The organism is Sphingomonas sp. S2M10, from assembly GCF_012650175.1.
Lineage (GTDB): Bacteria > Pseudomonadota > Alphaproteobacteria > Sphingomonadales > Sphingomonadaceae > Sphingomonas.
In genome coordinates, this window is the sequence record NZ_JAAILI010000041.1 from 1 (window position 1) to 40,760 (window position 40,760).

Consider the following 40,760-nt stretch of genomic DNA (forward strand, 5'->3'; position numbering starts at 1 on the left):
CGAGCGCGTGCTGAAGATCAACGGCCTCGCAACCATCAGCGAGGATGTCGTGGAAGCCGCCCGCAGCACCCTCGTCATCGGCGTCACCTAGTGCTGACATTCGTGACATTTACCGCTGAAAGCCACAGCTTTCGTTCATAAGCTGCCTGTCCGCTTCCCACCCGATTCCAGACAAACGGGCGATCGTCGCCCGAACCGTCGAATGAAGCGGCTGCCGTCTTGTGCTTTCGGTAAGGCCTTCCTGCGCGCAGTGATGTGCGTTGCGGCGCCCAGCAGTTTTGTTGCTCGCCCCGCCTTCGGAAGCCTAAGCTTCGGTCAGCAGCCGCGATCCCGGCGCGGCTTTCCTCTCCCAATGCCCATGGCAGGGTGCCTGCCGCCTGCAATGTCCTTCTCGGTCACCGCGTCACAGCGCCAGTGTCAGAAACCGGCTGTGGGGATCGTCCCGATAGTCGCCAAAGGGCGGGCAGGGGACGAAACCATGGCGGGTGTAGAGCCGGATCGCCGGCTCGAACGCCGGGGCGGTCCCCGTCTCCAGGCTCAGCCGCGCCAGCCCCCGCGCCCGGGCGGCGGACAGGATATGCGACAGCATCGCCGCCCCAACGCCCTTGCCGAGGTGTGCGGGCACCGTGCGCATCGACTTGATCTCGCCGTGCTCCGCATCGAGCTGCTTGAGCGCCCCCATGCCGAGCAGGGCATCGCCCTCCCAGGCGCTCCAGAAGGTCACGTCCGTCGCCCGCAGGCCTGAGAGATCGAGGAAGTGGCAGCTTTCGGCCGGCGAGTTGGCGAGCATGCCCGAGGCGTGCAGGCGCAGGAGGTCCTGCACCTGGACGTCGTCCAGCCCGCCTTCCCGGATCGCGATCACAGCGTGTCGATCATCCCGGCCAGCGTTTCGAGGCAGGCATGGGCGAGCAGCTTGCTGCGTATCGGCGACCAGCCGAACTCGGGATCGGCGTTCGCGTCATGGTCCTTGAACGGCATTTCCAGCGTCATCGACACCGCGCCGAAGCGCTCGGCGAGCTGGTTGGTCGACATGGCGAGGTTGGCCTTGCCCGGGGGCGACTTGTCGTAGCCGAGCTCGGTCTGGAAATCGGGGGTGTGCGCGGCGAGGCGCCGGCCGAATTCGTAGAATTTCTCGCCCAATTCGTCGGTCCAGCTCGGGATGCCTTCGAAGCCGGCGAGAAAGTTGGCGGGGATCGCCTCGTCGCCATGGACGTCCATCGCGAAATCCACGCCGGTTGCGTCCATGGCGTTGCGCACCGCCAGCACTTCCGGGCTGCGCTCGGGCGTCGGCGTGTGCCATTCGCGATTGAGGTTCACCCCCGCCGCATTGGTGCGCAGATGGCCGCGGCGCGAGCCGTCCGGGTTCATGTTGGGCACGCAGTGGAAGGTGGCCTTGCTGCGGAGCGCCTGCGCCACCGCATTGTCCTCATCGGTGAGGAACTCCAGCGCCCCTTCCATCCACCATTCGGCCATGCTCTCGCCCGGATGCTGGCGGGCATAGAGCCAGACCTGCTTGGGCCCCTCGCCCATGCTGAGGCAGTCGATCGGCTGGCCGTCCAGCGTCGTGCCCAGCTGGCGGTGGGTCACGCCGTCCTGCAGCGCGATGCGGCTGACCAGATCATGGTGCCGCTCCATCGAATAGGGCGCGAAATAGGCGAACCACGTGAGGTCCGTCTGGAAGTGGTGGGTGAAGCTGAGCACGCCGCCAGCATACTCCGTCTCGGTCATCCGCCACGATTCGCGGTCGGCCGACCAGCGCGCCTTGTAGCCGGGCCAGCCGAAGGGATAGGCCGAGCTGCCCGCATTGAGGATGCGGAAGGTCAGCGTCCGCCCCTTCGCGCCAGCGACGCGGAAGTGGAACCACTGGAAGAAGTCCGACTGGTGATCGAGGACGATCTCGCAGTCGACCCGGTCGCCTTCGATGGCGACCACGCGGATGTTGCCGCTGTCAAACGCGGCGCTGATCTGAATGCTCATTTCACCGTCGTAGTGATCCCGGACTCGCCGGGGAAGTCCTTGAACAGCGCGGCGGCGAGACGCTGCGCGGTGGCGGCAGGCTGGTTGTCCTTGATGCCGAGGCCGGTGGTCTCGGCGCGGCCTTCCCAGATCACGCTCTCACCGGCGCGGCGGCGCAACTGCACCCAGAGCTGCGAGACGAGAATCTCGTTCTGCTTGCGCTTGCCGACGCCGAACGAGACGCCGCCGCCCAGCCCCACACCACCGCCGAAGCTGCCGCCGCCCAGCCCGATCGAGACCGGCGAGCGCTCGCGCACCACGCCGCGCAAGGTGCGGGTGAAGGAAACCGAGGCGATGTAGCCGGCCGGCCGATCGCTGGTGGCGGCGACATAGCCCTGCTTGCTCAGCTCAGCCTGCACCGCATCGGCATAGGCGCGGAATTCGGGGGTGACGTCCATCGCGCCGGACATCGGCATGACGGTTACCGTGGTCCGCTCGAACGGCTCGTTCAAGTGATAGCGGGTGACGTCGACGGGCGGGCGGCCGCCGGTGGTGGTGCAGCCGGCGGCCAGCGCGGGCAGGGTGGCAAGCAGGGCAAGACGCAGATACGGATTCACGAACACGCACTCCTGTTTCGTGGGCGCAATGGATGTATCCTGCCGGCGCGGGCCGGGTCGAGCGGATTTCCTATGCCCATCGGCGGTGGAACGTTCGAACGCGGCGATCGGCTGCATCCGCCACGCGCGGCCTTGACTTCCTGCCCCCGCGCTTATAGGCGAGCCCCTCTTTCCGGCATTCCAGATAATTTGAGAAGCGAATCGGTCATGAAGATCGTGAATTCATTGAAGTCGCTCAAGGGGCGGCACCGCGACAACCGCGTGATCCGCCGCCGTGGCCGGATCTACGTGATCAACAAGACGCAGAAGCGTTTCAAGGCACGCCAGGGCTGATCGCCCCCGTGGGAACCGCGCCGCACGCCGTCATCTTCGACGTCGGCAACGTTCTTTTCCCTTGGGAACCGCGGCGCGTGTACGAGCGCCTGTTCGACAACGAGCAGGCGCTCGACGCGTTTCTGTCGCAGGTCGCCACCAAGGAATGGCATTTCCAGCATGACGCTGGCCGCCCCTTCGCCGAGACATCGGCGGAGCTGAGCGCGCTGTACCCGGAGCATGCCGACAAGATCGCGCTCTGGGGGCCGCGCTTTGCCGAGCAACTCGGGCCTGCCTTTCCGGACATGGTCGCGCTGATCGAGGAGCTCGATTCGGCGGGCGTGCCGCTGTACGCGATCACCAATTTTTCAGGCGAATTCTGGCGCGACTGGATGCCGGAGGTCGAGTGGCTGTTCGGGCGCTTCCGCGACATCGTCGTCTCGGGCGACGAGAAGCTGACCAAGCCCGATCCCGCCATTTACGCGCTCGCGCTGGAGCGATTCGGGCTGAAGGGGCCCGACGCGGTGTTCGTTGACGACCTGCCCGTGAACGTCGAGGCGGCGCGGAAGCAGGGCATTCACGGCGTGGTGTTCACCGGCGCCGAGCCTTTCCGTGCCGAGCTGGTGCGACTGGGTGTCCTCGCCGGCTGAGGCCGGATGCCTCCTTCCCCTCCATGATATGGGTCTTGCCGTCCATGCGCGGCGGTGGTGCGCGTGCATCGCCCCAGGGCTGCACGGGCCTGGCGCGGTGCTGCGATTGCAGGTTCGAAGCGCACCGATCGTCTGCCGCCGTCGGGAGCAGGCCATCTGCGAATCGCCGCTGGATACGCGAGCCGTTCGCCCCGCGCCCCATCGCCGCTTCCCTGGCACCAGAAACTTCCTTTCGGGGACTGGCTGTTAACTTCTGGCGGTTACACGCTGGCGAGTAGCTACGAGGTTTCATGTTCGCGATCGCCTATTGCATCACCGGAGAGCACGATCTGCGCCTGGTCGCGCTTGCCGCCGGCATGTGCGTGCTCACCACGTTGACCGCGGTTCTCATGCTCCGCCAGGCCATCCGCGCGCCGCGCGCCGTATTTGGCTGGAAGGCGGGCGGGGCGCTGGCGACCGCCTTCGGAATCTGGGCGACGCACTTCATCGCCATGCTCGGCTATGATCCGGGTTTTCAGTTCGGCTTCTCGATCGCGCTCTCGGCGGCATCGCTGGGAGTTGTCGCCGCAGCGATGCTGGCTGCCTTCCTGATCGTCCGGACAGCGGCAGGCACGCGCCAAATCGCCGCGGCCAGCCTGATCGCCGTCGGCGGTATCGCGGCGATGCACTATATGGGGATGGCCGCGATCGACATGCCGGCGCGGATCCGCTGGGACTGGGGCTATGTGACGCTGTCGGTCCTGGCCGGCCTGGTGCCCTTTTCGGCGGGCCTGCTCCTCACCGTCCGCGGCCGGTCGGTCCGCTCGGGGGTGGGCGCCGCGCTGCTGATGACCCTCGCGGTGGTCAGCCTGCACTTCACCGGCATGACCGCCATCCGCCTGATCCCCTGGGCGCGCGAGCCGGGGGGCGCCAATCTCTCGCCGCACATGATGTCGATCGTGCTGTCGATCATCACGGTGTTGCTGCTTGCCATCTGCCTCGGCAGCTGGTCCATCGCCCGGCGCGCACGCGCCGCCATCGCTGCCAGCGAGCGGCAGTTCAGCATCCTGGCGAAGGGCATCTCCGATTGTGCGCTGTACATGCTCGACGTGGAGGGGCGGGTCGCCAACTGGAACACGGGCGCGGCGCGGCTGAAAGGCTATCACGCGGACGAGGTGGTCGGCAGCCACCTTTCGCGCTTCTACACGCCGGAGGACCAGGCGGCGGGCGCGGCCCATGCGGCGCTGGCCACCGCGATGCGGACGGGCAAGTTTACCGGGGAAGGCTGGCGGGTCCGCAAGGACGGATCACGCTTCTGGGCGCATGTGACGATCGAGCAGATCCGCGACGAGGAGGGCCGCGCGCTCGGCTTCGCGAAGATCACCCGCGACATGACGCGGTTCAAGCTCGATCAGGATCGCATCGCCGAGGCGCACCGCCATCTCGATGCCGCCCTGGAAAACATGCACCAGGGGCTGTGTCTGTTCGATGCGGACGAGCGGCTGCTGCTGCGCAACGAGCGATTCCTGAAGCTGTGGGGGCTCGCACCAGGCAGCTGCGCCCCGGGCGCGACGCTGACCGATGTGGTGCGGCAGGCGCTGGCGGCACGCACCGGCGGCGCGGTGCAGGACGCGCGAGTCGACGAGGCGCGCGGCCGAATCCTGGCGGCGCTGGAGGACGGCGCCGACCCGACGATCGTGGTCGAATATGATGCCGGGTTCGTGCTGTCCGTCGACAGCCGCCGCCTGCCCCAGGGGGGATGGGTGACGACGATCGAGGATATCAGCGAACGTCGCCGCTCCGAGGCGCGAATCGCGCACATGGCGCTGCACGATGCGCTGACCGGGCTGCCCAATCGCATGCAGTTCCATGGCTGGCTCGATACCGAACTGGGCCGTGCCGACGGCGCGCAAACGAAGGTGGCGGTAGTCGCGATCGATCTCGATCGGTTCAAGGAGATCAACGATTCGCTCGGCCATGCCGAGGGGGATCGCGTGCTGCGCGAGATCGGTGTCGCGCTGGCGGCAACGTTGCAGGATGGCGAGATTGCCGCGCGCGTGGGCGGCGACGAGTTCGCGGTCGCCAAGCGCTACGAGCATCCGGCCGAGTTGGAGCCCTTCGTCGCGCGGCTGGAGGCGGTGGTGTTCGGCGGCTTCGCGGCGCATGGTTCGCTGTCCGTCGGGGCGAGCATCGGCGTCGCCCTCTACCCCGACGACGCGCCGGACCGCGAGGCGCTGCTCAACAATGCCGATCTGGCGATGTACCGCGCCAAGGCCGATTTCGCGGAGCGGATCTGCTACTACGAACAGGGCATGGACGAGCAGGCGCGGCACCGCCGCGTGATCGCCAACGATCTGCGGCACGCCGCCGTGCGGAACGAGCTCCGTCTGCTGTACCAGCCCCAGCGCTCGCTGGTGACGGACCAGCTGGTCGGCTATGAGGCGCTGCTGCGCTGGGCACATCCGCGGCTGGGCAACATTCCGCCGATGGACTTCATTCCGATCGCCGAGGAGACCGGCGAGATCATCCGTCTGGGCGAATGGGTGCTGCGGACGGCGTGTGCGGAGGCGGCGGGGTGGGAGTCGGGGCAGAATGTCGCGGTGAACCTGTCGCCGGTGCAACTGCTCAAGCCTGACCTGCCGGAGATGATCACCGGCATCCTCGTCGAGACGGGGCTGGCACCGACGCGGCTGGAACTGGAGATCACCGAAACCGCGCTGATCGCCGACAAGACCCGCGCGCTGCACAGTCTGCGGCGGATCAAGGCGCTGGGCGTGCGGGTGGCGATGGACGATTTCGGCACCGGTTATTCCTCGCTCGACACGCTCCATTCCTTCCCGTTCGACAAGATCAAGATCGACAAGTCATTCCTCGCGGACTCGGAATATAGCGAGCAATCCCGCGCGATCATCCGCGCGATCCTCGCGCTGGGGCGCAGCCTGTCGATCCCGGTGCTGGCCGAGGGGCTGGAAACCGATGCCCAGCGCCAGCTGCTCGTACGCGAGGGCTGCGAGGAAGCGCAGGGCTACCTGTTCGGCAAGCCGGCGCTGATGCAGGGAAGCGCAGCGCTCGTCCGGGCGGCGTCCTGACGCGCGGCGGGTCGCGTCAGTCGCGCGACCAGCGGGCGAAAATCGCCGTGGGCAATGCAAGACCGCGCGCTTCCTCGCGCACGGTCAGTTCGCCCGCCTCGACCAAGCCGCCCCTGTCCGCCATCGCCTGGCGGACCAGTTCGCCGATCGCCAGCGCCGACATCCGCACCGCGTAGACGGTGAGGAACAGGAAGCGCGAATCCTCGTCGAGCAGCTTCGCCACGTCGTCGATCAGGCCGGGCAGGCCTTCCTCCAGCTTCCACACCTCGCCATTGGGCCCGCGGCCCCATTTCGGCGGATCGAGGATGATGCCGTCATAGCGCCGTCCCCGGCGCACTTCGCGCGCGGTGAATTTCATTGCGTCGTCGATCATCCAGCGGACCGGCTTGTCGGCCATGCCCGAGAGCTGGGCATTGGCCTTGCCTTCCATCACCGACTTCTTGGACGCATCGACATGCGTCACCTTGGCGCCCGCCGCCGCCAGCGCCAGCGAGCCGACCCCGGTATAGCCGAACAGGTTCATGCACTCAGCGCTGTCCATCCCGTCGATGCGGCCGCGCATCCAGTCCCATACCGGCGCCATGTCCGGGAAAAAGCCGAGATGGCGGAAGGGCGTGGTCTGGGCGGTGAAGCGCACCTCGCGCCATGCCAGCGGCCAACCCTCGCGTGGGGTAGGCTTCAGATAGTCCCAGCGGCCGCCGCCCTCCTCGTCGGAGCCGGGGACGAACTCGGCATGTGCGTCCCAGTCGGCCGAGGACGGCGCCCACAGCGCCTGGGGCTCGGGGCGGATGAAGCGGTACGCGCCGTAGCGCTCCAGCTTCCGCCCATGGCCCGAATCGATCAACCCATAGTCCGCCCAGGGTTCGCCGGTGAGCGTGACGAGCTTCATGGGCGGGCGTGGGCCCGCTCGGCGATATAGCCGGTGATGGCGCCAAACTCGGCGGGCAGGGTGTCGTAGCGCTCCTGGCGATCGAACAGGTCGCCAATGCGGTTCGGCACGGCGGGGCGCATGCCGGTCGCGCGCTCGACCGCGTCGCGGAATTTGGCGGGGTGGGCGGTGGCGAGCGTCACCACCGGCACGTCCGACGCGAGACCCGCGCGCTGCGCGGCGGCGAGGCCGATCGCGGTGTGCGGGTCGATCACCTGCGCGGCCTCGGCACAGGCCCAGCGCATCGCCTCGTTCATGCCGTCGGCATCAATGGCGTCGCTGGTGAACAGCTTCGAAGCGCCTTCACGCTGGGCATTGGTGAGCTGCATCGCCTTGGTTGCCTCGAAGCCGCGCATCTGGTCCGCGATCGGTGCCCCGGCGAGATCCGCCAGCAGCCGCTCGAAGTTCGAGCTGACCTGGATGTCCATCGACGGTGCGGCGGTGGGGGTGACGGTGCCGGCCGAATAGTCGCCGGCCGACAAAGCACGGTGGAGGATGTCGTTGACGTTGGTCGCCACCACCAGCTTGGCCACCGGCAGCCCCATGCGCGCGGCGACATAGCCGGCGAAGACGTCGCCGAAATTGCCGGTCGGCACCGAGAAGGCAACCGGCCGCTCGGGCGCGCCGAGGCGGACGGCGGCGTAGAAATAATAGACCACCTGCGCCATCAGCCGGGCCCAGTTGATCGAGTTGACCGCGCTCAGCTGGAAGCGGCCCGAGAAGTCGCGATCGTTGAACATCGCCTTCACCAGTGCCTGGGCATCGTCGAAGCTGCCGTCGATCGCGATGTTGTGGACGTTGGGCGCGAGCACCGTGGTCATCTGCCGGCGCTGGACGTCCGACACGCGGCCCTGCGGGTGCAGCATGAAGATGTCGACACCGATGCGCCCCGCCACCGCGTCGATCGCGGCGCTGCCGGTATCGCCCGAGGTCGCGCCGACGATGGTGAGATGATGGTTGGTGCCCGCGAGAAACTTCTCGAACAGCAGCCCGAGCAGCTGCAGCGCCACGTCCTTGAAGGCGAGGGTGGGGCCGTGGAACAGCTCGAGCAGCCAGTGCTGCCGGTCGATCTGGACCAGCGGGGTCACCGCCGCGTGCGAGAAGCGGGCATAGGCCTGGGTGCAGAGCTGGCGGAGCTCGTCCTCGCTGAGGTCCGGCGTAACGAAGGGCAGCATGACGCGCACCGCCGTCTCGACATAGGAGAGGCCGCGCATCGCGGCGATGTCCTCGGCCGAGAAGCGCGGCCATTCGGTCGGGACGTAGAGGCCGCCGTCGCTGGCCAGGCCGGTGAGGGTGACGTCGCGAAAGCCCAGCAAGGGCGCGGCGCCGCGGGTGCTGTGATACTGCATGGCAGACCGCGTTACCCGCCGGCAACGATCGGGACAAGATAGCTGTCCTTGGGGGCGGCTTGCCACCGTCCGTGCATCGGGGTGTTCCGTGTGGAACCCGGCCTGCGTATAGGCGCGTTCCGCAACCATTCGCGATGGAGAGAGATGATGCCCTATCCCCAGCCCTGGCATGCCGATGCCGATCGTTATGACGGCCGCATGCCCTATCGCCGCTGTGGGCTTAGCGGGCTCGACCTGCCGGCGATCAGCCTCGGGCTATGGCAGAATTTCGGCGGCACCGACGTGTTCGAAAATGCCCGCGCTATGCTGCGCCGGGCCTTCGATCGCGGCGTGACGCATTTCGATCTCGCGAACAATTACGGCCCGCCCTATGGCTCGGCCGAGGAGAATTTCGGCCGCGTGCTGGCGACCGACTTCGCGAGCCACCGCGACGAGCTGATCATCTCCTCCAAGGCGGGCTGGGACATGTGGCCCGGGCCGTATGGCGATGTCGGCGGCAGCAAGAAATATCTGATCGCCTCGTGCGACCAGAGCCTCAAGCGGATGGGGCTCGACTATGTCGACATCTTCTATTCGCACCGCGTCGACCCCAAGACGCCGCTGGAGGAGACGATGGGCGCGCTCGCCCAGATCCACCGCCAGGGCAAGGCGCTCTATGTCGGCATCTCCAGCTATTCGCCCGAGCTGACGCGGAAGGCCGCGGCGATCCTCGCCGACTACAAGGTGCCGCTGCTGATCCACCAGCCGAGCTATTCGATGCTCAACCGCTGGATCGAGGAGGGCCTGCTCGACACGCTGGCGGACCTCGGCACCGGCTGCATCGCCTTCTCGCCGCTGGCGCAGGGGATGCTGACGCGCAAGTACCTCAACGGCGTGCCCGAGGATGCGCGCGCGGCGAAGGGCGGTTCGCTCAACACCGCACTGCTTTCGGACGAGAATATCGCCCGGATTCGCGCGCTCAACGCGATCGCCGAGAAGCGCGGGCAGACGCTGGCGCAGATGGCGATCGCCTGGGTGCTGCGCGATCCCCGCGTCACCTCGGCGCTGATCGGCGCGCGCACGGTGCAGCAGCTCGACGACTCGCTCGACGCGGTGAAGAATCTCGACTTCACCGCCGATGAGCTGGCCGAGATCGACACCCATGCAACCGAAGGCGCGATCGATCTTTGGAAGGTATCGTCCACGCTTGAGGAATTGCCGCAACGATGAGCGTCGCCTTCCGTCGCGAGAGCGATGAAGAACATAAGGAACCGAAGTTCGAGCTGCCGCTGCCGGCCGGGCCCAACCTGGTCACGGCGGCGGGGCCTGCGCTGATCGCGAGCAAGGTCGCCGCGCTGGAGGCGGCGATCGAGGCCGAGGGCGAGGACGAGGCCCGGGAGGTGCTGAAGCGCGAGCTCCGCTACTGGAACACCCGCGCCGCCACCGCGCAGGTCGCGCCGCGACCCGAGGACGGCGTGGCGGGGATCGGTGCGCGGGTGCGGATCCGGCTGAACGGGCGCGAGCGGGTGATCGAGATCGTCGGGCATGACGAGGCCGATCCGGCGGCCGATCGGCTGGCCTTCCAGGCGCCGCTGGCGCACGCGCTGCTGGGGGCGGAGGAAGGCGAGCGGGTGGATTTCGGCGGCAAGCCGGAAGCGATCGAAGTGCTGGCGGTGGAGGCGATCTAGGCGCCTTCGCCCTCACCCTCCCCACCGCCTTCGGCGGCGGGTCCCCTCCCTCTCCCAAAGGGAGAGGGCGCTTTATCCCTCTCCCTTTGGGAGAGGGAGGGAGGCGCGAAGCGCCGGAAGGGTGAGGGTGATGGCGGGAGTTACCCCTCCAGCTTCGCCAGATCGAACGCGATCACCTCTTGCCGCTGGGTGCCGAGGCCCGTGATCCCCAGCTCCATCACATCGCCGGGCTTGAGGAAGATCTTGTCTGGCTTCTGGCCCTCGCCGACGCCCGGGGGCGTGCCGGTGATCAGCAGGTCGCCGGGGTGGAGCGTGATGAAGCGGCTCATGTACGCGATGCATTCCGCCACCGGGAAGATCATCGTCGACGTGTTGCCGGTCTGCATCCGCTTGCCGTTGAGGTCGAGATACATGTCGAGCGCCTGGCAGTCCGCCACCTCGTCCGGCGTGACCAGCCACGGGCCGACGGGTCCGAAGGTGTCGCAGCCCTTGCCCTTGTCCCACTGGCTGCCGAGCTCCTTCTGGAAGGCGCGTTCGGACACGTCGTTGGCGAGGACGAAGCCCGCGACATGATCGAGCGCGTCGGCCTGCGCGACATGGCGGCAGGTCTTGCCGATGATCACGCCCAGCTCGACTTCCCAGTCGCTCTTCTGCGAGCCCTTGGGGATCATCACCGGATCGTTCGGGCCGGTGAGGCACGAGATCGCCTTGGTGAAGAAGATCGGCTCGGGCGGCGGCTCGAGGCCGGCTTCGCGGGCATGGTCGGCATAGTTGAGGCCGATGGCGAGGAACTTGCCGATGTTGGCCACCGGTACGCCGAGTCGGACATCGCCTTCGACCAGCGGCAGCGTGGCGGGATCGATCGTGCGGATCCGCTCGATCACGTCCACGGTCAGGTCGGGCACCAGGCCGGTCAGGTCGCGGATGCGGCCTTCGGCATCCAGGATGCCGGGCTTTTCGCCCCCGCGCGGGCCGTAGCGAAGCAACTTCATGCAAGCGTCCTCATTCAGGAAAGACAGACGATTGCGCAGTAGCGCGCATGCCCGGCTTGCCAAAGCGGGATTTGCCGATTTGTCGGATTATTGGAGGCCCGGCCGGGGCGAGCGGAAAGCGCGCGTGGGGCTCGCATCACGCAGACTCACACCCGTCATCCCGGCGGAAGCCGGGCTCCAGACGCCACCAGGCCGCAGCGAGAGACGCAACGGCGACCCCGATGGACCCGGCTTTCGCCGGAGTGACGGCTAGGGGCGGGTGCCCCTATGCGTTCAGCTCACGCGGCGGAGGTGCTTGCCGCCATAACGCTGGCCCAGATAGTCGGCGAGGCGCTGGACATAGTTGCGCGCGTTCGCCGCCTTGTCCGGGCAGCAGGGCAGGGGGTTCTTGCTGACGCCGGCGGCGCGGCGCTCGACCTTCTGGCAGAGCAGCTCGAGGTCTTGGCGCGAGAGCAGGTTCTTTTCCCGCATCACGCACAACAGGCCCTCGAGGATGATCATGCTCTCATCGGCTGCCTGCGCGGGCAGGGCGGGCAGGGGCCGGTCTTGTTCCGGCCGGGTTTCGTTCAACGACACGACACCTCTCCTTCACCTTATAGGATCTGGAGAGTATGCCGATTTTTGCAGCTGGCAAGCGCCTAGTCGAGCCCGCCGCCTAAGGTTCTATACAGGGTCACCAGATTGCTCGCGCGGGTGAGCCGGGTGGTGACCAGGCTCTGTTCGGCGGCATAGGCGCTGCGCTGCGAATCGAGCACGGTCAGGAAGGAATCCACCCCCGCCCGGTAGCGTGCGTCGGACAGCTTGGCGGCGACTTCCGCCGCATTGGCGCGGGCACTCTGGGCGCGCAGCTGCTCGTCGATCGTGCCGCGCTGGGCGAGCGCATCGGCGACCTCGCGAAACGCGGTCTGGATCGTGCGCTGATAGGTCGCCACCGCCGCGTCGCGCGAGGCCTTGGAATATTCCAGATTCGCCTGGTTCTTGCCGAAGTTGAAGATGTTCAGCGAGGCCGTGGGCGAGACGACATAGGTATCGGTGTTCGATCCGAACAGCTTGCCGATCGTGGACGCGATCGAGCCCACCGTCGCGGTGAGCGACAGGCTCGGGAAGAAGGCCGCGCGCGCCGCACCGATATTTGCGTTCTGCGCGATCAGCTGGTGCTCGGCCTGCAGCACGTCCGGCCGGCGCAGCAGCACTTCGGAGGGCACGTTGCCCGGCAGCGCGTCGATCGTCGCCTTGGCGTCGCCGAGCGACTCGGGCAGCAGCTCGGGCGCGACGGTGGCGCCGGTGAGCAGCTGGAGCGCATTGATGTCCTGCGCGATCCGCGTCTGCGCGGTCGCGACGTCGTTGCGGGCGGATTCGTAGGTGGTTTCGGCCTGGCGCGACTCGAGTTCCGACGCCACGCCGATGCGGAACTGCGCGCGGGTCAGCTCGAGCGATTGCTGGAACGCCTTGAGCGTGTTCTGCGCGATGGCGAGCTGTTCGCGGTCTGAAGCAAGCGTGAGCCAGGCGCTGGCGATCTCGCCGATCAGCGAGACGCGCGTGGCGCGCTGCGCCTCGCTGCTGGCGAAATACTGCTCCTGCGCGGCGCGGCTGAGGTTGCGCACCCGGCCGAACAGATCGACCTCATAGGAGGTGATGCCCGCAGTCACGCTGAAGTTCTGCACGTCCTGCACGCCGACGCCGCCCAGCGCGCCGCCGGCACTCGCCGCGAACTGCGCGGTGTTGGTGTAGTTGCCGGTGCCGCTGACGCCGATCGCCGGGAACAGATCCGCCCGCTGCGCCCGGTACTGCGCGCGCGCCTGCAGCACATTGGCGGCGGCGAGGCGCAGGTCCTGGTTGTTGTCCAGGCCCAGCTGGATCACCTGGCGCAGGCGATCGTCGACGAAAAAGTCGCGCCAGCCGATCCTGCTGATGTCCGGCGCGTCGGTGGCGGCGGCCGGATAGACGCCGCCCTGGGGCAGCGCCGGCAGCGCCGGTTCGGGCCGGGCATATTTCGGCGCCAGGTTGCACGCCGAGAGCGCGGTGCTCGCGGCCAGCGCGAGGAACAGGGAGAAGCGATTGGTCACGGCCGTCAGGCTCCCTGGGGCGCCGGGGCGCCGCCGTCATGGGTGGTTGCGGGGGGCGTCTCGTTCTTGTTGCGGCGACGGTCGAACACACGCCGCACCACCACGAAGAACATCGGCACGAAGAAGATCGCCAGCACCGTCGCGGAGAGCATGCCGCCCACCACCGCACGGCCGATCGCGTTCTGGCCGCCGGCGCCCGCACCGGTGGAGATCGCCAGCGGCAGCACGCCGAAGATGAAGGCGAGGCTGGTCATCAGGATCGGGCGCAGACGGAGCTTGGCGGCTTCGATCGCCGCATCGAAGGCGCTCATGCCCTCGCGCATCCGCTCCTCGGCGAATTCGACGATCAGGATCGCGTTCTTCGCCGACACGCCGATCGTGGTGATCAGGCCGACCTGCAGATAGATGTCGTTGTTGAGGCCCGTGAGCCACGCCGCGAGCAGCGCGCCGAGCACGCCGAGCGGCACCACCAGGATCACCGAGATCGGCACCGACCAGCTTTCGTACAGCGCGGCGAGGCAGAGGAACACGATCAGCAGCGACAGCGCGTAGAGCGCGGGGGCCTGACCGCCCGACAGCCGTTCCTCATAGGAGAGGCCGGTCCATTCGAGCGAGGTGCCCGGCGGCAGCTTGGCGTGGATCGCCTCCATCGCCGCCATCGCGTCGCCGGTCGAGGTGCCGGGGGCGGGCGAGCCGAGGATTTCCATCGAGGGCAGGCCGTTATAGCGGGTAAGCTGCACCGGCGCCTGTTCCCAGCTGAGCGTCGAGAAGGCGGTGAACGGCGTCATCGTGCCGGTGGGGCCGCGGACGAACAGATTGGCGATGTCCTCCGGTGTCAGGCGATAGGGCGCATCGGCCTGGACATAGACGCGCTTGACGCGGCCGCGATCGACGAAGTCGTTGACATAGGCGCCGCCCCAGGCGGTGGAGATGGTGCTGTTGACCGCAGCGAGGTCGAGGCCGAGCGCCTTGGCCTTGTCCTGATCGATGTCGACCTTGAGCTGCGGCGCATCTTCCAGCGAGTTCGGGCGCACGCCGACCAGCTTGGGGTTCTGCATCGCCATGCCGAGCATCATGTTGCGCGCCTGGAGCAGGCGTTCATGGCCGATACCGCCGCTGTCGACGAGCTGGAGGTCGAAGCCGGTGGCGTTGCCGAGCTCCTGCACTGCCGGCGGCGTGATCGCGAAGATCAGGCCGTCGCGATATTGCGAGAACACGCCCATCGCGCGGCCGACGATCGACGCGGCGGCGTTCTTGCCGCCGGGGCGCTCGGACCAGTCGTTGAGCGGCATGAAGGCGAGGCCGCTGTTCTGGCCGCTGCCGGCGAAGCTGAAGCCGTTGATCGTGAACACGCCCTTCACATTGCCCGCTTCCTCCTTGAGGAAGTGGTCGCGGATCAGATCGAGCCCCTTGTCGGTACGCGCCGAGGTGGCGCCCGCCGGACCCTGGACCAGCGCGATGACGATGCCCTGGTCCTCGTCGGGCAGGAAGCCGCCGGGCAGGCGCAGGAACAGGAAGCTCATACCGCCGAGGATCAGCAGATAGAGAAGGCCCGAGCGCTTCCAGCTGCGCGCGGTGCGGCGCACGCCCTTCTCGTACTTGGCCTGGCCGCGATCGAAATTGCGGTTGAACCAGCGGAAGAAGCGCGCGAGCGGGCCATTGCCTTCGGCCTTGTCCGGATTGTGCGGCTTGAGGATGGTGGCGCACAGCGCCGGGGTGAGCACCAGCGCCACGAACACCGAGAGCACCATCGCCGAAACGATCGTGATCGAGAACTGGCGGTAGATCACGCCGGTCGAGCCGCCGAAGAAGGCCATCGGCAGGAACACCGCCGAAAGGACCAGGGCGATACCGATCAGCGCGCTGGTGATCTCCTCCATCGACTTGCGCGCGGCGTCGATCGGGCTGAGATGCTCGGTGGTGATCAGGCGCTCGACATTCTCGACGACGACGATCGCGTCGTCGACGAGCAGGCCGATCGCCAGCACCATGCCGAACAGGGTGAGCGTGTTGATCGAATAGCCGGCGATCGCCAGCACCGCGAAGGTGCCGAGCAGCACCACCGGCACCGCGATCGTCGGGATCAGCGTGGCGCGGAAGTTCTGCAGGAACAGGAACATCACCAGGAAGACCAGCACCACCGCTTCGATCAGCGTGTGGACCACCTGCTCGACCGACAGGCGGACGAACGGCGTGGTATCATACGGGTAGATGACCTTGATGTCCGACGGGAAGGTCTTGGCGATCGCGTTGACGCGCGCCTTGACCAGATCGACCGTGGTCAGCGCGTTGGCGCCGGGGGCGAGCTTGATGCCGATGCCGGCGCCGGGCTTGCCGTTCCACTTCGAATCGAAGCCGTAGCTCTCCGCGCCCATTTCCACGCGCCCGACATCGGCGAGGCGCACCACCGAACCGTCGGTGCCGCTCTTCAGGCGGATCTGGGCGAACTGGTCCGGCGTCGTCAGGCGCGACTGGACCGACACCGTGGCGTTGAGCATCTGCTCCTTCGGCGCGGGGCGCGCGCCGAGCTGGCCGGCCGAGACCTGCGCGTTCTGCGCGCGGATGGCGGTGGTCACGTCGTCCATGGTGAGCGCATATTTGTTGAGCTTCACCGGATCGACCCAGACGCGCATCGCATATTGCGAACCGAACACCTGGGTGTCGCCGACGCCGTTCACGCGCGACAGCGGATCCTGCAGCTTCGACACCGCATAGTCGGCGAGATCGGTGCCGCTATGCGAGCCGTCTTCCGAATAGAGGCCGATCACCACCAGGAAGTTCTGGGTGGCCTTGGCGACCTGGATGCCCTGCTGCTGCACTTCCTGCGGCAGGAGCGGGGTGGCCGCCTGCAGCTTGTTCTGCACCTGCACCTGGGCGATGTCCGGATCGGTGCCCTGCTCGAAGGTGAGCGTGATCGTCACCGTGCCCGCCGACGAGGACGAGGACGAGAAATAGCGAAGGTGGTCGATCCCCTTCAGCTGCTGCTCGATGATCTGCGTCGTCGTGTTTTCCAGCGTCTTGGCGTCCGCACCGGGATAGGTGGCGGTGATCGAGACGGCGGGCGGCGCAATCTCCGGGAACTGCGCGATCGGCAGCGTGCGGATCGCGAGGATGCCCGCCAGCATGATGATGATCGCGATGACCCAGGCGAAGATGGGCCGATCGATGAAATAGCGCGACATGAGGGCTTACTTCCCTTGGGCGGGCTTGCCGCCCGTCTGGCCTTGGGCAGGCGCGGCGGCACCCGGCTGGCCCTGGGCGGGCTTGGCGTTCGGGTTCCACGGCTGCGGGGTGACCGGCATGCCCGGGCGCAGCATCATCGCGCCCTCGACGATCACCTTGTCGCCCGGCTTGAGCCCGCCGGTGACGATCCAGCTGTCGCCGGCGGTGCGGCTGGTCTGGATCGGGCGCGGCTCGATCTTGTTCTCGGCGCCGACGATCAGCACGGTCGGGTTGCCGCGCTCGTCGCGGCTCACCGCGCGCTGCGGCACCAGCATCGCGTTCTGCTGGGTGCCCTCGACCAGGCGGGCGCGGACGAACATGCCCGGCAGCAGCAGGCCGTTGGGGTTGGGGAACAGCGCGCGGATCACCTGGCTGCCGGTGGTCTCGTCGACGGTCACGTCGGCGAAGCGCAGCGTGCCCTGCGGGCCATACTGGCTGCCGTCCTCCAGGGTCACCGCCACCTTGGCGTTGCCGTCGCGCGCGACCTTGCCGGCCATGATCGACTGGCGCAGCTTGAGGATGTCGGCGCTCGACTGCTGGATATCGACATAGATCGGGTCGAGCCGCTGGATCGTGGTCAGCGGGTTGGTCTGCGCGGCCGAGACCAGCGCGCCGGTGGTGTAGAGCGAGCGGCCGATCTTGCCGCTGATCGGCGCGCGGATCGTGGTGCGGGCGAGGTCGATCTCGGCGGTGGTCAGCGCGGCGCGCTGGGCGGCGACATCGGCGCGGGCCTGGGCGGCGCTTGCGACGGCATTCTCGGCTTCCTGCTTCGAGATCGCGTTGATCTTGACCAGTTCGCCATAGCGGCGGGACAGCGCCTCGCTGGTGGCGATCGTCGCCTGGGCGCGGGTCAGCGCGGCGCGGGCGCTGGCGACGGCGGCGCGATAGGGCGCAGGGTCGATCCGATAGAGCGGCTGGCCCTGGCGCACCATGTCGCCCTCGGTGAACAGCCGCTCGAGGATCAGGCCGTTGACCTGCGGGCGCACGTCCGAGCTCTCATAGGGGCTCAGCCGGCCGGGCAGTTCGCTGGTGAGCGGCACGGCTTGCTGCTGGACGACGACATAGGAGACGGGCGGCGGTGCGGCCTGCTGTCCACCTGCGCCGCCTGGGGCGCCGCCACCCTGCTGCTGGGACTGACCGCCACAGGCGGCGAGGACAAGCGCGAGAGCCGGCGCGGTGTGACGGAAAAAAGTCATGCGGAAGCCTGCCGTTATGTTATATGTGAGTGAACGATCGCTCACATTCGCCGCTACTGCGAAGTGAGGTGCTCGGTCAAGACGGTTTCAAGGGTAACACGGATGGCAGAAGCCACGGAAGCAGGCGGCGTTCCGCACCGAGACAAAGCGCTGTTGCGGCGCGAAAAAATCGTGTCTGCGGCACGCAGGTTGTTCATTGCGAACGGTTTTCACGCGACCGGCGTGGCCCAGATCGCGAGGGAATCCGGCATTGCGGTAGGTCAAATTTATCGCGATTTTTCTTCGAAGGAGGCGATCGTCGCGCAGATCGTGCAGGCCGACTGCATGGATTTCCTCGCGCCCGAGTCGCTGTGCGCGGGCATCCAGAGCGGCGATCCGGAGTTCGTATGGAACTGGCTGGCCGATTTCATCCGCCCGAAGCCAGACGAGTCGGACCCGTTGTTTGCCGAGATCGTCGCCGAGTCGGCGCGCAACGAGCGCATCGCCGCGATCTTCGAGGGAACGCGCGAGGACGTGCGCGGCACGATGCTCGCGGCACTGACCGCGCTGATTCCGGGCGACGCCTTTGCCGAGCGCCGCTGTGCGCTGACCGACCTGATCACCGCGACCGCGCTGGGGCTGATGCAGCACCGCTTCCTCAGCCCCGCCGAGGATACCGATCGCGCGGCGGCGCTGGTGCTGAAGATGATCCGCCGCGAAGTGGCCGACATTCAGGCCGAAGCGGCCCGCCCCTGATCCGGTGCCGCTATCTGGAAAGCGCTCCCAGGATATGCGAAATGGATGGGCATGACTGACTTTCCCTCGTCCCGCGTCGCGCTGTTCGTTACCTGCCTGGTTGATGCGATGCGGCCGCGGGTGGGCTTTGCGGCGCTGCGCGCGCTGGCCGATGCGGGGTGCGTGGTGGTGGTGCCGGAGGCGCAGACCTGTTGCGGGCAACCCGCGCTCAATTCGGGCGACCGCGCGACCGCGACGGATTTCGCCCGCCGCAACGTGGCGATGCTGGAAGCGTATGAGGCGATCGTCGTGCCTTCGGGCAGCTGCGCCGGGACGATACGCTGCCACTATCCCGAGCTGCTCGCCGACGATCCGGCATGGGCCGCGCGCGCCGAGGCGGTGGCGGCGAAGACCTGGGAGATCCTCGCCTATCTCGATGCGCGCGGCTGGCGGCCCGAGGGCGTGACGCTGCCGGCGACCGCGACCTATCATGACAGCTGCTCCGGCCTGCGCGAACTGGGCATCAAGGCGCAGCCGCGGCGCCTGCTCGGCGCGGTCGAGGGGCTGGCGCTGGTGCCGCTCGCCGGCGAGGAGACCTGCTGCGGCTTCGGCGGCACCTTCTGCGTGAAATACCCGGCCATCTCCAACGCCATCGCCGACGAGAAGGCGGCGGCGGTGGAGGCTACGGGCGCGGCGCTGCTGCTCGCCGGCGATCTCGGCTGCCTGATGAACATGGCGGGCAAGCTCCATCGGCGCGGGTCGGCGGTGCGCGCCTTCCACACCATCGAGGTGCTGGCCGGCATGGCCGACGGCCCGGCGATCGGGGAAGCGCAATGAGCCGCGCTTTCGACGCGCGGGTCGATGTCGCGCTCGCCGACCGCCAGCTCAAGATTGCGGTCGAGCGCACCGCCGGCACCGCCGAGGCCAAGCGGGGTGCTGCGATCGGCGCCTGGCCCAGCTTCGCGGCGGCACGCGCGCGGGCGGCGGCGATCAAGGATCATGTGATCGCGAACCTTGGCGCGTACCTCGTCCAGTTCGAGGCGGCGGCGACCGCCTCGGGGGCGACGGTCCATTGGGCCGCGACCGCCGACGAGGCCTGCGCGATCGTCGTCGACATCTGCCGCAAGGCTGGCGCCAAGAGCGTCGCCCGCTCCAAGTCGATGCTCGGCGAGGAGATCGGCCTGCCGCACGCGCTGGAGGCAGCAGGGATCGATCGGGTCGAGACCGATCTGGCCGAGCACATCATCCAGCTGGCGGGCGAGCGGCCCTCGCACATCATCTGGCCGGCGATGCACAAGACGCGCGAGCAGGTCTCCGAACTCTTCCACGCCCGCCACCGCGAGCCGCATGTCGAGGAAAGCATCGTCGCGATGGCGGCGAGTGCCCGGCGGCAGCTGCGGGGCGAGATGCTGGGCGCCGATGTCGGCATTTCGGGCGCCAATTTCCTGATCGCGGATTCGGGGCAAATCTGCACCGTCACCAACGAGGGCAATGCCGAGCTCTCGCTGGTGCCGCCGCGCGTCCATATCGTGACGGCGGGGATCGAGAAGCTGGTCCCCTCGATGGACCACGCCGTGCATCTGCTGCGGCTGCTCGCCCGCTCGGCGACCGGCGCGGCGCTGACGCAATATACCACTTTCTATGCCGGGCCGAAGCGGGCCGGGGACCGGGACGGGCCGGAAGAGATGCACATCGTGCTGGTCGACAACGGCCGCAGCGCGATGCGCGAGGAGGGGCTGGCGGAGATGCTCCGCTGCATCCGCTGCGGCGCGTGCATGAACCATTGCGTGGTGTTCCGCCAGATCGGCGGCCATGCCTATGGCGGCACCTATCCGGGGCCGATGGGATCGGTGCTGACGCCTGCGCTCGACGGTCTGGCGGCGAGCCGGGACCTGCCGAACGCGTGCACGATGAACGGCAAGTGCCAGGAGGTGTGCCCGGTCGCGATCCCGCTGCCGACCTTGCTGCGCGGCTGGCGCGAGAAGAGCTGGCGCGAGGGGCTGGAGCCGGTGACCTTGCGTTCCGGTTTGGGGCTCTGGGCCTGGGCGGCGCGGCGGCCCTGGCTGTATCGCGCCGGGGTGCGCTGGGCGATCCGGGCGATGCGGCTGGCCGGGCGCGGCTGGATCGCGAAGCTGCCGCTGGCCGGCGGCTGGACCGGCGGGCGCGACTTTCCGGCCCCTGCGGCGGAGAGCTTCATGGACCGCTATCGAAAGGGCGAACGATGAGCGCGCGCGACGCGATCCTGGCGCGGCTGGGGCCGGCGCGGGCGGCGGCGGATCTGGCGGCGGAGGCGGCGGCGCTGCTCGCGGGGGAGGAACGCGAGCGGCCGGCGGGGCCGGAGGATCTGGCCGCGCGCTTCCTCGCGCAGCTCGCCCAGCCGAGCGTGGCGGCGACGCATGCGCGGATTGGGGCGCTTGCGGAATTGCCCGGGGCGGTGGCGGAATATCTCGCCGCCGAGGGCGCGGAACCGGCGCTATGGCTGCCGCCCGACGCGCGGGTGGATGGGCTCGACTGGGCCGGGCTGACTCGGCTGGCGGAATGCCCGATCGACGATGGCACGGTGCTGGCCTTCGCGCGCGCCGGGGTGGCGGAGACGGGCTCGCTGGTGTTCGAGACCTCGCCGGAAGCGCCGATGCTCCCCAACTTCCTGGCGCTGCGGCACATCGTCGTGCTGGAGGTCGCCGCGTTGGTCCGCTGGCTGGAGGACGCCGCGCCGGGCGGTGCGGTACCGCGCGCGCATTACTGGGTAACAGGCGTCAGCGGCACGACCGACATCGAAGGCACCTATGTCCGCGGTGCCCACGGGCCGCGGTTCTTGCATGTGGTCCTCGTCGGCTAATCTTCTTCTTAAGCCCCTCCCCTTCAGGGGAGGGGTTGGGGTGGGGGACTCCGCTTCAAGCGTGGGACTCGCTTCTCGGTCATGCCCCACCCCTAACCCCTCCCCTGAAGGGGAGGGGCTTAGTCCACTTGATTAGCCGCTGACTTCTTGTGGCCACCCACGTTCTGTCAGATCCGGTTGATCGTCGACAAACTCCAGATCAAAGCCCTGCTGCCAAGGGAATTGGCCGTCCCGATCGGGCCAAACAATATGGAGGCAAGGGAAGTCGTCGCCGTCGTAGAACCACCGGCCTCGCCCAAGGTACTCAGCGTAGAAGCGTTTAGCGACGGGAAAAGCATAGGCTGGAAGATTCGAAAAGACTTGATCGGACGCCTGACCAACAGTCAATCGGTTCCCCGCCTTTGCGTCTCGGAACAGATCGGCGAACACGTCCCGCGCAATGTCCCGCCTCATCGAGAAGAGGATTAATTCGGGGTGGCCCGTGGCGAGCCACAAGCCAGTGGTGAAACAGAAGCTTGGGCCTTGGGCGTCGGCAAGCACTGCCGTGTACGCCCAGCCATATTCCCGAACTTTCTCGATAAAGTCCCGGTCTAACGCGTCCAGCGTTTGGAGTGGTGCATCTAGGGCGGTTCGCATGCCTATTTTCTAGCGGCTTTGACGGAGCAACGACACAGCAGTTCTGCGCCTTCATTCCTCCCCTGTAAGGGGAGGTGGCAGCCCGAAGGGCTGACGGAGGGGTTTCGACGTTGGGGGCGTCTCCCTCTCAAGCCCCTCCTCCTTGGAGGAGGGGGTGGGGTGGAGGGATTCCAGAACGTTTGCCGGTCTCGGTGAGACACTGCCCCACCCCCAACCCCTCCTCTGAAGGGGAGGGGCTTTTAATGTCGCCTCAATGCCCCGCCGCTGCGAACTCCACGTCCCCCGCTGTCCCCGTCGCGCGCACCCCGAAGGCGAGCACCACCAGGAACGCCACGGCCGGCACCAGCAGCGCGAGGTTGATCCCCGCCAGGTCGGACAGGTGCCCCATCGCTGCGGTTAGCACCGCGCCGCCGATGATCGCCATCACGATCAGCGAGGCGCCGATCTGCTTGAGCGCGCCCAGGCCGCCGATGCCGATCGCGAAGATCGTCGGGAACTGGATCGACATGAAGAAGCTCGCCGCGACCAGCGCGTAGAGTCCGGGCGTGCCGCCGACGAACACCGCCACCGCCGCCAGCACTGCCGAGAGCCCCGAAAACACCACCAGCAGCTGCGGCGCCGGGACCTTGCCGAGCATCGCCGCGCCCACGAAGCGGCCCACGCCGAACAGCACCAGGCTGGCGAACAGATAGTCGGCCGCGCCCTGCTCGGTGAGGCCGGGCAGGTTCACCTGGGCGTAGCGGATCGTATAGCTCCACAGCCCGACCTGCGCCCCGACATAGAAGAACTGCGCGATCACCGCGAAGATCAGCGTCCGGTCGCGCAGCACGGTGCCGAGCGCCTTGCCCGTCGGCACCGCGGGCGCGTCGCCATCGCGGCGGTTGTCCGGGAAGGCGATCAGCGCGGCGGCGATCGCGAAGGCGAGCACGACCAGGCCGATCACCAGATAGGGCGTCTGCACCGAGGCGAGCTCGCCGCGCAGCGTCGCGGTACGCTCGGCGGCGGACATCGCCGCCAGCGCCTTGTCGTCCTGCGCGAAGCTGGAGAGGATGAAATATTTTCCCACCAGCACGCCGAAGATCGTGCCGAGCGGGTTGGCTGCCTGGGCTAAGTTGAGCCGGCGGGCGGCGCCTTCAGGGCTGCCGAGCTCGGCGATCAGCGGGCTGGCCGAGGTCTCGAGAAAGGCAAGGCCGCAGGCGATCACGAACAAGGCCGCAAGGAACCAGCGATATTCGCCGAAATGCGTCGCCGGATAGAAGAGCAGCGCGCCGATCGCGTACAGCGTCAGGCCCGTCACGATCGCCGCCTTGTATCCCCGCCGCCGCGCGAGCATCGCCGCCGGCGTCGCGAGCAGGAAATAGCCCAGGTAGAAGGCCTGCTGGACGAAGCTGGTCTCGAAATCGCTCAGCGTGAAGGCGCGGCGGAAATGCGCGATCAGGATGTCGTTCAGGTTGTTCGCCATTCCCCACAGGAAGAACAGCGAGACCGTCAGAATGATGGCGGGGGTGTAGCGTCCGGCCTTGCTGGCCATGTGTCCTCTCCTTGGTGCGACGCCCCTGTTGGGGTCATTCGATGGCGCGGTCCAGATGCGTGTAGCCGCCGTCGACGAACAGCCACTGGCCGGTAGTGTGGCTGGCCCGCGCCGAAAGCAGGAACAGCGCGGTGTCGGCGATCTCATCGGGCGTGGTGAAGCGGTGGCCGAACGGCACCCGGCGCTCGATTTCCTCGCGCCGCGCGGCGGGATCGTCGAAGCTCTTCAGCCATTCGGCATAGGCGGGGGTCTCGACCTCGGCCGGCACGATCGCGTTCACCCGGATGCCGTCGCCGCGCAGCGCCACCGCCCATTCGCGGGTCAGCGCCAGCACCGCGCCCTTGGCGGCGGCATAGGCGCTGGTATGGCCCTGGCCGGTGATCGAGGTCTTGGAGCCGATATTGACGATCGCGCCCTGCGCCGCCTTGAGGTGCGGAAGCGCGGCGCGCGCCATACCGAAATAATGGACGAGGTTGATGTCGAGCGAGGCGCGGAACTGCGCCGGGGTCGCCTCGAAGCCGAGATTGTCGTTGAGCCCGGCATTGTTGACCAGCCCGTCGATCCGCCCGAAGCGCGCCGCCACCGCATCGACCGCGGCGACCACGGCATCGTCCTCGGCCAGCTCGCAGGGGTGGAACAGCCAGTCCTCGCCCAGCTGCGCGACCAGTTCGGGCCGCGGCGGCTCGCGCGAGACGATGGCAGGGACCGCGCCTTCGCGCGCCAGCCCTGCCGCAATGGCTGCGCCGATCCCCGACGAGCCGCCGGTGACGATCACGACCTTGCCGGCGAGCCCCAGGTTCATGCGCCGAACCGATATTGGACGAGCGTCTCGGGCTTCATCTCGATCGAATAGCCGGGGCGCTGCGGCGGCATATAGGCTGCGTCGCGGATCACGCAGGGCTCCAGGAAATGCTCATGGAGATGATCCACATATTCGATGACCCTGCCGTCCATGGTGCCGGCAAAGCACAGATAGTCGATCATCGACAAGTGCTGGACGTATTCGCACAGCCCCACGCCGCCGGCATGCGGGCAGACCGGCAGGCCGTAGCGTGCGGCGAGCAGCAGCACCGCCAGTGCCTCGTTCACCCCGCCGATGCGGCAGGCGTCGAGCTGGATCACGTCGACCGCCCCCACCGCCATGAACTGTTTGAACAGGATGCGGTTCTGGCACATCTCGCCGGTCGCGACCTGGACCTGGCCGATGCCGTCGCGGATCGCCTTGTGGCCGAGCACGTCGTCGGGGCTGGTCGGCTCCTCGATGAACCAGGGGTGCGCGAAGGCGAGCGCGTTGACCCACTCGATCGCCTGGCCGACCTCCCAGACCTGGTTGGCGTCGATCATCAGCTTGCGATCGGGGCCGAGCACCTCGCGCGCGATGCGGACGCGGCGGATATCGTCCTCCAGGTCGCGGCCGACCTTGAGCTTGATATGGTGGAAGCCGGCATCGACCGCTTCCTGGGCGAGGCGGCGCAGCTTCTCGTCGGGATAGCCCAACCAACCAGCCGACGTGGTGTAGCAAGGGTAGCCGTTCGCCTCGAGCGTGGCGACGCGCTCCGCCTTGCCCGCGGCGCGCTCGGTGAGCAGGGCGAGCGCCTCTTCGGGCGTGATCGCGTCGGTGAGATAGCGGAAGTCGATCGCGCGGACGAGCTGCTCGGGCGTCATGTCGGCGACCAGCTTCCACACCGGCTTGCCCTCGGCCTTGGCCCAGAGGTCCCAGATCGCGTTGACCACCGCGCCGGTGGCGAGGTGCACCGCGCCCTTGTCGGGGCCGATCCAGCGCAGCTGGCTGTCGCCGGTGAGGTGCCGCCACATCCGCGCGGGCTCCTCGGCGATCCAGGCGAGGTCGAGGCCGATCACCAAGTGGCGCATTGCCTCGATCGCGGCGACGCAGATGTCGTTGCCGCGGCCGATGGTGAAGGTCAGGCCATGGCCTTCGAGGCCGGGGACGTCGGTCTCCAGGATGACATAGGCGGCCGAATAATCGGGGTCCGGGTTCATCGCGTCGGAGCCGTCGAGCGAGGCGCTGGTCGGGAAGCGCAGGTCGACCGTGCGCAGGCCGGTGATGCGGGCGTTGAGCGTCATCAGTTGACCCACCCGCCGTCGATCACATGCACTGCGCCGGTGGTGAAGCTTGCCTCGTCGCTGGCGAGATAGCAGATCAGCGCGGCGATCTCGTCCTCCTGGCCGAGCCGGCCCATCGGCTGGCGCGCGACGAAGGCGGCATGTGCTTCCTCGACCGCGATGCCCTGCTGCGCCGCCTGTTCGGCAACGCGCTGGCGAAGACTCGGGGTGTCGACCGTGCCGGGGCAGACCGCGTTGCAGCGGATGCCCTTGGCGACGAAATCGGCAGCGACCGATTTGGTCAGGCCGATCACCGCCGCCTTGGAGGCGCCATAGGCATGGCGGTTGGGGATGCCCTTCACGCTCGACGCAATGGACGACATGTTGACGATCGCGCCGCCGCCGTTCGCCAGCATGCCCGGCAGGAAGGCGCGGATCATGCGGTGCATCGCATGGACATTGAGATCGAAGGACAGCATCCAATCGGCATCGCTGCCGTCGAGGATCGAGCCTGCCGCGACGAAGCCGGCAATGTTGGCGAGCGCGTCGATCGTGCCGATCTTCGCGGGCAGATCCGCGATTGCCGCCGCATCGAGCAGGTCCAGCACCACCGGCTCGACGCCTTCCATCGTCGCGAGCGCATCGCCGTCCCGATCCAGCGCCAGCACGCGGGCGCCTTCGTCGCGAAGGCGCAGCGCCGTCGCGCGGCCGATGCCGTGGCCTGCCGCGGTTACGAGCGCGGTCTTGTTCCGGAAGCGCATCGGCTTTCCATCTCCCTGTTAGTTTTCATATGTCAAAACAGTTTTCATTATTTTAGGCGGAAGCGCAAGGTGTTCGCAAGTGGCATGACACCGCGTGCCGCTTTGGGTAGCGTGGCATCATGACCGATACCGCACCATCTGCTTCGGCGGACAAAACCCCCAGCTACGCTGCGCCGGCGCTGGAAAAGGCGATCGACGTTATCGAGCTGCTCGGCACCGAGCCGCAAGGGCTGACGATCAGCGAGATCGCGCAGCGGCTGAGCCGGTCGATCAGCGAGCTGTTCCGGATCATCGTGGTGCTGGACCGCCGGGGCTGGCTGCACAAGGACGGCGTGAGCGATCGATATCGCGTCACGTACCGCGTGCTCGAGATAGCGCACCGCGCGACGCCCGCGCAGGAACTCACCCATGTCGCGACGCCGCTGATGCACAGCCTGGCGGCGGCGACGGTGCAATCCTGCCACTTGGTGGTGGTGAACGGCACGCGCGGACTGATCGTCGCGCGGCAGGAGAGCCCCGGCACCACGGGTTTCGCCGTGCGGCTGGGCACGGAGATCGACTTGCTGACCAGCTGCTCGGGCCATGTGCTGCTCGCGGCCATGGACGAGGAGCGCCGCGCCGCGCTCTATCCCAAGGGGCTGCCCAAGGGACTGGCCGAGCGGCTGGTCGCGGTGCGCGCCAAGGGCCATGAATCGATTCCCAGCGCGCGGATGGCCGGCGTGTCGGACATGAGCTGCCCGATCTTCGGCTTCGATGGCCATGTCGTCGCGGCGCTGACCATCCCGTTCCTCGCCGCCATCGACGATGCGCCGCACGTCTCGCACGACGAGGCGCTGGCGCTGCTCCGCGAAACGGCAACCGCGATCTCGTCCGCATTGGGCTGGTTCGATCGGGAGGAGGCGCCGGTGGTGCCCAGCCTGTCGATCGCCAGCCCGGGCCGCCGCCGCCGCCTGCGCGCAACGGAGGCGTAGACGGCCGTCAGCCTGGCGTGACGGCGTAGTAGATGTTGTAGCCGACAAAGACCGTCACGATGATCGCCAGCACGATCAGCGCGACGGCGCCCAGGCCCTTGCGGGCGCGGTTCTCGACGGGTTCGCTCTTCGGGTCCATGCTGCGCGCCTTGTTGTTGATTTCCAAGGGAAAGACGCGCAGCCGAACGGTTCGTTGCGATCAGCCGGCGAGCAGGCCCGACCGGCGTGCATAGGCGGCGAACAATGTGGGCCAGGCCGAGGCGGGCACCGTCTTGGGCAGGCGCACGCCGAAGCCGTGGCCGCCCTGGTCGAACGCATGGAGCTCGGCCGGGCGCTTGGCGGCGAGCAGCGCCTGGTACAGCGCCAGACTGTTGGCGATCGGCACCAGCCCGTCATCGCTGGCATGGGCGAGGAAGATCGGCGAGGTTTCCGCGGTGACGCGGTTCTCCACCGAGGCGGCGGCGAGTGCTGCGGCATCGGCGCCGGTGCCGAACAGATTGTCGCGCGAGCCGCCATGGGTGAACGGCGCCGACAGGCTCACCACCGGATAGATCAGCCCGGCGAGATCGGGACGGGCGGAGAGCTGGTCGGCGGCGTCGACCGGTGCATAGACGCGCTCGCCATGGCGCGTTGCCAGGCTGCCGGTGAGGTGGCCGCCGGCCGAGAAGCCGATCGCCAGCACCTTCGCCGGATCGACCCCATAGCGGCTGGCGGCGGCGCGGATCAGGCGCAGGCCGCGCTGCGCGTCGGCGAGCGGCACCGTCGCGCGGTTCGCCCAGCCTTCGGTGGGCAGGCGATAGCGCAGGATGAAGGCGGTGATGCCGATCGCGTTCAGCCAGCGCGCCTGCTCCTCGCCTTCATTGTCGATCGCCAGGAAGCCATAGCCGCCGCCGGGGACCAGCATCACCGCGGTGCCGTTCGGCTGCGCGGGGCGGCGCACGGTGAGCGAGGGCCGGCCGACGCCGGTCAGCCAGCGATCGTTGAAGGACGGATCCTTGGAGCGCTGGTCGTATTTCGGGGTGGGCAGCGATGCGGGCGATCCCGGCGGCGAGCCGGGCCATAGCGGCAGCACCTCATCCTGCGCGGCGTTCTGTGCCTGCGCGGGCAGCCCCGAAAGGCCCGCGGCGAGCGCCATGCCGCCCAGCAGGTGACGGCGGTTAAGGTCTTGCGATATCATCTCTTCCTCCCCAAAGTCGGGCATAAGCGGCCGGTCCCGCACCAGCATTGCAGACTGCTTCCACTAGCAAAAGTAAATTTCAAAACAGCGGTTCCCTTCCGCATCTGGTAGCGCTAACCTGTCCCGGCACGATCGTAAACGGAGCCATGGGGTTCCGCGACCGGAGGGGATGGAATGGCGCGTTTCATGTCGTACGGCATGTTCGCGGCGCTGGCGATTGCCGCCGCGCCGCCGGCGGCCGTGGCGCAGGCGCAGGCGCAGCTTCCCTATCGCTGGACCAATGTCACGGTGGGTGCCGGCGGCTATGCGCCCGGGATCGTGTTCAGCCCGGCCGAGCGCGGGCTGGCCTATCTGCGTACCGATATGGGCGGTGCGTACCGCTGGGATGCCGCCGCGGCGCGCTGGGTTCCGCTACAGGATGGCAACGTTGTCTCCAGCTATATGGGCATCGAGAGCATCGCCCCGGATCCGCGCGATCCGGCCGTGCTCTATATGGCCGCTGGCATGGGGGCGAACGCGCCGGCGGCGATCCTGCGCTCGGCCGATCGCGGCGCGACCTGGGCGGTGACGCCGGTGCCCTTCGCGATGGGCGGCAACGAGGCGGGGCGCGGCCTCGGCGAACGGCTGGCGGTGGACCCGAACCGCACCACGACGCTGTTCTTCGGCTCGCGGCACGACGGCCTGTGGCGGAGCGACGATGCGGGCGCGCACTGGACCAAGCTCGCCGCTTTTCCCGTGCCCGGGCTGGGCAAGCCAGCGCCGCGCCAGACGCATGGCGGCGTGGCGTTCGTGCTGTTCGATCGGTCCAGCGGCACCCGCGACACCGGATCGCGGCGGATCTGGGCAGGCGTGGCCGATCCCGGCGCCGTGCACCTCTATCGCTCCGAGGACGGCGGCGCGCGCTGGGCGGCGGTTGCGGGCCCCGGGCCGGAGATGCTCGCGGTCAAGGCGGCCATCGCGGCGGACGGCACGCTATATGTCGGCTATGCCACGGGCATCGGCCAGAGCGATGCGCTGGACGGCGCGGTGTGGCGCTTCACGCCCGACGGCAAGGGCCAGGATATCACGCCGCCCGATCACCGCGAGGGCGGCATCTTGGGCGTGGCGGTTGCGGCCACTGCGCCGGGTACCGTGGCGATCAGCACGCTGGATCGGTACAAGCTTGGCGACACGCTGTGGCTGTCGCGCGACGGCGGCGCACATTGGGACGATCTCGGGCCGCGCAGCCGGCGCGACATCACCGCCGCACCCTTCCTGCTGCACGAGGGCAAGGGTGCCGATTTCGGCCATTGGATCACCGGGCTCGCGATCGATCCGTTCGATGCCGGCCACATCGCCTACACGACGGGGGCGACCGTCTATGCGACGGCGGCAGCCGGGCAGGCGCGTGTGGACTGGGCGCCGTGGGTGCGCGGCATCGAGCAGACCGCGATCATCACGCTCACCGCGCCGACCGGCGGGGCGCATCTGGTCTCGGGCTTCGGCGATCTCGCCGGATTCGTTCATGACGATTTCGCGCGTTCGCCGCAGCCGAGCTTCACCAATCCCTATCTCTCGAACACCAACACGCTCGATTATGCCGGCCGCAAGCCGAGCGTGATCGTGCGCAGCGGCAGCCTCTACGCCAATCGGCCGCGCGACGCATCGCTCGGCCGATCCGAGGATGGCGGGCGCAGCTGGATGCCGGTGAAGGTGCCGGCGATGGGCAGCCCACCGGCCCGCGCCGATCTGAACGGCGAGGCGGCGATCAGCGTCTCCGCCGACGGCGGCACGATGCTGGTGGCGACGCCCGCGCCGCTGCGCACCCGCGACGGCGGCAAGACCTGGCTGCGGGTCGAGGGGCTGCCGGGCAGCACCCGCGCGACGGCGGACAAGGTCGATCCGGCCCTTTTCTATGCGGTGAGCGACGCCCATGTGCTCGGCTCGCGCGACGGCGGGGCACATTTCGCGCCGCTCGCCGGGCGCGGGCTGCCTGCCGATCTTTCGGCCGCGCGCATCCGCAATCGCGAGCAGCAATCGACCCTGATCGCCTCGCCCTTCGCGGCGGGAGAGCTGTGGCTGAAGCTGGGCGCGCAGCTGTGGCGGAGCACCGATGGCGGCGCCTCGTTCCGCCCGGCCAGCGGTGCGCTGCAGGTGGAGTTGTTCGGGCTGGGCAAGGGGCAGGGCGCCACGCCCGGCCTCTATGCCGTCGGCACGCTGGACGGGCTGCGCGCGGTGTGGCGCTCGGACGATCTGGGGAAACATTGGCAGCGGATCAACGACGACAGGCACCAATGGGGCCTGCGGTTCCGCGTGATCTCGGGCGATCCGCGCATCGCCGGCCGGGTGTATCTCGGCACCGACGGGCGCGGGCTGTTCTATGGCGATCCGGCAGGGGAGACGAAATGAGGATGAATCAACACGCGTCGAGGTTGGCGCCTGCGTTCCCCTCCCGCTTGCGGGAGGGGCTGGCGCGTTTCAGCGTTACCTCCACGTCCTTCCCTCCCCCGACCCCTCCCGCAAGCGGGAGGGGAGCGAAAGTGCCGTTTCGTTCGGTGCTTGCCGCCGCGGCGCTGCTGCTCGCCGGGACGGCGACGGCGCAGACCGCGACGCCGGTGCCGCGGATCGAGACGAAGAACGGTCGCCACGCGCTGATCGTCGACGGTGCGCCGTTCCTGATGCTGGGTGCGCAGGTCAACAATTCCAGCAACTATGCCGCACCGCTCGCCACCACCTGGCCGGTGCTGGAGCGGATGCACGCCAACACGGTGGAAGTGCCGATCGCCTGGCAGCAGGTGGAGCCGCGCGAAGGGCAGTTCGACCTCAGCTTCCTCCAGACGCTGCTCGATCAGGCGCGGGCGCGCGACAAGCGCGTCGTGCTGCTCTGGTTCGGCACCTGGAAGAACACGAGCTACAGCTACACGCCCGACTGGGTGAAGCTGGATGCGAAGCGCTTCCCCCGCATGAAGACGCGCGACGGCAAGGATCACGGCGTGCTGAGCGCGCACGGGGCGGAAACGCTGAAGGCCGATACGCGCGCCTTCGTGAAGGTGATGGAATATCTGCGCGATCATGATCCGCAGAACACGGTGATCCTGGTGCAGCCGGAGAACGAAACCGGCAGCTATCGCAACCCGCGCGACTATTCGGCCGAGGGCAACCGCCTGTTCGCGCAGGCGATCCCCGCGGAACTGGCGAAGAAGACCGGCAAGCGCGGCACCTGGGCGCAGGCCTTCGGCACCCAGGCCGATCGCGCGTTCAACAGCTGGTATGTCGCGCGCTACGTCAACGCCATCGCGGCGGCGGGCAAGGCGGTGAAGCCGCTGCCGATGTACGTCAACGCAGCGCTGGCCGGCCCCTCCAACGTGCCGGACCCGGACGGTGTGGCGAGCGGCGGGCCGCAGCAGGACGTGCTCGACATCTGGAAGGCAGCCGCCCCCGCGCTCGATTTCGCGGCGCCAGATCTTTATGATCGCAGCAGCGAGAACGTCTCGCTCTATCTCGAAAAATATGCCCGGCCCGACAATGCGCTGATGGTGCCCGAGATCGGCAACGCCCGCGACTTCGCCCGCTTCTTCTACGAGGCGCTGGGGCGCGGCGCGATCGGCTTCGCGCCGTTCGGCATGGATGGCACCGGCTATTTCAACTACCCGCTGGGCGCGCGCGACCTGGAGCCGGCGACGCTGGATGCCTTCGCGCTGCCCTATGGCATGCTGCACGACATGGCGCGCGACTGGGCGCGGATCGCCTTCACCCGCCCGACCTGGGGCGTGGCCAAGCCCGATGACGGCAAGTCGCGCGAGACGGTGATGGGCGGCTGGCGCATCAGCGCCGATTGGGGCCAGTGGCAGTTCGGCATGAAGGAATGGACCTTCCTCAAGTCCGATCCGGCCCCCTGGGGCGCGGAGAAGATCGGCGGCGTCGCGGTCGCGCAGCTTTCCGAAAACGAGTTTCTGGTGGTTGGGGATCATGTGCGGGTCACCTTCTCGGCCGCCGAAGGCAGCGCGCCGAACGGGATCTTGCTGCGCGCCGAAGAAGGGACGTTCGTCGACGGAAAATGGCAGACGACGCGCGTGTGGAACGGCGACCAGACCGATTACGGGCTCAACCTGGTCGATCGCCCCCAGGTTCTGAAGGTTACCATGGGCCGCTATCGTTGAGCGGCGACAATAGAAGAAATGCAGGAGGTTTGGGCATGAAGAGGGTTTGGATCGCGGCGCTGCTGGCCGGCAGCGCGATGACATCGGCGCAGGCGGCGCAGGAAAACGGCTATAGCCGCACCGAGGGCGGGGTGGTCGTCACGCCCACCGGCGGCAGCGCGGCACGCGTGGAAGTCACCGTGCACGGCGACGGCATCTTCCATGTCATCGCCACGCCCAAGGGCGTCGACACCGGCACGCTCGCCCCCAGCCTGATGGCGCCCAATCCGCCGGCCGCCGGCGCGTTCGAGGTGCGCAGCGCCAATGGCCATGTGCTGGTCGAGGCCAAGCGCGCCACCGCCGATATCGACATCGCCACCGGCCGCGTCCGCTTCATCGATGCCAAGGGCCGCGAGCTGCTCGCCGAATCCGGTCAGGCCGCGTTCAAGCCGGTCACCGTCGAGGGCAAGCCGTTCGTGCGCGTCAGCCAGCAGTTCAACCGCAGCACCGACGAGGGGCTGTACGGCCTGGGGCAGCACCAGAACGCGCAGATGAACTATAATGGCGAGGACGTCGAACTCGCCCAGCACAATATGGACATCGCGGTGCCGTTCGTCGTCTCGACGCGCAGCTACGGCCTGTTGTGGGACAATGCCAGCATCAGCCGCTTCGGCAACCCTGCGCCCTACACGCTGGTGGGCGAGGGGCTGAAGGTCACCAGCGGCGGCAAGCCGGGCTGGAAGGCGGAGTATTTCCTCGACGGCAAGCCTGCGGTCACCCGCCAGGAAGCGACGATCAACTACCAGTATATCAAGGACCAGAAGAACTGGCCCGAGGCGGCCAAGGCGCAGACCGTCGCGGCGACCGGCGGCCAGAACACCGCCGGCAACGCGGTGCAGAAGCAGACCGTGGTGTGGACCGGCGACGTCCAGCCCGAGGTGACCGGCACCCACAAGTTCCAGCTCTACGGCTCGAGCTATTACAAGGTCTATGCCGACGGAAAGCTGGTGCTCGACCGCTGGCGGCAGAACTGGAACCCCTGGTACGCGAATTTCGACTTGGCCATGGTCAAGGGCAAGCCGGTGCAGATCCGCATCGAGTGGGAGCCCAATGCCGGCTATATGGCGCTGCTCCACAATGATCCGCTGCCCGCCCCCGATCGCCATTCGGTATGGTTCACCAGCGAGGTGGGTCAGGCCAAGAACTATTGGTTCGTGCCTGCGGACACGCTCGACGGCGTGATCGCCGGCTATCGCCAGCTCACCGGCAAGGCCGAGATGATGCCGAAATGGGTCTATGGCTTCTGGCAGTCGCGCCAGCGCTACGACACCGCCGCCGAGGTGACCGGCGTGGTCGACAAATATCGTTCGCTGAACATCCCGCTCGACAATATCGTGCTCGACTGGCGCTACTGGCGCGACGACGACTGGGGCAGCCACAAGTTCGATCGCACCCGCTTCCCCGATCCCAAGGCGATGATCGACAAGGTGCATGACCAGCACGCCAATTTCATGATTTCGGTCTGGCCCAAATTCTATCCGACCACCGACACCTACAAGGAACTGAACGCGGCGGGTGCGGCCTATCAGGGCAATCTGCGCCAGGGGAACAAGGACTGGGTCGGCCCGGGCTATGCCAACACCTTCTACGATCCCTATTCGGCCGAAGGGCGCCGGATATTCTGGAAGCAGATCCAGGAGCGGCTGGGCGTGCTCGGCACCGATGCCTGGTGGGCGGATGCCAGCGAGCCGGACATGCACTCGAACCTCTCGATCGAGGAGCGGATCGACACCATGGGTCCCACCGCGATCGGCCCGGCGCAGCAATATTTCAACAGCTACCCGCTGATGAACGCGCGCGCCTTCTTCGAGGGCTGGCGCAGCTTCAAGCCCGATGTGCGGCCGTTCCTGCTCACCCGTTCGGGCTTCGGCGGGCTGCAGCGCTACGGCGCGGCGATCTGGTCGGGCGACGTCGCGACCCGCTGGTATGATCTGCGCGCGCAGATTTCGGCGGGCGTGAACGCCTCGATGTCGGGCCTTCCGAACTGGACGCACGACATTGGTGGCTTCGCGGTGGAGCCGCGCTTCGAGACCAAGAACCCGAAGCCGGAGGATCTCGCGGAATGGCGCGAGCTCAACTTGCGCTGGTTCCAGTTCGGCGCGTTCAGCCCGCTGTTCCGCAGCCATGGCGAATCGCCGTATCGCGAGATCTACGAGATTTCGCCGGAAGGCTCGCCGATGCGCGCCTCGATGGTGTGGTACGACCAGCTCCGCTACCGGCTGATGCCCTATATCTACACGGTGGGTGCCGACACCTATATGAAGGACGGCAGCATCATGCGGGGCATGGCGATGGACTTCCCGTCCGATGCCAAGGCGCGCACGATCAACGACCAGTATCTGTTCGGCGACGCCTTCCTCGTCGCGCCGGTGACCGAGTACAAGGCGCGCAGCCGCACCGTCTACTTCCCCGGCACCGGCACCTGGTACGACTTCGGTTCCGCCAAGACCTATCGCGGCGGCACCATCGCCGGAATCCAGGCGCCGGCGGAGCGGATGCCGCTGTTCGTCAAGGCGGGCGCGATCGTGCCGATGGGCCCGGTGACGCAATATGTGGACCAGCAGCGCGACGCGCCGCTGACCATCACCGTCTATACCGGCGCGAACGGCCAGTTCTCGCTCTACGAGGATGATGGCCGCAGCGAGCAGTACAAGACCGGCGCGTTCAGCCGCATCCCGCTCAGTTACGACGACAAGGCCGGCACCCTGACCATCGGCGCACGCGAAGGCAAGGGCTGGGCAGGCATGCCCGCGGCCCGCAGCTTCCGCGTCAAGTGGGTGAGCGCCGGCAAGCCGGTGACCGACGACAATGGCTTCGATACCGAGGTTCGGTACGAAGGCGGCGCCCTCGTGGTGAAGCGGGGCTGACATGATCGGATCAGGGTGGCAGCGTCGCAGCGTTTTGGCGGGGCTTGCCGCCCTGCCGGCCGTCGCACGGGCGCAGGTGGTGGCGAAGGGGCCGGTGCAGGCAAGCTGGCCCTCGTTGGTGGCGAACTATCGCTATCCGGACTGGTTTCGCGATGCGAAGTTCGGGATCTGGTCGCACTGGGGGCCGCAATCGGTGCCCGAACAGGGGGACTGGTATGGCCGCCACATGTACATCCAGGGCCACCCGGCCTCGGACTTCCATCGCAAGACCTATGGCCACCCTGCCGATATCGGCTTCATGGAGGTCCAGAACCGCTGGACGGCCGAGCGCTGGGACCCCGAGGGCCTGATGCGGCGCTTCGTGAAGGCAGGCGCGAAATATTTCGTGTCGCTCGCCTGCCATCACGACAATCTCGACTGCTACGACAGCGCGCACCATGGCTGGAACAGCCTGCGCGTGGGGCCGAAGCGAGACGTGGTCGGCACCTGGGAGAAGGTGGCGCGCGCGGCCGGGCTGCGCTTCGGCGTTTCCAACCACGCCTCGCACGCCTGGCACTGGTACCAGACGGCCTATGGCTATGATCCCGAAGGCCCCCGCAGGGGCGAGCGCTACGACGCCTTCCGCCTGACCAAGGCCGATGGCGCGGGCAGGTGGTGGGAGGGGCTGGACCCGCAGATCCTCTATACCGGCAAGCATTTCGTGGCGCCCGACGGCATCGACACGATGCAGGCGATGGGCAAGTGGCACGAAAAGAATGACGGCCAGTGGCTGGAGACGGTGCCCCCCGGCGACATCGATTATGCGAGGCGCTGGCTCCTCCGCCAGGTCGACCTGGTCACCAAGTACAAGCCGGACTTCTGCTATTTCGACAATTACGAGTTGCCGTTCGGGCCGATCGGCCTCGCGGCGGTGGCGGACTATTACAACCGCTCGATCGATTGGCATGGCAAGATCGACGTGGTCGCGACCGCGAAGAAGCTGAACCCCTATGCCCGGTTCGGCCTGGTGCAGGACGTCGAGCGCGGCTTTTCCGACCATCTGTGGGACGAGCCCTGGCAGACCGACACCTGCCTGGGCGACTGGTTCTACCGCCGCAGCCTCTACACCGACAAGGCATATAAGTCCGCGGCCGACGTGCTGCAGCGGCTCGCCGATGTCGTCTCGAAGAACGGCAACCTGCTGCTTTCGGTGCCGCAGCGCGGCGACGGCACGATCGATGCCGAGGAAGAGAAGATCCTCGACGATCTGGGCGCCTGGATGGCGGTGAACGGCGAGGCGATTTTCGGCACCCGGCCGTGGCGGACCTATGGCGAGGGGCCGACCCAGCTCGCCTCGGGCATGCAGAACGAAGGCGCGTTCAAGGGCTTCACCGAGCGGGACGTGCGCTTCACGTGCCGGGGCGATGCGCTGTACCTGTTCTTCCTCAAGGCGCCGAGCGCACCCGTGACGGTCAAGGCGCTCGGCCTGAAGGCGGGCCGGGTGGCGCGGGCGCGGCTGCTGGGCGGCGGCGATGTGGCCTTCCGGCAATCGGAGGCGGGTCTTACCGTCACGCTGCCCCAGGGGTTGGGGACGGTGCCGGTGGTCCGGATCGACGGGCTTCGGCGCGCGTAAGGGATGCGGGGGCGGTCGAAAGCGGCCGCCCCCCACCAGCGATCGTCATTCCCGCGCAGGCGGGAATCATTTTGCCAGGACGTTGCGGATGGAGACGCGCCGGCGACCCCAATGGATCCCTGCATGCGCGGGGATGACGGTTGAAATATGGGGGAGCCACTACGCACCGCCGCGTGGCCCGTGCGGGCAAATACTTCTGTCAGAAGAGGAAAATGGTGCTGCCGGCGAGGATTGAACTCGCGACCTCAGCCTTACCAAGGATGCGCTCTACCACTGAGCTACGGCAGCACTGTTTTCCAACCGCGGCGACCAGCGCCGTGCGGGAGGGGCCTATTTGCTTGGGGGCCCGTGATTGTCAACCCGCATCGCGAAGGTTTATCGCTTTTCGCATGAAGGATGTGGATAAGCAGGCTCGACTGGCCGAAAAACTGCGCGAAAACCTGCGGCGGCGCAAAGCGCAAGCGCGCGAGGCGAAGGCGGAAGCGGCGGGGCAGGGGACAGAAGCGCCCCCCGAATCGGCGGACTGACAAGATCCTCCCCGGAACGGGGAGGGGGACCGCCGCCGCAGGCGGTGGTGGAGGGGGCTCTCCACGAGGGACTCGCCCGCTGCGCTTCCCCTCCACCAAGCCGCTGCGCGTCTTGGTCCCCCTCCCCGTTCCGGGGAGGATCTAGATCACCCGATCGGCGCGCACTTGGCTTCCAGCCAGGCGCGCTCGTCGCCGTCCAGCTGCGGGCCGACGATCGCCAGCACCTCGGCATGATAGGCATCCAGCCACGCGCGCTCCTCGGGCGTGAGCAGTTCGGGGAGGATCAGGCTGCGCTCGATCGGGGCGAAGGTGAGCGTCTCGAACGCCAGCATCGGCTTGTCGCCGCCGGGGATCGTCCGTTCGATGATGTGGACCAGATTCTCGATGCGAATGCCGTATTCGCCCGCCTTGTAGTAGCCGGGCTCGTTCGAGAGGAACATGCCCGCCCGCAGCGGCTCCAGCGCCTGTCCGCCGGGATAGGAAGGCGGGGCGATGCGCTGCGGGCCTTCGTGGACCGAGAGATAGGCGCCGACGCCGTGGCCGGTGCCATGGGCGAAGTCGAGGCCCGCTTCCCAAAGCGGCCGCCGCGCGAAGCCGTCGATCTGCGCGCCGGTGGTGCCGTCCGGGAAGATCGCGGTAGCGATGGCGATATGGCCCTTGAGCACGCGGGTGAAGCGGTCCTTCATCTCGTGGCTCGCTTCGCCGACCGGCATCACGCGGGTCACGTCGGTGGTGCCGTCGCCGTACTGGCCGCCGGAATCGATCAGGAACAGCTGGCCGCGCTCGATGCTCAGGCTCGATTCCTCGGTGACCTTGTAGTGCGGGATCGCGCCATTGGGGCCGGTGGCGGAGATGGTGTCGAACGACAGGTCCTTGAGCCGACCCGTCGCCTCGCGGAAATCGCGCAGCTTGTCGGCGGCGGACATCTCGGTGAGGCCGCCCTGCGGCGCGGTTTCCTCGAACCATTTGAGGAAGCGGCTGAGCGCGGCGCCGTCGCGGGCCTGCGCGGCCTTGTGCCCGGCGACCTCGGCCGGGTTCTTGATCGCCTTGGCGAGGATCACCGGGTCGCGCAGCGCGACGACGGTGGCGCCGCCCGCCTCCAGCGCTTCGAAAATCGCCGAGACCGCCGTGCCCGGGTCCGCCACCACGCGCTTGCCGGCGAATCCCCCCAGAGCGGGCGCGAAGGCCGCGCGATCGTGGATGCGCACCGCGTTGCCGAGATGCTGGCGCACCGCGTCGGTCATCTTCTCCGGCGCGACGAAGAGGTCGGCGGTGCCGTCGGCATGGATCACGGTATAGGCGAGCGCCACCGGCGTGTGGGAGACATCGTCGCCGCGCACGTTGAAGGTCCAGGCGATCGAATCGAGCGCGGCGATCACCACCGCGTCGGCGCCCCGCGCCTGCAGCCAGTCGGCGATATCGGCGCGCTTGGCGGCGGAGGACTTGCCGGCCAGTGCGTCGTCGAGCACCGCCAGCGGCGCATCGGAGGGGCTGGGCTGTTCGGCCCAGACGGCGTCGATCGGGTTGCGGGTGACGGGGACGAGCGCGGCGCCCTTTTCGGCCAGCGCCTTGCGGGCCTCCTCCACCCAGGCGCGGGTATGCAGCCAGGGATCATAGCCGATGCGACCGCCCTTCGGGGCGTGCGCGCGTAGCCAGTCGGCAATGCTGGTCGCCGGCACGCCGACATATTCCCAGTGATCGGCGGAGACCTGCTGGCGTACCTGCAGCGTGTAGCGCCCGTCGGTGAAGATCGCGGCCTGCTCGCTCAGCACCACGGCGCTGCCGGCCGAACCCTGAAAGCCGGTGAGCCACGCCAGACGCTGGGCATATTCGCCGACATATTCGGACATGTGCTCGTCGGTGAGCGGCACGACGAAGCCGTCGAGCGCATCCTGCGCGAGCTGCGCGCGCAGCGCGGTCAGACGATCGGCATAGCTGGACATATGCGTGGTTCCTGCATCTTCGGGGGCGGCGCGGAGCGCGCCGCGGAATGGCCGGTTTCTGGCCGATGCAGGCAGTTTTGGAAAGGGGCGGGACCGGCGCCCGCCCCTTCGGTCATTCAGCGACGGACGCGCACATAGGTGCAGCGGTTCTTCGCGGTGATGGTGCGGTCGATCGCGCGGCCGCCCAGCGCACCGGCGACACCACCGGCCGCGGCGCCGAGCAGACCGCCGCCGACCACCGACGGACCGGCGATCGCGCCGGCGACGCCGCCCGCGATCAGGCCTGCCTCGCCCTTCGACTTGCGGCACTTCTTGACATAGCGATAGTTGCGGCTGGACTTGGACTTGCCTTCGTAGCGCGACTGGGCGCTGGCGACGCCGATCGGCATCGCGACCGGCATGGCCAGGGCAAAGGCGGCGAGCGCGGCGATTGTCTTACGCATATTCGGACCCCATCTTCGGTTCGTGTTCGATGCGCATCAATGTGCCATGCCGCATTTCGGTTGCATGAACCCGCAAGGATCGGGAGGGCCGCGGTGATCTCGGGCGGCAGCCGGGCGCGCGGCGCGGCGGCGGCGATCGCGGTGGAGGCGCTGCTGGCGATGCTGCTGTTCGCCGGACTGCGCGCGCATAGGGCGCCTCGCCACGACCCCGAGGCCGTGCTGCTGAGCTTCGATGTGCCGCCACCCCCGCCGCCGCCGGCACCGGAACCCGCCAGGCGGCGGGCGGCGCCCAAGGCCGAAGGTGCCTCGGCACCGCCCAACCGCGTAGCCAGGGCGACCGAGGTCGCTGCACCGCCGCCGCTGGTGGTGCTCCAGCCGCCCCCGCTGGTGACCGCGCCCAAGCCCGCGACCGCCAGCGACTCGTCGTCCGGCGCAGCGCCGGTGGCGGGGCCGGGGACCGGTGCGGGCGGGGAG

General features: G+C 68.0%; 34 protein-coding genes, 1 tRNA gene and 1 pseudogene. 16 read left to right on the forward strand and 20 right to left on the reverse strand.

What is annotated here, in order from left to right; genetic code table 11:
* Positions 1 to 403: 403 nt before the first annotated feature.
* From S2M10_RS09705 to S2M10_RS09715, 3 genes are read right to left on the reverse strand one after another with little or no spacing between them, the layout of a single operon-like run.
* Positions 404 to 862, reverse strand: coding sequence for a GNAT family N-acetyltransferase (locus S2M10_RS09705; RefSeq protein WP_168845866.1), 459 nt, complete (start codon positions 860 to 862; stop codon positions 404 to 406).
* Complete coding sequence (locus tag S2M10_RS09710; RefSeq protein WP_168845867.1) at positions 859 to 1,977, reverse strand: M14-type cytosolic carboxypeptidase; 1,119 nt, start codon at positions 1,975 to 1,977, stop codon at positions 859 to 861. The genes S2M10_RS09705 and S2M10_RS09710 overlap by 4 nt, the downstream gene beginning before the upstream one ends.
* Positions 1,974 to 2,573 carry a DUF4136 domain-containing protein gene (locus S2M10_RS09715; protein WP_348770567.1) on the reverse strand — a complete coding sequence of 200 codons (600 nt, stop codon included), beginning with the start codon at positions 2,571 to 2,573 and terminating at the stop codon, positions 1,974 to 1,976. The genes S2M10_RS09710 and S2M10_RS09715 overlap by 4 nt, the downstream gene beginning before the upstream one ends.
* A gap of 207 nt (positions 2,574 to 2,780) precedes the next feature.
* Here S2M10_RS09715 and ykgO point away from each other — a divergent pair, with 207 nt between their 5' ends.
* The 3 genes from ykgO to S2M10_RS09730 all read left to right on the forward strand — a co-directional run bounded on the left by ykgO (position 2,781) and on the right by S2M10_RS09730 (position 6,603).
* A complete protein-coding gene (gene ykgO, locus S2M10_RS09720; protein ID WP_010543750.1) occupies positions 2,781 to 2,906 on the forward strand; it encodes a type B 50S ribosomal protein L36 in 126 nt (41 codons plus the stop codon).
* 8 nt (positions 2,907 to 2,914) lie between these two features.
* A complete protein-coding gene (locus tag S2M10_RS09725; RefSeq protein WP_168845869.1) occupies positions 2,915 to 3,535 on the forward strand; it encodes an HAD family phosphatase in 621 nt (206 codons plus the stop codon).
* 290 nt (positions 3,536 to 3,825) lie between these two features.
* On the forward strand, positions 3,826 to 6,603 hold the full coding sequence (locus tag S2M10_RS09730; protein ID WP_168845870.1) for an EAL domain-containing protein: 2,778 nt from the start codon (positions 3,826 to 3,828) through the stop codon (positions 6,601 to 6,603).
* 16 nt (positions 6,604 to 6,619) lie between these two features.
* Here the strand turns inward: S2M10_RS09730 and S2M10_RS09735 are convergent, their stop codons facing one another.
* Together S2M10_RS09735 and thrC are read right to left on the reverse strand one after the other, a co-directional pair.
* The gene (locus S2M10_RS09735) at positions 6,620 to 7,492 is read right to left on the reverse strand and encodes a class I SAM-dependent methyltransferase (protein WP_168845871.1); all 873 of its coding nucleotides are present in this window, start codon (positions 7,490 to 7,492) and stop codon (positions 6,620 to 6,622) included.
* Positions 7,489 to 8,880: a threonine synthase gene (thrC, locus tag S2M10_RS09740; protein WP_168845872.1), complete on the reverse strand. Its 1,392-nt coding sequence runs from the start codon at positions 8,878 to 8,880 to the stop codon at positions 7,489 to 7,491. The genes S2M10_RS09735 and thrC overlap by 4 nt, the downstream gene beginning before the upstream one ends.
* 147 nt (positions 8,881 to 9,027) lie before the next feature.
* Between thrC and mgrA the strand changes: the two genes are divergently transcribed.
* Positions 9,028 to 10,089 carry an L-glyceraldehyde 3-phosphate reductase gene (gene mgrA / locus S2M10_RS09745; RefSeq protein WP_168845873.1) on the forward strand — a complete coding sequence of 354 codons (1,062 nt, stop codon included), beginning with the start codon at positions 9,028 to 9,030 and terminating at the stop codon, positions 10,087 to 10,089.
* The gene (locus S2M10_RS09750; protein ID WP_168845874.1) at positions 10,086 to 10,547 is read left to right on the forward strand and encodes a GreA/GreB family elongation factor; all 462 of its coding nucleotides are present in this window, start codon (positions 10,086 to 10,088) and stop codon (positions 10,545 to 10,547) included. Before mgrA ends, S2M10_RS09750 begins: the two co-directional genes overlap by 4 nt.
* 140 nt (positions 10,548 to 10,687) lie before the next feature.
* Here the strand turns inward: S2M10_RS09750 and S2M10_RS09755 are convergent, their stop codons facing one another.
* From S2M10_RS09755 to S2M10_RS09775, 5 genes are all read right to left on the reverse strand, one after another.
* Complete coding sequence (locus S2M10_RS09755; protein ID WP_168845875.1) at positions 10,688 to 11,539, reverse strand: fumarylacetoacetate hydrolase family protein; 852 nt, start codon at positions 11,537 to 11,539, stop codon at positions 10,688 to 10,690.
* Positions 11,540 to 11,812: 273 nt separating this feature from the next.
* Positions 11,813 to 12,115 (reverse strand): hypothetical protein, encoded by a 303-nt coding sequence (locus tag S2M10_RS09760; RefSeq protein ID WP_348770568.1) that lies wholly within the window; start codon positions 12,113 to 12,115, stop codon positions 11,813 to 11,815.
* Positions 12,116 to 12,177: 62 nt separating this feature from the next.
* Positions 12,178 to 13,605, reverse strand: coding sequence for an efflux transporter outer membrane subunit (locus tag S2M10_RS09765; protein ID WP_168845876.1), 1,428 nt, complete (start codon positions 13,603 to 13,605; stop codon positions 12,178 to 12,180).
* Between the two features lie 5 nt (positions 13,606 to 13,610).
* Entirely contained in the window at positions 13,611 to 16,787 is a 3,177-nt protein-coding gene (locus S2M10_RS09770; RefSeq protein WP_168845877.1) for an efflux RND transporter permease subunit, read from the reverse strand.
* Positions 16,788 to 16,793: 6 nt separating this feature from the next.
* Positions 16,794 to 18,023 (reverse strand): efflux RND transporter periplasmic adaptor subunit, encoded by a 1,230-nt coding sequence (locus S2M10_RS09775; protein WP_168845878.1) that lies wholly within the window; start codon positions 18,021 to 18,023, stop codon positions 16,794 to 16,796.
* A 102-nt stretch (positions 18,024 to 18,125) separates the two neighbouring features.
* Between S2M10_RS09775 and S2M10_RS09780 the strand changes: the two genes are divergently transcribed.
* Genes S2M10_RS09780 through S2M10_RS09795 form a run of 4 tightly spaced genes read left to right on the forward strand, consistent with a single transcriptional unit; the run spans position 18,126 to position 21,576 of the window.
* A complete protein-coding gene (locus tag S2M10_RS09780; protein WP_247650730.1) occupies positions 18,126 to 18,758 on the forward strand; it encodes a TetR/AcrR family transcriptional regulator in 633 nt (210 codons plus the stop codon).
* A 51-nt stretch (positions 18,759 to 18,809) separates the two neighbouring features.
* Positions 18,810 to 19,574 (forward strand): (Fe-S)-binding protein, encoded by a 765-nt coding sequence (locus S2M10_RS09785; protein WP_168845879.1) that lies wholly within the window; start codon positions 18,810 to 18,812, stop codon positions 19,572 to 19,574.
* On the forward strand, positions 19,571 to 20,962 hold the full coding sequence (locus S2M10_RS09790) for a lactate utilization protein B (RefSeq protein WP_168845880.1): 1,392 nt from the start codon (positions 19,571 to 19,573) through the stop codon (positions 20,960 to 20,962). Before S2M10_RS09785 ends, S2M10_RS09790 begins: the two co-directional genes overlap by 4 nt.
* Entirely contained in the window at positions 20,959 to 21,576 is a 618-nt protein-coding gene (locus S2M10_RS09795; protein WP_168845881.1) for an LUD domain-containing protein, read from the forward strand. The genes S2M10_RS09790 and S2M10_RS09795 overlap by 4 nt, the downstream gene beginning before the upstream one ends.
* 132 nt (positions 21,577 to 21,708) lie before the next feature.
* On the opposite strand, the gene S2M10_RS09800 is transcribed toward S2M10_RS09795, so the two are convergent.
* The 5 genes from S2M10_RS09800 to S2M10_RS09820 form a co-directional block, all read right to left on the reverse strand.
* Entirely contained in the window at positions 21,709 to 22,212 is a 504-nt protein-coding gene (locus tag S2M10_RS09800; RefSeq protein ID WP_168845882.1) for a DUF4262 domain-containing protein, read from the reverse strand.
* Positions 22,213 to 22,462: 250 nt separating this feature from the next.
* Positions 22,463 to 23,743: an L-fucose:H+ symporter permease gene (gene fucP / locus S2M10_RS09805; protein WP_168845883.1), complete on the reverse strand. Its 1,281-nt coding sequence runs from the start codon at positions 23,741 to 23,743 to the stop codon at positions 22,463 to 22,465.
* 34 nt (positions 23,744 to 23,777) lie between these two features.
* Entirely contained in the window at positions 23,778 to 24,545 is a 768-nt protein-coding gene (locus S2M10_RS09810) for an SDR family oxidoreductase (RefSeq protein WP_168845884.1), read from the reverse strand.
* Positions 24,542 to 25,828, reverse strand: a complete 1,287-nt coding sequence (locus tag S2M10_RS09815; RefSeq protein ID WP_168845885.1) for an L-fuconate dehydratase — start codon at positions 25,826 to 25,828, stop codon at positions 24,542 to 24,544. The genes S2M10_RS09810 and S2M10_RS09815 overlap by 4 nt, the downstream gene beginning before the upstream one ends.
* Positions 25,828 to 26,568, reverse strand: a complete 741-nt coding sequence (locus S2M10_RS09820; protein WP_168845886.1) for an SDR family oxidoreductase — start codon at positions 26,566 to 26,568, stop codon at positions 25,828 to 25,830. Before S2M10_RS09820 ends, S2M10_RS09815 begins: the two co-directional genes overlap by 1 nt.
* A 119-nt stretch (positions 26,569 to 26,687) precedes the next feature.
* Here S2M10_RS09820 and S2M10_RS09825 point away from each other — a divergent pair, with 119 nt between their 5' ends.
* Positions 26,688 to 27,539 carry an IclR family transcriptional regulator gene (locus S2M10_RS09825; protein ID WP_168845887.1) on the forward strand — a complete coding sequence of 284 codons (852 nt, stop codon included), beginning with the start codon at positions 26,688 to 26,690 and terminating at the stop codon, positions 27,537 to 27,539.
* A gap of 7 nt (positions 27,540 to 27,546) precedes the next feature.
* On the opposite strand, the gene S2M10_RS22950 is transcribed toward S2M10_RS09825, so the two are convergent.
* Positions 27,547 to 27,678 (reverse strand): hypothetical protein, encoded by a 132-nt coding sequence (locus tag S2M10_RS22950; protein WP_282098038.1) that lies wholly within the window; start codon positions 27,676 to 27,678, stop codon positions 27,547 to 27,549.
* Positions 27,679 to 27,738: 60 nt separating this feature from the next.
* The gene (locus tag S2M10_RS09835; protein ID WP_247650731.1) at positions 27,739 to 28,716 is read right to left on the reverse strand and encodes an alpha/beta hydrolase; all 978 of its coding nucleotides are present in this window, start codon (positions 28,714 to 28,716) and stop codon (positions 27,739 to 27,741) included.
* Between the two features lie 174 nt (positions 28,717 to 28,890).
* Between S2M10_RS09835 and S2M10_RS09840 the strand changes: the two genes are divergently transcribed.
* From S2M10_RS09840 to S2M10_RS09855, 4 genes are all read left to right on the forward strand, one after another.
* Positions 28,891 to 31,104 carry a sialidase family protein gene (locus S2M10_RS09840; protein ID WP_247650732.1) on the forward strand — a complete coding sequence of 738 codons (2,214 nt, stop codon included), beginning with the start codon at positions 28,891 to 28,893 and terminating at the stop codon, positions 31,102 to 31,104.
* 131 nt (positions 31,105 to 31,235) lie between these two features.
* Positions 31,236 to 32,855 (forward strand): DUF5597 domain-containing protein, encoded by a 1,620-nt coding sequence (locus S2M10_RS09845; protein WP_168845889.1) that lies wholly within the window; start codon positions 31,236 to 31,238, stop codon positions 32,853 to 32,855.
* 35 nt (positions 32,856 to 32,890) lie between these two features.
* Positions 32,891 to 35,761 carry a TIM-barrel domain-containing protein gene (locus tag S2M10_RS09850; protein ID WP_168845890.1) on the forward strand — a complete coding sequence of 957 codons (2,871 nt, stop codon included), beginning with the start codon at positions 32,891 to 32,893 and terminating at the stop codon, positions 35,759 to 35,761.
* Between the two features lies 1 nt (position 35,762).
* Positions 35,763 to 37,373 (forward strand): alpha-L-fucosidase, encoded by a 1,611-nt coding sequence (locus S2M10_RS09855; protein ID WP_168845891.1) that lies wholly within the window; start codon positions 35,763 to 35,765, stop codon positions 37,371 to 37,373.
* 213 nt (positions 37,374 to 37,586) lie between these two features.
* On the opposite strand, the gene S2M10_RS09860 is transcribed toward S2M10_RS09855, so the two are convergent.
* A tRNA-Thr gene (locus S2M10_RS09860) sits at positions 37,587 to 37,661 on the reverse strand.
* 101 nt (positions 37,662 to 37,762) lie between these two features.
* On the opposite strand from S2M10_RS09860, the gene S2M10_RS09865 reads away from it, so the two are divergent.
* Positions 37,763 to 37,900 carry a hypothetical protein gene (locus S2M10_RS09865; protein ID WP_168845892.1) on the forward strand — a complete coding sequence of 46 codons (138 nt, stop codon included), beginning with the start codon at positions 37,763 to 37,765 and terminating at the stop codon, positions 37,898 to 37,900.
* Between the two features lie 146 nt (positions 37,901 to 38,046).
* Here S2M10_RS09865 and S2M10_RS09870 read toward each other — a convergent pair whose 3' ends face one another.
* Together S2M10_RS09870 and S2M10_RS09875 are read right to left on the reverse strand one after the other, a co-directional pair.
* Positions 38,047 to 39,843 (reverse strand): aminopeptidase P family protein, encoded by a 1,797-nt coding sequence (locus tag S2M10_RS09870; protein WP_168845893.1) that lies wholly within the window; start codon positions 39,841 to 39,843, stop codon positions 38,047 to 38,049.
* A 116-nt stretch (positions 39,844 to 39,959) separates the two neighbouring features.
* Positions 39,960 to 40,286, reverse strand: a complete 327-nt coding sequence (locus S2M10_RS09875; RefSeq protein ID WP_168845894.1) for a hypothetical protein — start codon at positions 40,284 to 40,286, stop codon at positions 39,960 to 39,962.
* A 93-nt stretch (positions 40,287 to 40,379) separates the two neighbouring features.
* On the opposite strand from S2M10_RS09875, the pseudogene S2M10_RS09880 reads away from it, so the two are divergent.
* Positions 40,380 to 40,760 (forward strand): annotated as a pseudogene (locus tag S2M10_RS09880) (energy transducer TonB); the annotation flags it as partial.

Excerpts from the sequence above, each read along its gene's own strand:
- S2M10_RS09710 (WP_168845867.1), bottom strand. The coding sequence starts at position 1,977 with ATGAGCATTCAGATCAGCGCCGCGTTTGACAGCGGCAACATCCGCGTG.
- ykgO (WP_010543750.1), top strand. The coding sequence starts at position 2,781 with ATGAAGATCGTGAATTCATTGAAGTCGCTCAAGGGGCGGCACCGCGAC.
- S2M10_RS09730 (WP_168845870.1), top strand. The coding sequence starts at position 3,826 with ATGTTCGCGATCGCCTATTGCATCACCGGAGAGCACGATCTGCGCCTG.
- S2M10_RS09735 (WP_168845871.1), bottom strand. The coding sequence starts at position 7,492 with ATGAAGCTCGTCACGCTCACCGGCGAACCCTGGGCGGACTATGGGTTG.
- thrC (WP_168845872.1), bottom strand. The coding sequence starts at position 8,880 with ATGCAGTATCACAGCACCCGCGGCGCCGCGCCCTTGCTGGGCTTTCGC.
- mgrA (WP_168845873.1), top strand. The coding sequence starts at position 9,028 with ATGCCCTATCCCCAGCCCTGGCATGCCGATGCCGATCGTTATGACGGC.
- S2M10_RS09750 (WP_168845874.1), top strand. The coding sequence starts at position 10,086 with ATGAGCGTCGCCTTCCGTCGCGAGAGCGATGAAGAACATAAGGAACCG.
- S2M10_RS09755 (WP_168845875.1), bottom strand. The coding sequence starts at position 11,539 with ATGAAGTTGCTTCGCTACGGCCCGCGCGGGGGCGAAAAGCCCGGCATC.
- S2M10_RS09770 (WP_168845877.1), bottom strand. The coding sequence starts at position 16,787 with ATGTCGCGCTATTTCATCGATCGGCCCATCTTCGCCTGGGTCATCGCG.
- S2M10_RS09775 (WP_168845878.1), bottom strand. The coding sequence starts at position 18,023 with ATGACTTTTTTCCGTCACACCGCGCCGGCTCTCGCGCTTGTCCTCGCC.
- S2M10_RS09780 (WP_247650730.1), top strand. The coding sequence starts at position 18,126 with ATGGCAGAAGCCACGGAAGCAGGCGGCGTTCCGCACCGAGACAAAGCG.
- S2M10_RS09785 (WP_168845879.1), top strand. The coding sequence starts at position 18,810 with ATGACTGACTTTCCCTCGTCCCGCGTCGCGCTGTTCGTTACCTGCCTG.
- S2M10_RS09790 (WP_168845880.1), top strand. The coding sequence starts at position 19,571 with ATGAGCCGCGCTTTCGACGCGCGGGTCGATGTCGCGCTCGCCGACCGC.
- S2M10_RS09795 (WP_168845881.1), top strand. The coding sequence starts at position 20,959 with ATGAGCGCGCGCGACGCGATCCTGGCGCGGCTGGGGCCGGCGCGGGCG.
- S2M10_RS09800 (WP_168845882.1), bottom strand. The coding sequence starts at position 22,212 with ATGCGAACCGCCCTAGATGCACCACTCCAAACGCTGGACGCGTTAGAC.
- fucP (WP_168845883.1), bottom strand. The coding sequence starts at position 23,743 with ATGGCCAGCAAGGCCGGACGCTACACCCCCGCCATCATTCTGACGGTC.
- S2M10_RS09810 (WP_168845884.1), bottom strand. The coding sequence starts at position 24,545 with ATGAACCTGGGGCTCGCCGGCAAGGTCGTGATCGTCACCGGCGGCTCG.
- S2M10_RS09815 (WP_168845885.1), bottom strand. The coding sequence starts at position 25,828 with ATGACGCTCAACGCCCGCATCACCGGCCTGCGCACGGTCGACCTGCGC.
- S2M10_RS09820 (WP_168845886.1), bottom strand. The coding sequence starts at position 26,568 with ATGCGCTTCCGGAACAAGACCGCGCTCGTAACCGCGGCAGGCCACGGC.
- S2M10_RS09825 (WP_168845887.1), top strand. The coding sequence starts at position 26,688 with ATGACCGATACCGCACCATCTGCTTCGGCGGACAAAACCCCCAGCTAC.
- S2M10_RS22950 (WP_282098038.1), bottom strand. The coding sequence starts at position 27,678 with ATGGACCCGAAGAGCGAACCCGTCGAGAACCGCGCCCGCAAGGGCCTG.
- S2M10_RS09835 (WP_247650731.1), bottom strand. The coding sequence starts at position 28,716 with ATGATATCGCAAGACCTTAACCGCCGTCACCTGCTGGGCGGCATGGCG.
- S2M10_RS09840 (WP_247650732.1), top strand. The coding sequence starts at position 28,891 with ATGGCGCGTTTCATGTCGTACGGCATGTTCGCGGCGCTGGCGATTGCC.
- S2M10_RS09850 (WP_168845890.1), top strand. The coding sequence starts at position 32,891 with ATGAAGAGGGTTTGGATCGCGGCGCTGCTGGCCGGCAGCGCGATGACA.
- S2M10_RS09855 (WP_168845891.1), top strand. The coding sequence starts at position 35,763 with ATGATCGGATCAGGGTGGCAGCGTCGCAGCGTTTTGGCGGGGCTTGCC.
- S2M10_RS09865 (WP_168845892.1), top strand. The coding sequence starts at position 37,763 with ATGAAGGATGTGGATAAGCAGGCTCGACTGGCCGAAAAACTGCGCGAA.
- S2M10_RS09870 (WP_168845893.1), bottom strand. The coding sequence starts at position 39,843 with ATGTCCAGCTATGCCGATCGTCTGACCGCGCTGCGCGCGCAGCTCGCG.
- S2M10_RS09875 (WP_168845894.1), bottom strand. The coding sequence starts at position 40,286 with ATGCGTAAGACAATCGCCGCGCTCGCCGCCTTTGCCCTGGCCATGCCG.